Raw genomic sequence first — 57,671 nt, 5'->3', positions numbered from 1 at the left:
CGTGCCGTAGGCACTCGGCCTCTAGGCTTACAGCACCCTCCCTACAGAACTTTTGAGCATTTCCCACCAAGTTGATCAAGACCTCACCGAGTTTCGGCGCGTCAGCCGTATACCACGATTGAATTTGCGGATCAATTTTTAGCGACCAGGTATTTTTCTGAGCCTCGGCCCGATGCAGGTTGGTCTGTTCGATGTTCTGCAAGAGTCGACGCAGGTCGAAAGGCTTAGGGACCAATTGGTATTCCTTGGTCTCCATTCGGGAGAATTCCAGGATTTCATTGATTAAGGCCAGGAGGTTTTCCGCACTCTCCGCTATGGCTTCGGCGTTTCTCCGGCCTTCGTCGTTGATGTGCGGCTGGTCAATGATTACGTCCGTAAGTCCCACAATGGCGTTCATCGGGGTGCGGATCTCATGAGACATCCGGCTCAAAAATTGGCTCTTGGCCAAGACACTGCTTTCCGCTTGATTCAGGGCTTTTTCCAGGGCGATGTTTTGGAGCTCGATCTCGTTTTTCTGAACCTCAATCCGCTCATTGACTTCCTTGAGCTTTTTGTTCTGGCGGTAGAAAATGACGCCAAAGATCACTGTAGCGATCAAAAGGAGACCAAAGGCCAAGGCGATTAATCCGACGAGCTTACTCCGTTGTTGTGCCGCAGTAAGTTCTTGCTGCTGTTCGATTTCCCGAATATCACGCTCCGCTTCTCCGAGCTTCATCAGCAAGTCTTCATCGTAAAGCCGGTCTTCTGAAGCATCCAAGAGCTCGTGATAGTTCAAGGCCGTCTCAAAATTGCCTTCCCCGCGATAGACCTCATATAGATCTTCGTAGACTTTGGGCAGCATATTGAGGTAGCGAATGCGTTCTGCGATCGGTGGGATGGACATGATTGTCTTTTCATACGATTCGCGCTTGCCCATTTTCTTGTAAATCTGCGAGATACTCCACAAAAAGTCGGCTTCGCGCATGGGTACTTCCTCTTGACGGGCGACGTTTAGACCAGCCTCATAGGCCTCTAGTGCCGCCGGAAATTCTCCGAGCCAGGTATGAGCTCGTCCCAGGCGTTCATAGGTATTCATGGTGCCGAAATAGGCCGAAATCGAGGTGTACCCGTTGAGGGCTTTGTTCAGGTAGTAAAGCGCAGAATCCCGCATGCCTTTTCGCGCATAGGCCTGCCCAATATGACTATAACTATGAGCTAGGCCGTCGCGGTTAGACTTTCTGATTCTCCTGATTTTGAGGGCTTCGAAATAGCATTTTAGAGCCTTCTCATAGTTTCCCTTTGCCTCTTCGATCATCCCGAGATTGTTCAAGGCCACCGTGCGAATATGGCCTTGGTCAATAATCGAGTCAATAGCCATACTCTGGCGATATAACTCTTCAGCCGCTCTCCAATTCTCTTGGTCGTAGAAGAGGTTACCCAACTGTATGCGCGCATAGCCTTCCGCAATTTTGTCTTCCAAGACCAAGGACATTTCAATACAGTCTACTTGGTGTTCGATGGCGCGTCCGTACATGCCCAAGTCCCGATACGAACCGGCAATTTGGGAGTGAAGATGCTGCAGGCGCATTGGGTCTTCCGTTTCCGGAAGCAGCCGCAGGACGAGTCGAATATTGTAGTAAGGTCCTTTGGCGTAGTAGTACGTGTGGTTGTTGTAATAAAGAGTGACATCCGAAGAATCAAGCTGTTCTTTGGCGAGAAGATCAACGGGTTCGGCGTGCGGCTGTGCCCCCTTTTGCCGTCCGGATTGGGCATAAGAGAGGATGGTCCAAAGAAGACTCAGGACGAGAACGAGGTGGCGCAGGTTCATGCTCCAATTTAGCAAAAAGACAATAGGAACTAGGCCTTTCTTGTAAAGACAGGACTGAGGTCTGAACTGAGTTCTTCGTTGTAGCTATAACCGTCAAGATTGAAGGCCTTGAGACCTTCCATTGTATCGATGCGTTCGGTCAATAAGTACCGCGTCATCATGCCGCGAGCTTTCTTGGCGAAGAAGCTCAGCATCTTGAACTGTCCATTCTTCCAATCCTTGAACTCGGGGGTAATGACCGTAGCATTCAGGCTCTTTTTATTGGCCCCTTTCCAATACTCCTGGCTCGCCAAATTGACGATGATTTGATCGCCTTGGGCTTCGAGATCCTCTTGAAGCAAACGAGCAATGGATTCACCCCAGAATTCATAGAGGTTGTTGGGGCGCCCCACTTTTAGCTTTGTACCCATTTCCAAACGGTAGGGCATCATATTGTCCAAAGGGCGAAGCACACCGTATAGGCCGCTCAGGATTCTCAAGTGATTTTGTGCGTACTCCAGGTCTTCTTCTTCAAAGTGCTCGTGTACGTCTAGGCCCAAGTACACATCTCCCTTAAAGGCGAAGATGGCTTGACGGGTTTGTTCCGGGTCAAAGGGGTATTGCCAATTACTGTAGCGCTCGGCGTTGAGTACTGACAGGTCTTTTGAAAGGTTCATCAGCTTTCCGAGCTGGCCAGCAGATTTCTTTTTCAATCGACCGGCAAGCTTTTGCGCCGACTCCATCAAACGAGGTTCCGAGTGCTTTTCTGTCCAAACAGGTGTATCGTAATCCAGCGTTTTGGCCGGAGAGATCAAAATCAACATGGGCGTTTTATTATTCGTCCGAAAACTGAACCAGCATCCGTCGATAAGCTGAGAACAACTTAGACTTACTGATAAAGCCAACATAGAGTCCGTTGTTCAATACCGGAAGATTCCAAGCGCCGGTGGACTTGAACTTGTCCATGACCTTCTGCATAGGCTCGTTGTAGTCGATGAAGGCCGGCGCTTGACGCATCAGCTCCCTAACGGTAACGCGGTCGTACATATCGCGATCGAACATGACGTGGCGGATATCGTCGAGTAAGAGTACTCCGAGCAGTTCATCGTCATCGTTCAGGACTGGGAAAATATTCCGCGTACTCTGCGCCACCACCTTGACCAGTTCGCCGAGTGAATAAGTAGGCTTGATCGGCTTGAAGTCTTTCTCGATGACCTTGGACATCTGGAGACGGCTCAAGACCACCTTGTCTTTGTTGTGGGTCAGCAGCTCACCCCGGCGAGCCAATTGCTGGGTGTAAATGGAGTGAGGAGCAAAGGCTTTGGTCAGAGTGAAGCTCAACGTTGCCACAATCATTAGGGGAACAAAGAGCTGATACCCGCCCGTGAGTTCTGCGATCAAGAAGATGGCGGTCAACGGGGCGTGTAAAACTCCGGCCATGAGTCCAGCCATCCCCACCAGGGTGAAATGCACCATGGAAATGTCGGCTCCAAAGCCGCGAGCCACTCGGGCAAAAAGGTATCCCATGGTACTTCCCATAAACAGCGTTGGGGAGAAGATGCCACCTACCCCTCCGGCATTCCAAGTCACGGAGGTCGCCACAATTTTGAGGGCCATGATTAAGAAGAGCATCAGCAAGATGGCGTCGGTCTCTTCGACGAACCAATAAAAGACGCTGTCTTGGAAAAGAACGGCCTCTTCACCAGCCAGTAGGCCGTTGATGACATTAAATCCCTCTCCGTATAAACTGGGGAAGATGAAGACTAGTACACCCAGGATGAATCCGCCGATGGCCAAACGAGTCCAGTCGTTTTTAATGCTGCCGAATCGAGCTTGTGCCGTAAAAAAGACCTTCTCGACATAGATCGAGAAAAGTGCGCTAAAGACGGCTAAAAGCAAGTAGTATGGAATGTGGTTGAATTGAAAGGACTCGGTGACCCGCGTGGGGATGATGAAGTCATCTCCTGTAAACAGGTAACTGGTTAAGACCGCCATGACCGAGGCGATCAGAAGGGGAATGAGAGAGCTGAAGGTCAAGTCCAACATCAGAACCTCAATGGCAAATACAACTGCCGCAATGGGTGCTTTAAAAATCGCGGCCATTGTTCCTGCGGCGGCACAGGCAATCAACAGAATTCGATTCCGGTAATTCAGGTGCATGAGCTGCCCAAAATTGGAACCCAAGGCCGCGCCGGTACTTACAGTAGGCCCCTCCAATCCAACGCTTCCTCCAAAACCTACGGTGATGGAACTGGCGACCAAAGAGGCGAACATGTGGTAGCGCTTCATAATCCCGTTTCGTTTGCTGATCGAATGCAGTACCGTTGGAATTCCGTGACTCACCGGCTGCCGAACAACGTACTTGATGAACAGGAAGGAAAGCAACAAACCAAGGGCGGGGAAGACGAAATAGGCTCCCAGGTAGTAGTCGCGGATGATGCCCTGGGTAATCAATACCTCTATAAAGTGTGCGGAGGTTTTGATCATAACCGCGGCCGTCCCCGAAAGGATACCAACGATCGCACTAGAAATAAGGATGAATTGACGGTGTGGTACGTGACGCACCCGCCAAATCAGGAAACGACCCAATATGCTCGTCTTTCCGGACGGCATATCAGTCGGTCACGACATTCAAGTGCAACTCGCCCAACTGCTCTTCGTTCAAGGTTGCGGGCGCATCAATCATTACGTCACGGCCTGAGTTGTTCTTCGGGAAGGCGATGAAGTCTCGAATGGACTCCGAACCACCGAACAAGGCCACCAGGCGATCGAATCCAAAGGCGATTCCACCGTGAGGCGGTGCACCGTATTCAAAGGCATTCATTAAAAAGCCAAACTGCTTTTGTGCCTCTTCTTCGCTGAATCCTAGTAGGTCAAACATTCGTTTTTGAAGATCGCGATCGTGGATCCGGATACTTCCACCTCCAATCTCGTTTCCATTCAAGGTCAAGTCATAGGCATTGGCCCGAACGGCTCCTGGATCGGTATCGATCAAGGCCAAGTCCTCTGGCTTTGGAGAGGTAAACGGGTGGTGCATGGCGTGGTAACGCTCGGTATCTTCATCCCACTCAAGTAGCGGGAAGTCCGTTACCCAAAGTGGTTGGAAGTGATCGGCCTTGCGCAAACCGAGGCGTTCGGCCATTTCCAATCGCAGTTCGTTTAGTGCTTTACGCGTCTTACCGGCGTCGCCAGCAAGAATCAAGATGAGGTCACCTGCTTCTGCTCCGGTGCGCTCAGCCCACCCGCCAAGGTCTTCAGCTCCGAAGAACTTGTCGACTGAAGACTTGTAGCTTCCGTCCTCATTGCACTTGACGTACACGAGTCCTTTCATGCCAATTTGTGGACGCTTCACCCAGTCGGTGATGGCGTCAATTTCTTTTCTGCTGTAGCTCGCTGCTCCAGGAACGGCAATCCCCACCACCAATTCCTGGCTGTCGAAGACTCCAAAGCCCTTGCCCTGAGCCAAGTCGTTGAGTTCACCGAACTCCATCCCGAAGCGAATATCCGGTTTGTCGGAACCGTAGCGCTTCATGGCCTCATCGTAGGACATGCGGGGAACTTCGTCGATTTCGACGTCCAATACGGCCTTAAAGAGGTGGCGGACCAAACCCTCAAAAGCGCTCAAAATATCTTCTTGCTCCACAAAGGCCATTTCGCAGTCAATCTGCGTAAACTCTGGCTGACGGTCGGCGCGCAAATCCTCGTCGCGGAAGCATTTGACTATTTGGTAGTAGCGATCCATACCCGCCACCATCAAAAGCTGCTTGAAGGTCTGTGGTGACTGAGGGAGGGCATAGAATTGTCCTTCATTCATGCGTGAAGGAACCACAAAGTCACGCGCACCTTCCGGTGTGGATTTAATCAAGTACGGAGTTTCGACCTCCACGAAGTTTTGCTTGTCCAAGTAGTTTCGGGTCTCAATCGCCATGCGGTGACGCAGCATCAAGTTGTCGCGAACTGGGGCGCGACGAATGTCCAAGTAGCGGTACTTCATGCGAAGCTCATCTCCGCCATCGGTTTCGGTTTCGATGGTGAATGGAGGTGTTTGCGCCGCATTCAAGACCTTTAATTCGGTGACTTTGATCTCAATGTCCCCCGTATCCATATTGGCGTTTTTGCTGGCGCGCTCAATGACCTCACCCGTCACCTGAACCACATACTCACGTTGGAGCTTGCGCGCTTCGGCCAATAGACCTGCATCAGTCTCCTCGTTGAAGGCCAACTGCGTGATGCCGTAACGGTCGCGGAGGTCAATAAAGGTCATCCCGCCGAGATCGCGAGACTTCTGTACCCAACCGCTCAAGGTTACCGTTTGTCCAATTTCATCGGCCCGTAGGGCCCCGCAAGTATGCGTTCTGTACATGGTTTCACTACTTTAGAAGCCGCAAAATTACAAAACGACCCAGGGTTTACCCATGCTCAGCGTATTTTCAGACGAACATTTTATGAAGGAGGCGCTCAAGGAGGCGCAAAAGGCCTACGAACGCGATGAAGTGCCTGTGGGCGCGGTGGTTGTGGTGAATCAACGCATCATCGCGCGGGCACACAATTTGACCGAGACGCTGAACGACGTTACGGCGCATGCCGAGATGCAGGCCATCACCAGTGCGGCCGACTATTTGGGTGGAAAATACCTGCAAGACTGCACGCTTTACGTGACCCTGGAACCCTGTGTGATGTGTGCAGGGGCACTCTTCTGGTCTCAGGTCGGCAAAGTGGTCTTTGGGGCCTACGATGAGAAGCGCGGCTACCAAAGTGAAGGCGCTCGGTTGCATCCGAAGACGGAATTGGTCGGCGGAATTCTGGCCGAAGACTGCGGTACCTTGCTCACGGAGTTCTTCCGTTCCAAGCGCATCTAGTCCAGTCCGTTAAAAACATTTTCGGCGTATATTTGTAGACTCATTCCAAACAAGCAAAAAACGAACTCAATATGTATCCAGAAGAACTCATTGCACCGATGCGCCAAGATTTGTCTGGCCACGGATTCGACGAGGTAAAGACCGTTGCTGAAGTAGATGCAGCGATCAAAGCAGAAGGTACCACCATGGTCGTGATCAACTCGGTTTGCGGTTGCGCGGCAGCCAATGCTCGCCCTGCGGCGAAGATGGCGGCTCAGCACAGCAAGCGCCCAGATCGTTTCGTTACCGCATTTGCCGGAAACGACGTCGAGGCCGTGAATCACGCACGCGCCTTGATGGCCCCATATCCACCCAGCTCTCCGAGCATCGCCCTTTTCAAAGACGGGAAGCTCGTGCACATGGTGGAGCGCCACCACATTGAAGGTCGTCCAGCGGAAATGATCGCTGAGAATTTGACCGGTGCTTTCGACGAGCACTGTTGATCCAAACTCATTGAACCTCAAGCCGCTTTCCTCCGGGATCGCGGCTTTTTTCGTTATTTAGCGCCCTATGAAAAGCTTCCTCAAAATTCCCATATTCCTCTTGCTTTGTGCCTACGGCACGATGTCCCACGCCCAAGGTCAGGACGACTCCTTATTCCTGCGTCAAATCTATGACGAAGCCCTTGTCCGCGGTCATGCCTACGAAAACCTCCGCTCCTTGTGCAAGGACGTGGGTGCTCGCTTGACTGGATCAGCCGAAGCCGAAATGGCCATTTACTGGGGTCAGCGACTTTTGGAGTCCTACGACTTTGACAGTGTCTACCTCCAGCCCATTGAGGTACCTCATTGGGAGCGAGGGACAGAAGAGGCCGGTTGGATCGTGGATGCTGCAGGAGATCTGCACCCTCTGCGTTTGACCGCACTTGGAGGTTCCATCAGTACGGAAGGGTTGCTTTCGGGTTCGTTGGTCTACGCCGAGGACATGGAAGCCTTGAAAGCGATGGACCCTGCCGAAGTGGAAGGCAAGGTGGTCTTTGTCAATCAGGGTTTCGACCAAAGCTTGATCAACACCTTTCAAGGATATGGGGGCTGTTGGTCCATGCGAGGATACGGAGCTGTCGAAGCAGCCAAGCTCGGCGCCAAGGCGATTTTGATTCGCAGTTTAGCCAGCCATCAGGATCCCTATCCACACACGGGGTCCATGTATTATGTGGATTCGGTTCCTCGAATTCCCGCCGCCGCCATCTCCACCGAGGATGCTGCCTTCATTCAAAAGCTTATTGAAAGCGAAACACTGGAAGTGCGTTTGGAAATGGACTGCCGTTTTTACGGCACCGTTCCTTCCTTCAACGTGATTGGCGAAATACGCGGGGAGCGCCCAAATGAGATCATCACCTTCGGCGGTCACTTGGATTCTTGGGACATGGGAGAAGGTGCCCATGACGACGGAGCTGGAATTGCGCACTCCATTGAAGCATTACGCATACTCAAAGAATTGGAGTACACGCCTCAACGAACGCTCCGTGTAGTGCTCTTCATGAATGAAGAAAACGGGAACATGGGAGGTAAGACCTATGCCAAGTGGGTATCCCAAGAGCGCGGTGAAGAACATGTGGTTGCTCTAGAATCTGATGCCGGTGCAGGAGTACCTTATGGCTTTGGTATTGTCGGCGACAAGAAGCAAGTCAAGTTCGTTCGTCAATTCAGCGAGCTCTTTTACGATTACGGAATTTATGTCTTGGATCCGGGCTACGGAGGCGTGGACATCGGTCCGCTGCGTGATTACTATCCCGAAATGCTCCAGTTGGGCTTGCGTCCAAATTCACAGGAATACTTCAAGTACCACCACAGTGATAACGACGTTTTTGAGAATGTAGACAAGCGAGAATTAGAACTCGGCTGTGCTGCTTTTTGCAGCATGATCTACTTGGTCGATAAGTATTATTAGAACTTGCCGGAGTTCACCCACTCCTCCCTGGGTTTGATTTTCTCTGCGGCATCCCAATGCTCCACCACGAGTCCATTTTCCACTCGGAATAAATCGGCTTGAGCATAATCCTCGCCTTCCCAAGTAGCTTTGGATAAGGCCGCTACAAAATTCCCAGACCCTACGAGCATGAAGATCTCTTGATACCACAATGGGCGATTCGGGTCTGAGGCCAAGGCCAAGAACGGTGCTCGACCATCGGGCACTTCTTTGTTGTGCTGGATGTAGTTCTCATGAACCAATTCAAGGATGACCCGAGGGTCTCCATCCTTCATCAAGGCTCCTTCCATGAGTCGACGAACCAAGGCCTTGTTTTCCTCTGTTTTTTCGAGGTCCACCACCTCTGTTGGACCGTCCGTAGAGGTATGACCACTTGGTGTGGTCTCGGCAAATTCCGTGAGCACGTCCCAGTGTTCCACCACCTTGTCGTTCTCGTCCGTATCAAAAAAATCCAAGGTGACGTATTGAGCAGCGCCATCATTCAGATTCTGATAAGCGTGGACAAATACGAGGTTTCCATCCGAGAAGCTTCGAACGATTTCAATGTCTCTTTTCGGATTCCGTTCAACAAAGTCCTTGAAGAATTCTTTGAACCCTTCCTTGCCATCCTTGACGTCGGCGTTGTGTTGGGTATATCGATCTCCGGTGAATTCATCCATGGCCCGATCGAAATCACCATCGCGAATTCCGACCAGATAAATTTGTGAGGCGTTGTGGACTTTCGAATTCATTTTAAGCTGCTTGTGGAACGCTGCGCTTTTCCATTTTAATCATGCGGTATCCCACATAGATCAAAATCAGACCGATCAATTCCGTAACGAAGAGTACGTTCACGTATCCGGCACGTGTAAAGGACCCGCCGATTCCAGGTAGAAGGCCTCCGATGGCGATGTATACATTGCCAATAAACCGTACCTCCTTATTCTCCATGCGGTAGTACTTGATGGCGCTGTAAATAGCTCCTCCTACCAAAAAGATAAAGGCGTAGAGGTTGATGAGCGGCGAAAAGTAGCGTACCCATTCCCAGGCAAAGACGCTTCCCGTCAATTTGCCTTCGAAGTTTTCCGGCACGTCGATGGGACTGATGAAAACAAACAAGGATCCCACCAAAATGAGCGTCACAAAGAAGTAACTCGTGGCATTGGCGAAGCGCTTGCGCATGAGTAAGTACACGGATCCTTGAGCCAAGGGGAATCCACCCAAAAGTGCGCCCACCACATACCAAACCCGTGTATTCAAAGCACTCCAGCCAAAGAGGGCATTAATGCTCTCCGTCAAAGTTCCGGCTCCAAAGGTCAAAACGCCAATGGTCCACCACATCAGGTAGGACGTTTTTCTGTATTTATAGTGGGCGTAGATCTCGCGAACGAAGTAAAAGGAAAATAGCGTGGTGAGAATCGGGATGTACTCAATCCATTCATTCATGGGTCTGATCTTATAGCTCTAAAGAGGGAAAACTAACCACGGGCGCGGGAAGTTCGCCGGAGGCACTATTTTCTCTTCAAGACCTTGGGCACTTTGATGTAGTCCGTGTCTTTCTGAGGAGCGTTCTTCAAGGCTTCTTCCTGTGAAATCTCCAATTTGGCATCGTCCGCACGCAGGATATTGGTGTCCTCGTTCATGTACTTCAAAGGCTCAACGCCTTCCACATCCAACTCGTTGAGTTGATCGACAAAGGCTAGAATCTTATCCATGTCCTGCATCATGGCATCAACCGCTTGCTCATCTAAGTCTAAACGGGCCAAGTGAGCTAGGTGAAGAATTTCCTCTTTACTGATACTGTTCTTTTCCTTCGACATGATGTCCTTTCAGAGTTTCGTTGATGATGCGATAAGCTTTCCTGCGCAAAACGTGAACATCGTTCTCGTTCATTTGGGTCGTGATGATGGGCTTGTGGATGATGCAGTGCAATTTACCCGGTCCGCCTCCACTCCAATGTTCTGGAAAGCGCTCTTTGTTGTTTACAAAGGTAATAGGAATGATTGGAACGCCTGTTTCCACGGCGAGTCGAAAGGCGCCCATTTTGAATGGGGCCAAACGCCATTTGGTGTCCGGTATTCCACCTTCAGGGTAGATACACACGCCGTAATCCTGTTCAATCTTTTCCTGTGCCCTGGTGTACACTTCACGACGAGATCGCAAACTGGCGCGGTCCACCAAAATGTTGGTGCGTTTGTAGAAGAACCCGAATACTGGGATTCGAGCCAATTCCGCTTTCCCTATGAACAACCAGTTTCCTTCCGCGAGGGCTAGGGTGGCCATGATGTCAATTTCTGAGGTGTGGTTGGCGATGACAACGAAAGGCTTGTTCCAGTTCACTTCAGCCTTTTGATCCACCTGTAGTCTAAAGCCCATGGCCTTCACGACGGTCTTCCCCCAAAGCCGGGCAAACCAGAAAAAGGTCTTGTGCCATTGGGGCACTAGGGCCGTCACCAAGATGAATGGGAAGAGCAGTACAATAGCCACGGCGATGACCATGTAGTACCAAATTCTCCAAAGGATGCGCAATAGGTTCACCCCGCAAATTTAGTTTACTATTTTTACCTGCCTAAAATCGGAACATGGCGAGAATATTAACAGGAGTTCAAGCGACCGGAATCCCACACTTGGGAAACATTCTCGGAGCAATTGAGCCGGCCGTTGAGTTGTCCAAACAAGACGGGAACGACACCTTTCTTTTCATCGCGAACATGCATTCACTGACCGCCATCAGAGATGCCGCATTGGTTCGCGAAAATACCTACAGCGTAGCTGCGGCGTACCTCGCTTTTGGATACGATACAGACCGCAATACCTTTTACCGTCAAAGCGATGTCCCTGAGGTCACCGAATTGATGTGGTATTTGAACTGCTGGACTCCCTTCCCCATGCTTCAAAACGCTCATTCCTTTAAGGATAAATCGAGCCGTTTGAACGAAGTCAACGCTGGATTATTCACCTACCCAGTACTCATGGCGGCCGACATTCTCTTGTATGACGCCCACTTTGTACCTGTCGGAAAGGATCAGCAACAGCACTTGGAAATGACACGTGATATGGCGGGTTCTTTCAATCATCAGTACGGCGAAATCTTTGTGCTTCCTGAGGCGAAGATTAGTGAAGAAGTAAAGGTGGTTCCTGGAACGGATGGTCAAAAAATGAGCAAGAGTTACAACAACTTCATCAACCTGTTCCAGCCGGACAAAAAGTTGCGTAAACAGGTCATGGGGATTGTAACGGACAGTACTCCACTTGAAGAGCCTAAAGATCCGGATACCTGCAATGTGGTAGCCCTTTATCGACTCGTTGCATCGGCAGAACAAGTAGCCGAAATGGAAGCCAATTATCGTGCTGGAGGTTATGGATACGGACACGCCAAGCAAGCCTTATACGAGGCATTGATAGCACGTTTTGAAGAGCCGAGAAGAATCTACGACGAGCTCATGGCCAACAAACCAGAACTGGACCGTCAGTTGGCTATTGGAGCAGACAAGGCAAGATCAGTAGCTAGCGCTACACTTTCCCGCGTTCGCTCGGCCGTTGGCATGGATTAAAGGCGTACGCCAATTCCCAATCGAATCTGGAGCATTCCCGCAGAAAGGTCGCGAGCCAATTCACTTTGGAAAGTGGTTTGTGGCAGGTCGACGGGGAGTGTAGAGTCATCAATCTCTACCGTGATGGCCTCATCATAGCTCAGGTTGGCAAAGTAGTAACTGGTTTCCGCCCGGACCGTAAGGAACTCCTGAAAAGTAAAGACGATGGCGAGATTACCTCCGTAGGTAAAGGTGGTGATCTGCTTGGGGTCGTTGAAGGTCTCATATGGTACGGTATACGGAAACCCAATCGGGCCAACGTCAACGCTACCAAAGGCAAACCCAGTCCCTGTTAAAGTGGGCTCTGTATAGGAAAGAAGTCCACCTTGTACCCCGAGATGGATATCAAAGGGCTTCAAGGGTAATCGGGCCGTAGGCCCAAGGCTAAAATAAAAGGTCTCGAAACTGGATTCATCCAGGATCAGTGTAATGCCTTCGAGTCCCGGGATGTTTTCGAAGTCCTCGAAGTTTAAGCCACGAAAATTGGTGTCGAATTCGGCACGGAAAAATCCGATACCAAACCGTGCATCAATTCCCCAGTTTTGGTGCGGGTAGTAGCCGTAACTGATTTCACCATTGTACCCTCCTTTGGCTTCGTTCCCTCGGTCGCCCGAGTCGTCGTTACTGGCTAAGTCTCCTTGAGCCCAACCGTAACCGGTCCCTAGAGTGATGTAGTGTTGAGGTTCAAATGCAGATCCACCTTCTTGGGCAAGGGCGCCAAGGGCGATGAAGAGCGTGAGGACAAGGGCTTTTGTTTTCATAGGGCTTAACTTACGATACTTCCAGGTTCCATTTCGTTTTGAGGACTGACGGCCACCAACTGACCCTCAGGATTTTCGGCCATCAAGATCATGCCTTGAGATTCGACTCCGCGTATTTTTCGTGGTGCTAGGTTGAGCACCATCACGACTTGCTTGCCAACAAGGTCTTCGGGAGCAAAGAATTCCGCAATTCCCGACACAACCGTTCTTTTGTCCACTCCGGTATCCACTTGGAGCTTCAGCAACTTATCGGTCTTCGGAACGCGTTCAGCCTCTAGGACTTTGGCTACTCGGAGGTCCAGTTTTGTGAAATCGTCAAAGGTGACATTGTCTTTCTGGGGCATAATATTAGATTTTTCCGCGTCATTGGCGGCTTTAGTCGCCTGCAGCTTCTCTATCTGTGCTTCGATGGCGGAGTCTTCAATTTTCTCGAAGAGCAGTTCCGCTTTTCCAATGGTATGGCCTTGTGGGAGCATGGGCGCCGCTTTCACATCGCCCCATTGTACATCTCCCATGTGAAGCATGTCGCGCAGTTTTGCGGCCGTATGTGGCAAGAAGGGTTCGGCCACGACGGCCAGAGCTGCAGCCACTTGCAGTGCAACGTGCATCACCACTTCCGTCCGTTTCTCGTCCGTCTTGACCAGCTTCCAAGGCTCTTGATCCGCGAGGTATTTGTTTCCGGCACGAGCCAAATTCATCATCTCTTGGAGGGCTTCTCTGAAGCGGTACTTGTCCAAGGAGTTGGCAATCGCTTCTGGCCGGTCCATGAGGTATTTGACCAGCTCGTGATCCTCTTCGCTTAAATCGTCCAGTGAACAGGGCGGCAAGGCACCGTCGTAGTATTTGTTGGTCAAGACCACCACGCGATTGACAAAATTCCCGAAGATGGCCACGAGTTCGCTGTTGTTTCGGGTCTGGAAGTCCTTCCAAGTAAAGTCGTTGTCTTTGGCTTCCGGCGCATTAGCGGTTAGCACGTACCTGAGTACATCTTGCTTACCCGGGAAGTCCTCCAGGTACTCGTGTAGCCAAACAGCCCAGTTTCGAGACGTGGAAATCTTGTTGCCTTCAAGGTTCAAAAACTCATTGGAGGGTACTTGGGTGGGTAGTACATATCCACCATGAGCCTTCAGGATGGCCGGGAAAATGATGCAGTGAAAAACAATGTTGTCTTTCCCGATAAAGTGGACCAACTCGGTCTCTTTGTCTTGCCAATAGGCTTTCCAAGCATCGCTATCACCTTTTTCTTCAAAATACTCCTTCGTGGCAGAAATGTATCCAATGGGAGCGTCGAACCAAACGTAGAGGACTTTCCCTTCTCCACCTTCGGCGGGAACCGGGATGCCCCAGTCGAGGTCTCGGGTAATGGCTCTTGGAGCTAAACCTTGATCGAGCCAACTCTTGCATTGTCCATATACATTCGCTCGCCAGATCCCTTTCTTGGTGCCGATCCAATCGTTGAGGAAGGTCTCTTGGTACTTGTCTAAGGGAAGATACCAGTGCTTGGTCGTCTTCTTAATGGGTGCATTCCCGGAAAGTCGAGACTTTGGGTTTTTCAATTCCTCCGGACTCAAGCTAGTCCCGCAGTTCTCACATTGGTCTCCGTAGGCTTCCTCGAACCCGCAGTTGGGGCATGTCCCCATGATGTATCGATCAGCCAAGAACTGCTGTTCTTGCTCATCGAAATACTGCTCGGATTCTTGAACGACGAACTCGCCAGACTCGTCCATTTCTTTGAAAAAAGACTGTGCGGTTTGGGCGTGGCCCTTAGATGAAGTCCGTGAGTAGTGATCAAAGGCGATCCCGAATTCGGCAAAGGAACTCTTGATCATGTTGTGGTATTGGTCCACAACTTGCTGCGGAGTGACTCCGTCTTTTTTCGCTCGCAAAGTAATGGCGACACCGTGTTCGTCCGACCCGCAGATGTGCAAGACATCGGCTCCCTTCATCCGTAAGTAACGCGTATAGATGTCGGCAGGGACGTAGACGCCAGCCAAGTGGCCTATATGTACTGGGCCGTTGGCGTAAGGCAGGGCAGAGGTAATGGTGTAGCGTTTGCTCATGAAGGGACTTCGTTAAGCGGCAAAAATAGCGTTTTCAGAGCTCTTGAGGACCCCCACGCCAAGCGTCCTGAATGTGCTTGATTCGGTAGTTCTCACTATTCCCAATCACCAAGATGAGATCACACCTTAATTCCGCTTCTAAATTTCGTTTCTCCATCCAAAATTCAGCGGCATCCAAGAGACGGTGGGCTTGGGCGTCTCGGATGTATTCGTCACCATCTACGGGTTCCGCCCTTGTTTTGACCTCTACAACGACCATCTCGTTTTCGTGGCGTGCGAGAATATCGATTTCTCCTTCTGCTCCTCGCCAGTTTCGCTCCAGAATTTCATAGCCTAGACGGGCCAAGAAATTAGTAGCCTTGTCCTCTCCCCAGCGCCCAAACTCTTGTGCATGCGTCATGATTGATACCTGATTTTGGTGTTTTCTGTCTCTACGGACAATTCTATTTCTGCGCCGAATCGGAGCGGACGATTGTCATCCAAATGCCCCGATGGGAAGCCGAATGCAATAGGGTAAGATTGCCCGGCCGTATGTTCTCTAATGATTTCTATGGCCTGTTTTCCGAAGGGAATGGTATTGTCATTCATGTCTTGCATGCCCCCTACAATAAGTCCAGAGATCTGATCCATCCATCCTCCTCGAACGAGATTCATCATCATCCGATCCATGTGATAGAGGTATTCGTCCAAATCTTCGATGAACAGAATTTTACCTCGAACATCCAGATCTGAAGGTGTTCCTCTTTGTGAATAAAGAACGCTCAGATTTCCACCGACCAAAACCCCGGTACTTACGCCTTCTTGATTGAAGGGATGGTGCGGAGCATGAGTTTCTTGGAGATCGCCGGTCAGTATGCTTCGAACATCTTCAAGACATTCTTGACTGTTGATGGAAAACTCCAGGGGCATAGGAGCATGAACCGACTGTATCTGGAGATTGGAGTGGAGGTGATTGTGAATGGCGGTGACATCGGAGTATCCCAAAATCCACTTGGGCCGTTCGATCAAGGGCTCCCAAAGAACATGGTCAATAATGCGCACACTTCCGTACCCTCCTCGAGCACAGTAGATCGCTTTGACGCCAGGATCTTCAATCATCAATTGTAGATCCGCAGCTCGCTCCTGATCGGTCCCGCTGAATTGATGGTAGGATTGATGTAAATGAGGGCCTAATTTGACCTTGAATCCCCAAGCTTCGAATACCGCCACGGCGGGTTCTATTTCAGCAGGGCTTAACTTCCGGGCCGTGGATACAATTCCCACCGTGTCACCGGGATGTAGGTAAGGGGGTCTTCGCCAACTCATAGCTCTAAAGTACATTATTTCGATGGGCGTGACTCGTCCCTTCAAGACGAACTTAGAACTATGCTATCTTTACCCTTCTTGTAAAATTGAAAACATGCGACTGAATCTACTCGCGGCCTTCCTCCTCTGCGCCGCATTTACCACCCTAGCTCAAGAGAAAAGACCGCTTACGGCAGACGATTACGGCATCTGGGAACGCCTAGGAAATCGAGGCCTTAGCGTTGATGGCAGGTGGGCCTATTTTGAGGTCACGACTTCAAAGAGCGATGGTTACCTAGAAGTACACAAGCTCGACGGTACACGAAAATTCAATATTCCCCGTGGTACGGATGGGAATTTAGCCAGGACCGGGAGCTTTTTCGTCTGCGTTATTGAACCAGCCTACGATACTATTCGCCAATTGAAATTAGACGATGTAGACGCAGATGAGCATCCGAAAGACACCTTGGTTATCCTGGATTTGACCACCGGAGAAATGGAGAAAATTGAGCGAGTGCAGAGCTATCAAATGCCGAGTGAAGCATCAAATTTCTTCGTCTACCAGCACCATACGCCGCTGCCCTTGGAACCGGATACCACGGAAGAAGTGGGGGAAAAGCTGGATGAGGATTCAACGGCCGTCGAAAAACCTGAAGATCCCTCAGAACGTCCGGGGTACGAGTTGGTCGTGCGCAGTTTTAACGGTGAAACGGAACATCGGATTTTTCAGACCGCAGACTATGAGCTCGTCGACTTTGGGGCTTATACGTACTTCATGCGGGAAACGGAAGACACCCTTCACGACGATGGATTGTACGTTGTAGAAAACGCTAGTGGATTGGTGACCATGATCGACACCAGCAGTGAGGAAATAGAGAGCTTTGTGCCCGATGCGGAAGGGAAGCGCCTATTGTACTTGGCGACACAGGATTCATCGGAAGCGGATATTCAGTTCTTCTCTGCCTACATGTACGAACCCGGAAAGGAGGCCAAGTTATTGGCGGATACAACAACAAAAGGACTTGCAGATGGCTGGATGCTGAGCACCAGTGGTTCGCCAAAGTGGATGGAGGATGGGCGCTTCCTGTTCTTGGAAGTAGCGCCTAGGCCCAAAATCTATGAAGAAGACAGCACAAAGCTGGACGATGAAAAAGTAAGTGTGGACATCTGGTCGTGGACCGACCCAGATATACAGCCCTACCAAAAGGAGAATGCGGGTCAGGCAAAGAACAAGAGCTATACCGCACGATACAGCTTCCGCGAGAATCGTCTGATCATGATTGAGAATAGGAATATTCCGGATGTCTACATCAACTTGGAGAGCGAGCACGCCATAGCTATGGGAGATGCAGATGACAAGTATCGAGCCATGCGCAGCTACGCGTATCCTTGGTTAACGGATTACTACATGGTTGATTTACGTACGGGAGACCGAATCCTCGCCGCGGAAGCTGTTGGCTTTGGCGCCGATATTAGTGAGGGCGGAAACTACATGGCCTATTATTCACAGCGCGATAGTTCTTGGCATGTTTACGACCGTATTGGCAGCCGGGATTTGATCGTGGACGAAGGGGCCGATGTAGCTTGGTACGATGAAGAGGATGATCATCCGGCATCACCCTATCCCTATGGTACTATGGGTTGGAGTAAAGGGGATAAGCGACTTTATGTCTACGACCGTTATGACATCTGGTCTTTGGATCCCCTCGGAAAAGAAGCCCCTGTTTGCGTGACCAACGGGTTTGGAAGAAAGAACAAGATCACGCTCCGATATGAGACCGATGACCCCGAAGAGATCTTCCGCCCGAAGGGCGATTGGCTGCTCTCCGCCTTCAATGAAGAAACCAAAGAAGACGGTTATTATCTACTGAATAAGCTCGGGGAAGATCCCGCAGAATTGATCATGGGCGCGCAGAGTTTTGGGCGCGTGATGAGTGAAGAAGGAACCGATCGCATCTTAATCGCGAGAGCTACATTCACCGATCCAGTTGATCTGTATTGGACGGAAGGCGGGTTTGATGACCTCGTGCAAATCAGCAACCTCAACCCTCAGCAAGCAGGGATTAAATGGGGTACAGTGGAATTGACATCGTGGCGGTCGAACCACGGAGAAATGCTTCAAGGCCTTATTTACAAGCCTGAAGATTTTGATCCGAATAAGCAGTACCCGATGATTGTATATTTCTACGAGCGATACAGCGATCGCTTGCATTCATACTACACACCGGGCCCGAGTCGGAGCATTGTCAATTTTAGCTATTTGGTGAGCAACGACTATGTAGTTTTTGTTCCGGACATCGTGTACCGCGATGGGTATCCTGGTCCAAGCAGCTACGATTGCATCATTCCCGGAGTTCAGCACATGATTAGTCAAGGATATGTTGATCCTGCTCGAATCGGAGTTCAAGGACAAAGCTGGGGTGGATACCAAACTGCTTACTTGGTGACCCAGACGGATATTTTCGCTTGCGGTTTTGCCGGTGCCCCAGTGAGTAACATGACTTCCGCATACGGTGGAATCAGATGGGGAAGTGGTCTGAGTCGTCAGTTCCAGTACGAACGTTCGCAAAGCCGGTTAGGTGGAACACTTTGGGACTATCCAGAGCGTTACATCGAGAATTCGCCAGTATTCTTTGCGGATCGCGTGAATACTCCGCTTTTGATTATGCACAACGATGAGGACGGAGCAGTGCCCTGGTATCAAGGGATTGAATACTTCATGGCCCTTCGTCGAAACAACAAGCCCGTGTGGATGCTCGTCTACAACGGAGAAGCACACAACCTTAGAGAATGGCACAACCGTATGGATTTGGATCAGCGGATGTATCAGTTCTTTGACCATTATTTAAAGGATGCCGCGGCACCTGTTTGGATGACCGATGGTGTGCCTGCCAAGGTCAAGGGTAAAGAGTATGGCCTAGAGCTTTCTGAATGAACCACCTGATCATATTCATCAAGAATCCGATTCTAGGTCATGTCAAAACGCGATTGGCTCAGAGCATCGGCGAAGAGGAAGCCCTAATTGTTTACGTCAAGCTTCTCAGGCATACCCGAGAGGTGGCGTTGGCGGTGGAGGCCAAACGGCAGCTCTACTACAGCCAGCAAGTGGCCGATCACGACCTTTGGTCTACGGATCACTTTACCAAGAACGTGCAAAAGGGTTCAGACCTCGGCGATCGAATGAACGCGGCCTTCAATCAGTCATTTCAAGAAGGGGCAGAAAAGGTAGTGATCATTGGTTCAGACTGCTATGAAATTGAATCGGGGCATATAGAAGCTGCTTACCGGGCTTTGGACCGAACAGATTATGTGATTGGTCCGGCACATGACGGTGGGTACTATTTGCTGGGCATGAAACGCCCTTCTGATTATCTCTTTCAGGACATTGCCTGGAGCACGGCATCCGTATACAATGATACTCGCAAGGCGGTTTTGACCCGAGGTTTTTCGATTGATTCGCTGGAAACCTTAAGGGACGTGGATCATGCAGAAGACTTGGCCCATTATGAAGATTTGAAGCAACACATGAGATGACCTACGAAGAAAAAGTCAATGAAGCAGTAGCCTTCTTGCAGGGTGCTGGAATGCAGGAAGCACAAGTTGGAATTGTCCTTGGAACAGGGCTCGGGAAACTCGTCGAAGAAATCGACATCGAAGTGGAGATTGCCTACGACGATATTCCTCATTTCCCCATTGCAACAGTTGAATTCCACAGTGGACGATTGATTTATGGCCAGTTGGCTGGGAAACGGGTTCTTGCTATGAGCGGACGTTTTCACTACTACGAAGGCTATACCGCTAAGGATATTACCTTCCCCATCCGCGTACTCAAACTATTGGGGATTGAACAGCTGCTCTTGAGCAATGCGGCAGGCGCCATGAATATGGACTACCGCAAGGGCGATCTGATGCTCATAGAGGACCACATCAATTTGTTGCCGGACAACCCGCTTTTCGGAAAGAACGTGGACGCTTGGGGTGGTCGATTCCCCGACATGAGCGCGCCTTATGATAAGCGCATCAATAAGCTTTTGCATCAAGCCGCGGAGGCCAATGATATCACCCTTCATGAAGGTGTGTATGTGGCCGTCGGTGGGCCCAACTTGGAAACGAGAGCTGAGTACCGATTCTTGAGTCGTATTGGCGCGGACGTTGTAGGAATGAGCACCGTTCCAGAAGTTATTGTCTGCGCGCACATGGGGCTTCCCTGTGCGGCCATTTCGGTGCTGACGGATGAGTGTGATCCGGATAATCTGAAGCCTGTAGATATAGAAGAAATCATCGCTGTAGCCGGCCAGGCTGAGACCAAGTTGATTCGGGTTTTTCTGCATGCCATTGAGCGACTTTAGGCATCAGCAGACCTCGGAATATGTCGGGAATCCTACTTTTTGAATTCCCCCTGTGAACTAGATTTGTTGAAACAATAAACATCATCATGAAAAAATTAGCCCTATTACTCGTCGTGTTCGTTCATCTCGCCGTAGGCGCACAAGTCAATCATGCAGAACTAGACGCCCTATTAATGGAATTTGTCAGCGCGGAAGGAGATGTGAATTATGGGGAACTTCAAAAGAATGGAGGGCAGTTAGAAGCCTATTTAAAAACGCTACAAGCCAACCAGCCTGATGCTTCCTGGGATGCAAATGCTACTAAGGCCTATTGGATGAATGCCTACAACGCCTATACGCTTCAATTGATGATTGAGCATTACCCCTTGAAGAGCATCACCGATTTGGAGAAGCCATGGGACCGCGAGTGGATTCCGGTGGGCGATGAAATGAAGAGCTTGAATTGGATCGAGCACGAAGTACTGCGCAAGGACTTCAGCGACCCTCGAATTCATGTCGGAATCAACTGTGCTTCAAAATCCTGCCCTCGATTGGCCCAAACGGCCTTTAATGCAGAGAATGTAGACGGAATGTTGACCGAGCTGATGACGGAGTTTGTCAACGACGATAGCCGAAATCAAATCACGGAAAAGAAAATCGGCATCAGCTACATCTTCCAATGGTTTGAGGAAGACTTTACCAAAGAAGGCGATATCATTGATTTCCTCAATGGTTACAGCGCGACCAAGATCAGCCCCAAAGCCAAAATCACGTACATTGAGTACGATTGGACTCTAAACGGTTTTTAATGGGCGAACGCCGACTGTATTTTTTTGCCGCCGTATTTATCTTCCTGGGGTGTTCCACAGCTTTAGTGGCCACCCCAGAAGTTTTGGTGAAGGTCTTAATCCCATCGCTCAATTTCCCGGCTGGAACGCTCATCACCTGGGCGGCTATGATTGCATTACCCACGGCCATTTACTTCGCCTTTCCCCAATTTGAATCACCCGAAAGCGGCATGTGGCTCGTGTATAAACGCGTGTTTCAGATCGCTATCTCGCTGGGGATTGTCTGGGGAATCGTGAGCTACGGGTTCTCGGGAAACTGGAACTACTCCTTTAGCAGTGCCGTTCCCGGATGGCGCGGAAGTCCAAGAGCCTCGCTTTGGTTCTGGAATTGGACCAAGATCGTTGGGGCTCTTCCCTTTGTGTTTCTTTTAGTCTTGCTTTTGCACCTTACGGTGCGATGGCTGCTGGATCGTTTCGCTTAACGCAAGAAACGGAAGCCAATATTGAAGGTCTCTCCGGCACCGGCGTTGTTTCCATCCCAGAAATTGGTGTAGCTAAGCTCCAATTCCCACGAAGGGGTAAACTGCCATTTCCCGCCCAATCCACTTTGAATGAAATAGGTTCCGCCAGAGTTCGCCGTTGGCGTATACTGGGTCATTCCGTAGATGGTAAAGTTGTTGTTCGGGAACCAGCTCAAAAAGGCACTCATAGGCAATTGGACCAAGTCCTCACGGTTGTTTCCGAACCGCCACCACGCCTCAATAGAGGTAAAGACCTGCCAGTCTCCACCCCAGATGGTCCGGTCGAAAAAGAGTTGATTCCACCATTGGAATTGCTGGTACTCCAAGAAGGGACCCCCTTCAGCACCGTCCATGTTCTCGGCAGTGGGGATCCAAAAGTGGCTGTAGATTGAAACGCGTTTCCAGTCTTCAATGGGTTGCCATTTTACCGTTGGTCCTACACCACTAACCGCGGTGCGGCTGTTCACCCCGTCGTTACCAAACTTGAGCACATCGAGGGCCGATGAGCTCGGATCGGCGTTCAAGACCGACTTGATGTTCACGTCGAACCCCACGTTCAAACGTCTTGACTCCGATACCCCAAAGACGAAACTGTTGAGGGAAGTATAATAGGTAGAGCGTTGGCTCAGGACCTGATTGTCCCCGTCCGAATTGTAAAAGGAGGTCTGGGTGTACAGATTCTGAAAGAGCTTCACTTCAATCTGTCCTTTCTGTAGGAGTGAAGAAGGCGTATAAGTACGGATATTGGAGCTCTCTTGAGCGTGCGATACGCCGATCACGAGGCAAAAGAGACCGGCCAAGACGTTCTGAATGATATTCTTTTTCATATCACAAAGGAAAATCAATGTGATGAGCTTCATTGTCAGAGCAACGACAAAAGCCTACATTCCAATGCATTTACTTTGAAGGTGTAAATTACAAGACATGGCCCACATCGCCATTATAGGAAATGGAATAAGCGGCATAACCGCCGCCCGACACATTCGAAAGCGAAGCAAAGACCGCATCACGGTCATTTCATCCGAGACGGAGCACTTCTTCTCTCGGACGGCTTTGATGTATGTCTACATGGGCCACATGAAGTACGAAAACATCAAGCCTTACGAAGACCGCTTCTGGGCCAAAAATAACATTGACCTGGTTTTCGGCTACGTCAATAAGATCGATTATTCAGCTCAATCCCTCTCCTTTGATGACGGATCTACTTTGGATTACGATTCCTTAGTATTGGCCGTAGGTTCCAAACCCAACGTATTCGACTGGCCCGGCAAAGACCTCCCTCAAGTACAAGGTCTTTACTCATGGCAGGATTTGGAGTCGATGGAAAAATGGAGCCCTACCACGCGCAGAGCGGTGATTGTCGGCGGGGGACTCATCGGGGTGGAAATGGCGGAGATGTTCCGCACCCGAGGTATTGAAGTGACCTTTTTGGTTCGTGAAGACCGTTTTTGGGGTGGAGTGCTCCCGAGCGAAGAAGGAGAACTCATCACCAACCATATCCGCGAACACCACGTTGACCTTCGACTCAGCACCACCTTAGAAGAAATTCTGGCGGACGACAACGGAAATGTCCGGGCCATTCGCACCAGTACTGGGGAAGAAATTGACTGTGAGTTTGTCGGGTTAACGGTAGGGGTCCGCCCCAATGTAGACTTCTTGAAGGGCGCTGAATTGGAGTTGGGCAGAGGAATCTTGGTGGACGGTTTTTGCCGAACCAATCTCCCGAATGTCTATGCGATTGGCGATTGTGCCGAGCGCCGAAATCCGGTATCGGGCCGTAGGCCCATCGAACAGGTTTGGTACACCGGCAAAATGATGGGGGAGGCGGTCGCCCGCACCCTCACCGGCGATCCCACGGAGTACAAGCCCGGGCATTGGTTCAACTCAGCGAAATTCTTCGACATTGAGTACCAAACCTATGGGTGGGTGCGCAATCAACTCGCTGAGGGCGAATCCGACTTTTATTGGCAGCATCCCGACGGGCGCAAATGCGTCAAAATCGTTTTTGAAACGGACGGGCGCAAGCTTATAGGGATCAATGTATTCGGAATTCGACTGCGCCATACGGTGCTCGATCGCATGCTCGAAGAAGAGCGGACGGTGGACTATTTGCTGGAACACTGGCGTGATGCCCTTTTTGATCCGGAGTTCTACAGAGACCATATTCTCGACATCCTCCACTGCTTTAACGACCAATTCGGCACCTCGATCCGGCCGAAAAAGAAAAATTGGGTCCGAATTTTTAACGCACAACAAACCTGGATGCCCATATGAACGTCTTACAAAAGACAGGCTTAGGTTTTTTCCTGGCCGCGCTGATCTTATTTACTTCTGCTATTACGTGGAGTCAGTATACCCTGACGCCGGAATTGGCGAGCGAAGAGATCAGCGGTGAGATTAAACTAGCGGCATTCGAAGAGGGGGCTACAGAATTATTCGGCACACCATTCTCTAGCAACTTCTCGTTTGTCGCTTCTTTAAAAGACGCCCTCAAGGCCGCCAACGCCTCCATCGAGGGCCGCTACGCTTTCCCCGCCGAAACAGTAGCTCAGCTGCAATCTGGATTGTCCGACCCCGCGCGTTATAACCTCGATGAGGTGCGCAGCGCGTTGGCCTCCACCCTCGGCTCCGATCAAATTCAAACGCTCATCGACAACACCTCTTGGATGGCCTCCAAGGAATATGCTGATGAGATGGCCTTACGGGCCGATGCACAAGCCAAACTCGATGAATTGAATGCCAACGTCGGCAGTCAACTCGGTTTCTCCGACTCGGAAATCAAGAACCTCTCCTTCTCTTTGACCAAAGCGGCCAGCCATGGAGTCCTCGTCGAAAAGACGGGTTGGATGCTTCTGTTCACTTTTGGCCTCGGCATTGTCGGTGCTTTGATGTATTTGTTGCCCCAGTACCGGAACGAACCTCCGGGCATCAAAAACCACCACATCTTTTTCAGTGCGGTCATGACGCGCGGATGGCTCGGAATCATCCTGGGTACGTACTTGATTGCCTTTTATGTATTCCTCTACTGGTTCCCGGAATACCTGACCAATTGGGTGATTCTCGTGGATCCGGTCAGTCGAGCGCTCAGTGGAAATCCGGCCAGCCAGTGGTTCCTCTACGGGTTCATGTATACCGTAGTCATGGGCGTCATGGGCATTCGTATGCTCCTCAAGTACAGGGGTAATCGCTACCAGATCATCAGAACCATCTCCGTGATGTTCTTCCAAACGGCTTTTGCCTTCTTGATCCCCGAAATTCTGGTTCGCTTAAATCAACCCTACTACGATTTTAAGAACATCTGGCCGCTGGACTACGACTTCTTCTTCAATTGGCACCTCAGCTCCCTCATCGATAGTGGAGCCATTGGAATCTTCATGTTGGTTTGGGGCTTGGCACTAATCGTTTTGGGCGTACCCATCATCACCTATTTTTACGGAAAGCGCTGGTACTGCAGCTGGGTCTGCGGTTGTGGAGGACTGGCCGAAACCCTCGGCGATCCTTTCCGCCAATTGAGCGACAAGTCGGTCAAGGCCTGGAAAATCGAGCGCTGGATGATCCACAGCGTACTGGTCTTTGCAGTGTTCATGACCGGACTCACCTTATACACGTATTTCAGCGGAAACTACAGCCCTTTTGGAATTCAAACAGGAGGTGTTCAGAAAACTTACGGATTTCTCATCGGCAGTGCCTTTGCCGGAGTTGTCGGTACGGGCTTTTATCCTTTGATGGGGAATCGTGTTTGGTGTCGATTTGGTTGTCCGCTTGCGGCTTATTTAGGTATTGTCCAACGCTTTAAATCTCGATTCCGCATCACCACCAACGGTGGCCAATGCATCAGTTGCGGGAACTGCTCTACCTATTGCGAAATGGGGATTGACGTGAAATGGTATGCCCAGCGCGGTCAAAACATTGTGCGCTCGAGCTGTGTCGGCTGCGGGGTGTGTTCCGCGGTCTGCCCACGCGGGGTACTGAAATTGGAGAATGCTCCTGAAGCGGGCCGTTTTGACGTGGCCCCAATCACCATCGGAAACAAGAGCATTGAGTTGAATACTGAATTGTTGAAGTGATGAAAGTATTGGCTATTCTTATGGCGCTTCTCTTCTTCCCAGGTGGACCGGAAACCTATGTGAAGAATAAGGGTCCGAACGGCAGCATTGAGTCCGAAGGCTGGGTGTGCAATAAGGCCCTTCGACAGGGTACCTGGGTCTTTCACAATCCAGATGGCACGTTCGAAACCTGCGACTACCGAGACAACAAAAGAAGAGGCTGGTACAAATTTCACCGAGCGGATTCCGCAGTCTTGAAGGTTGGGCCATATTATGCCGATAAGAAACAACGCTATTGGAAAGCCTATTACCCGGACGCTCAAACCCTGCAGTGGGAGGGCACCTACAACGATGACAAACGAACGGATTGGTGGCGGTTCTACTACGAAGATGGAGTGCTGGAGAGCGTTGGGAAGTACAAGAATGACTTTAAGTCGGGCTATTGGGAATTCTTCGATGAGTCCGGGATCAAAACAGAGGTGGGGCATTTCAAAAGAGGAGTGCGCGACGACTGGTGGATGACCTTTTATCCCAACGGAAACCCGGAGAGTTTCGGAGATTACCGGAAAGGGGAAAAAAGCGGATGGTGGATTTACGGATACGATGATAAAACCAAGAAGGAAGAAGGGCGATACGAGAACGGACGTCGTGTAGGCGTCTGGGAACAGTACGATCGATCGGGTGAACCGATTCAAGCGAAGGATTACGGAGAATGAAAAAGAAGATCGTGGTCGTTATACCGGCCTTTAACGAAGAGAATTCCGTCGGGAAGGTGGTTCGCGATATCCCGAAGGATTGTGTGGATGAGGTCATAGTGGTGGACAACAATTCCAGCGATGCTACCGAACAGTCTGCTTTGGCGGAGGGAGCTACCGTGCTCAGCGAACCGAAGCAGGGGTATGGAGCGGCCTGCCTGAAAGGTCTGTCCTATGTGGATACCTTGGATCCACTGCCGGATGTCGTGGTCTTTTTGGATGCCGACTACAGCGACTACCCAGAAGAGCTGCCGAGCTTGGTTCGTCCCATCTTGGAGAATGGAATGGATCTCGTGATCGGTTCGCGAGCCTTGGGAGATCGAGAAAAAGGGAGTATGACCTTCCCTCAAGTATTTGGAAACTGGCTCGCCACCACCTTGCTGCGCTGGTTTTACAAAGTAGAATTTACCGACCTAGGCCCGTTCCGGGCCATTCGATACGATGCTCTCCAGCACATCGGAATGGTCGACACAAACTACGGTTGGACCGTGGAAATGCAGCTCAAAGCAGCAAAGCTTGGCCTGCGTACCACTGAAGTCCCCGTCACATATCGTCAACGTATAGGACAAAGCAAAGTCAGTGGTACCGTCAAGGGCGCAGTGAGTGCTGGATATAAAATCCTCTACACCATCTTTAAATACCTTTGAGGCCCCAGAAATGAAGACGCTTAGCTACCTTATTATAGCCCTGTATACGGGAATGATGACCTTCATCTTCTTCTACGCGCTGGTCCAGCTCAGTCTGGTGATTCACTACGTAAGAGCCAAGCGAAAGGGCTTCGCTTACCCCAAGCCCAAGGACTTTGAAGAGTGGCCTATGGTGACTGTTCAACTGCCCGTTTATAATGAGCGCTACGTGGTTGAACGGCTGATTGAGGCCACTGCGGCCTTGGACTACCCCGTGGACCGGATGGAGATTCAAGTGCTCGATGATAGCACGGATGATACGGTGGAACGGATTGCCGAATCGGTCAATCGACTTCGATCGGAAGGCTACACCATCCACCATGTCCGCCGGCCTCATCGTCAAGGGTATAAAGCTGGGGCATTGGCCTTTGGATTGGAATCTGCCCGTGGGGAGTACGTCGCCATTTTTGACGCGGATTTTGTTCCCAAGCCCGATTTCCTGATGCAGTGTATTCCGCTTTTTGCCGATGATAACATTGGCTTGGTACAATCGCGCTGGGAACACCTCAACGAAAACCACAGTTTGTTGACGCGCATGCAGGCCTTTGGATTGAACGCCCACTTCTCGGTGGAACAAGGAGGGCGGTACGCCGGTGAGCACTTCATCAACTTCAATGGTACAGCAGGTGTATGGCGCCGCTCTTGCATCGATGATGCTGGAGGGTGGGCCAGCGATACCCTAACAGAAGATTTGGATTTGAGCTACCGGGCTCAGCTGCGTGGATGGAAGTTCCATTTCATCGAAGAACTGGGATCTCCGGCCGAGTTGCCCGCTTCGATGAACGCACTCAAGACGCAGCAGTTCCGATGGACCAAAGGAGCCGCGGAATGCGCGCGTAAAAACTTGGGCAAGGTCTTACGTGCACCCATTGGATGGAGCACCAAGATCCACGCGACCTTTCACTTGATGAACAGCTTTCTCTTTTTGTGCATTCTCTTTACGGCCATTTTAAGCGTGCCTATGCTGTTCATCAAGGACAGCTTCCCGGAGTTTCGAAACATCTTCTATTTCGGCTCCTTCTTTGTCATTAGCCTGCTGATCTTGACGGTGTTCTACTGGGTGAGTTATGTACATCGCGAGACTCGACCTCGCCTGCACGTCTTCCTCATTAAATTCCCCATGTTCTTATCCGTTTCGATGGGGATGAGTCTACATAATGCCGTAGCGGTGCTCGAGGGCTTGATCGGCAGAAAAACACCTTTTGTTCGGACCCCGAAATTCAATGTAGAAGAAGGGAGTACAGGGTGGCGAAGTAACGTCTACTTGAAGTCCGCTTTGAACATAGTGACACTCGTCGAAGGGCTATTGGCGGCCTATTTCATTGGCGCCTTGTATGTGGCCTATGAATTGGGCGATTTCGGCTTGGTGCCCTATCACTTAATGTTAGCCTTCGGATTCGGTACGGTGTATGTCCTCAGCGTGCTTCACTCGATCCGAGGATCTTGGTCGAAGTAGGTTTTCGACTCACCTCCCAAATTAAAAAAGCGATCACCACGCCGTACTCGACCAAGACCAAAACGAGGTCTTCGGTGTAGGCGGTTGTTCTATAGGTCGCGTAGCTCAAATACACCATGGCTGCCCAAAGGATGGGATAGCGAAAGCGGGACAGTGGAACAAAGGCCAGGGAGATGCTGATGTACCAAGGGTGAACGGTGGTGGCGAGGAGAAGAAAGATGGTGTGTGCGCCCATCCAGGCTGTGGGGAGCTCGTGCTCTCGGGTGCCGTATCGGCCCGTGAGGGCCCAAATCATCAAAATCAAAAAAGTCAGCAGCGAAAGACTCGGGCCGATGAGGTCAATGCGGTTGTATCCGTTCATCCAAATGGCCACTTCACGGGCGAGGTAGTAGAGGCTGGCATTGAATTCAAAGTTTCGGAAGTAGAGGTCAAGACTGTCCGAGAAGTTCAGAATCAGTTCCATATTGACGAATGGGGCGAAGAGGATACCCACGACTACGGCTACGATGGCGTAGTAGGTGCCCGCAATGCGCCATCCGGCGAAGCGAAGAAGGAAAGGCAAAAAGATAAGGGGGACCAGTTTGGTTGAGATGGCTAGTCCGAAGATGATGGCGGAACTGAGCCAACGCCTTTTGAGGATGTGGTAGTACGCGTTGAGAACGAGTCCCATCATGAGGCCTTCGTAGTGCAGGTTTCCCGTGAATTCCATTACGGTCATGGGGCAGAGCAGATAGACGTAGGCGATGTCTTCCGGACGTCGGAAATAGCGGAGAATGCGGCGGAGGGAATACAGGGCCAGGAGATCGCCGAGCAAAAGAATGACCCTAAGGGTCACGACGGCGGCGAGGTCGTTCTGGGGAAACAACAAGCCCGCCAAGCCGAAGGTCAATTGTGCAATGGGCGGGTACACCGAAAAGTATTCGGGTGAGTTGAGATTCTGGAATAGTTCGGTGGAAATTCCGTCCGGTAAGACTTCTTGGGCGAGGATTTCAGAGGGCAGATAAGCAAAGGGGTTAATGCCCTCAACCCAGAGTCTCCCGTCCCACAAGAAGCGGAAGTAATCATCGGAGAGTTCTGGCAACGCGCCCATCCAAATCAAGCGATAGGCGAAAAAAGCCACCAACAGGGCCGTGGAATTTCGAAATTGAGAGGCAGTAAGCACCGCATAGGCCCCAAAGAGACCCGCGACAATGGAGATGAGCTGAGGAAAGTTGCTCCGCTCGGTGTGGTAGGCCAGGGCAAAGTAGCCGACGGCTGAGGCGACCAGCAACGCGTACCAAGCGGTTCTGCCCCAGTGAATGTTCAAGGTTTGTAGACTTTTTTGCCCTTGGTGAGCCAAACGCCCCAGACGCGGTCATAGGCATGGACCTTGCTGGTCGGATCTCCCTCTGGGTCGACCACTTCCAGTTCTTCATTGGACCATTCGAAAATACCTCCATACAGGTTGCGGACGTTGGTATATCCTGCTTCCTGAAGCTGTTCGGTCACCCGCTCGCTTCGATAGCCTACACTGCAGTAGACGACAATGGCAGAATCTTTCGGAATATCGGCAACCCGTTCAAGATCAAAATCGTCATAACCCACCCATCGTGCCTCGTCCAAATGACTGACCTCGAATTCTCCGCGCTCACGCGCATCCAGTAAGAGCACATTCTGAGCGGTGGTGTCCAGTTCTTTCACTGAGACCTCTGGTACATCGCGGGTCAGCAATCCATTGAGCATGGTTTCGTAGGTGCCCGACGATACTTTAGGTCGATCTTGACCGTGGCTGCAGGCGTAACCTAGCAGCAATCCTAAAAAGATGACATAGCGCTTCATCCTTCCAAATATAATGAATTGCACCCGCGTGATTCAGGTCACTTTAACGACTCCTACACGCGCGTACCTTTGCAATTCATTAAATTCGAATGATGTTTTTATTCAATAGAAAACGCAAACGCATGATCGCAGATAAAATCAACGACCCCAACGCCACCATCGTCGACGTACGCACGGTAGGCGAATTTGAAAGCGGCCACCTCAATGGCTCCATCAATATCCCCTTGGACGAAGTCGAGGCCCGAATCGAGGAGCTTCGCGCCATGTCTCGCCCACTCATCTTGTGTTGCCGTTCAGGTGCCCGTAGTGGAAATGCTACCGCCTACCTTTCGGCTCAAGGCTTTGAAGATGTACATAACGGTGGAGGATGGACCGATGTCCGCTTGCACAAAATCGACTAACCATGAAGAATCTCTTGTTGGGCGCTTTGGCCCTGATCAGTTTTAGTGCCTGCGGCACGATGCCCACTGAAGACACTGCAACAGAAGAGGTAGTGGAGCAGGCCTCCGGAACAGCTGAAGACGTAAACGTTGAACGCTTTGCCGAGCTCGTTGCTTCTGGTGAAGGTATTGTTCTGGACGTGCGCACTCCGGAGGAGTACAACGCTGGCCACCTAGAGGGCTCGGTACACCACAACATCTACGATGCCGATTTCGCCGATCAGCTGGCCAAGCTAGATCCCGAAACCCCGGTATACGTCTACTGTAAAGCTGGCGGACGAAGTGCAAAAGCCATGAGCATGATGCACGAAATGGGCTTCTCCGAAGTCTATAATTTGGCCGGTGGGTACGACGCTTGGAGTCGCTCGGGCCAACCCGTAGTCGAGTAAATCACTCGCGCTCTTTCAGGGCGCGCATCGCATAGCCCTCGGCCTTGAGCCAACTCAAGGTCGCGGGTAATGCTTCTTGCAGTCTGGGCCAAGCTTTCACGGAGTCGTGAAAGACAATGATGCTGCCCGGCCGCACATACTGCTGAACTCTTCTCAAGCAGTCCTCACCACTCAATTTAACATCGTAGTCTTTCGACAAAACATCCCACATGATGATGTCGAAATGCCGATCAACGGCCTTGGATTGGGCTGGAGTCATTCGGCCATAAGGAGGACGAAACAAGCGACCCCCAGTCACAACAGCTCCGCGCTGAACTTCCCTTAAATAATCTTGGGTACTCGTCTTCCAACCATTGGTATGGTCATGGGTGTGATGGCCAATGGTGTGCCCTTCCAATCGGATTCTGCGCATCAGCTCTGGATGTCCTAAAGCGTTGCCGCCTAAGCAAAAGAAGGTTGCCTTTGCCCCGTGGTGCTCGAGCTCATCCAGCACAAAATCGGTGACATCGGGTATGGGGCCGTCGTCAAAAGTGAGGTATACCTCTTTCGCCTCTGTTTCAACCCGCCATTGAGCAGCGGGCATCAGACGCTTCAGTGTTTGGACCACAAAGGGGTTCACGTGGCTTACTGGATTCCGTAGAGGCTGAGCGCCTGAGTCAACTTTGTGTTGAGCTCATCAGATACATCCTGATCCGCGTAACGTCGTGCCAATTGAACGACCTGCTGCAAGAACTGAGAATCGCGCTGAATCTCCGTAGCGACCAATTCCTGCTTGGTCCTCGGGAATTGAGCGTAATACTCCAACTCCTCGATAATAATATCTCCGTAGGTGGTCAGAATTTCCGTTCCCTTGTCTTTCGCCCCCGCCAAGAAGTACTCCTCGGCCATAGGCAAGTTAAAGTAGTTGTACGGCACCACCTCGTTTGGCATTTGCTCCATGGCCTTGTCCAAGACGGCAATAGCCGAATCATTCTTGCCTTCCTGATTCAATTTATTCGCCAATCGAGCGAAGTTGTTCCGGAAGTTCAAGGTCATACGGCGGTTGGTCTCATCCATGTAGACGCCTGGGTCATTCATGTTCCCCCACTGGAACTTGTTCATGACCACATCGTACATCACATCGGAGTTTACTCCTCCAATTTGCCCGGTGCGATCGCGCTCCTGGCGAATCGGAACCAAGTGATAGGCCATACCGCTCAACTCAAAGTAGTCGGTCAAATACATGAAGTCGCGAGGACGGTTTCCTACCGTGATGGCGAAGTAAATCGGACGCTGCCAATCATTGGTCGCCAATAGATCCAAGATCATCACATCTCGACGCAGCAAGCTGTTGCGCTGACCAAAGTCAATATCGATGTAGTCGACCATTTGATCTGCGCGTTCCGCTTCGACAATTCCGTTGGCCAAGGCGTTTTCCTTCTGCACCGGTACGCGAATCTTGCGCGTTGGGAAGAAATCAAACTGTTGACGACCACTGCTCACCTTCGTCTGTGGATCATCGCTCGCAATCCAGCGAATGAAGTCATCCACAGTCCAGCGGTTGGTCACACCTTTGTCTACGTAGTACACAATCTCTCGACGATTGGCTACGTACTTGTCCCGTGTCATACTGAAGGGAACTGCATCACTATCGTAGGCAGCGCGCTTCATCTGATCGATGTACCAATCGGTGTTCAACAGGCTCAAGTTGACAATACGGACATCTGTTCTGTAGCCCTCGACTTCTTGCACATACCAAAGAGGGAAGGTGTCGTTGTCCCCATTGGTAAACAGGATGGCGTTCGGAGCACAGCTGTCCAGATAGTTCATGCGCCATCTGTCTTGAGCGGTATACACGTCCGGATCTATCGTGATCATCCCAGTTTTCTTTGGCCATGATTCCTGGAACAGCCAAAAGGCAAACTCCCGTCACGGCGATAGCCGCCACCTTGCCCGGTGCTTTCTTGCGCAGCTGGTCAAAGATGGCCATGACGCCCAATCCAATCCAGATGGCAAAGGCATAGAAACTACCCACATAGGCGTAGTCCCGTTCTCGCGGTTGATAGGCGTACTGGTTCACATAGACCACAATCGCCAATCCCGTAAGTCCAAAGAGCAGGGTGACAATCCACGCATCTTGCTTGTTCTTGTTCCAGTGCCAAATCAATCCGACCAATCCCAATAGGAAAGGCAGCATGAAGTACACATTCCGGCCTTTGCTGCCGGTCTGCTTAAGCGGCAAATTCGTTTGAGGTCCTAGGCGTGGTTCGTCAATGAACTTAATACCAGAGATCCACTGCCCTTCGGTTATACCGCCTCGTCCCTGTTCATCGTTCTGTCGACCACTGAAGTTCCACATGAAGTATCGGAAATACATGTAGTTGACTTGATAGCGGAAGAAGAAGCGCAGGTTGGCTCCAAAAGAAGGCTTTTCGCTGTCTGGAGTTGTTACTCCTCCCCATTCCTTATAAGTGGTGGCGTGATTCGGGTCATTTCGATCCCACATCCGCGGGAAAATACTCATGAAGTCCGAGTCGTAGTTTGGAATGGCATTCTTCATGTCATTCACTACCACGTATTCCCCTTTCTCCTCATCCTTTTCGTAGATGGGCGTTCCGTCTTTAAAAGGCGTGCGTCGGTCCAATGGAGAGTTGTAGTACCATCCATAGGCAATCGGCCAATCCCCGTACTGCTGACGGTTCAGATAGGCCAGAAGGCTCGGAGCATCTTCCGGGTTGTTCTCGTCAATAGGTGTGTTTGCATTGGAGCGAATCACCAGGCTGAAAAAGGTTGAGTAACCGATCAACAGGTAAACGAAACTCAAAACCGCCATATGCCCTAGGTCCCAGCCGCGCTTTTTGGTGTATCGCAAGCCGAAAACAATGGCTCCAATAATGATGACAAAGGCCAGAATAGTCCCGGAGTAGAAAGGAAGCCCCATGCCGTTGACAAAGGTGATTTCCATCCAAGAACTGAAGTTCAATACAACCGGGAAGACCACTTTAAAGATGACGCCTAGAATCAGCAACATAACCACGTTTGCGATCACAAACCCGCGGGGCGTTACCGTGTACTTTTTGAAGTAGTAGACCATGCCCACGGCAGGGAAGGCCAACAATGCCAACATGTGAACACCAACGGCCATTCCAATCATTAAGGAGATCAAAATGATCCATCGATTCGCGTGTGGATTGCCGTAGTCGCGGTCCCACTTAAAGATCATCCAAACAATGATCGCGGTAAAGAAGCTACTCATCGCATATACCTCACCTTCGACGGCGCTGAACCAAAAAGAATCACTGAAGGTGTAGGCCAAGGCCCCAACGGCACCAGCACCGATGATAGCATACATGCCTCCTTCTCCCATATCCTCTTCGCTGCGCTCGGCAATGCGACGACCAAAGGCTGTGATGGTCCAGAATAAGAATAGGATGGTAAAGGCTGACGACAAGGCCGACATCGCATTGATCATCAAGGCTACCTGAGTCACGTCGCCAAAGCTGAAGAGCGCAAAGAAGGCTCCCAGGATTTGGAACATCGGCGCACCGGGAGGGTGCCCTACCTGTAGCTTAAATGCGGTTGAAATGTACTCCCCACAGTCCCAAAAACTGGTTGTGGGTTCAATCGTAGAGAGGTATGTCACGGCCGCGATCGCGAAGACCACCCAGCCGGAAACATTGTTGATGAAATCGTAGCGTTTGCCCATCTTAAATAGCTTATCGGTGGCGAATTTAACCAATATTTGAACAGCACTTGGGGTACAGCCGTTAAGGTTTTCCCAAAAGCTAAAGCAAGAGATCTGGGCCTACGGCCCGATGTCCACCTCCACAGCCCCTCAAATTTTGTTTTGGAGGATGAAAAATTGCTTTATCTTTGCAGCCCTTATAGGATGATTGCCCGATCGTCTAATGGCAGGACAGCGGTTTTTGGTACCGTCAGTCTAGGTTCGAGTCCTAGTCGGGCAACAAGAAAAAAGGAAGGAACAGCCCTCGCATTTGCGGGGGCTTTTCTATTTAGGCTGGGTCTGATCGTGCTTGCTCGGTCCCCATACGCTTGAGCAAAATTCTTAAGTCGGACGGAACACACCATTAAAAACCAGTACAGGGCAACATGCTAAGGGCCAGAATCTGCCCGTTTGAAGGTGACTTCAGCTAAGGTGACTTGTCCTTTTATTGTTTGTTGCCGGGATTGAAAAGTCAATGCTAGCTTGTTGGAAACCTCGGGTTTCATTGATTAAAGCTAATAGGCACCCTCTTTAGGAGGTTTTGAATATCCAACGGGACGATCTGGCTCAACCACACCTACTTTTTCTGCATAGGCCTCGTATTTCTTGATCATCCTTTTTAGTTTTTCAGGTTCTTTCTCGGAAAGATCAATTTGTTCGGAAAGGTCGCTCTGCAAATTGTGTAAGGTCCATTCCCCAGTTCCGTATGGCGTGGGCAACATGTTTATTTTCCACATGCCAGATCTAAAGGTTCGCATTCCGTAAAGCTCGAATCCCATTTGGCGCTCCGTACCGGCCTCAGAATTCCCGGTCAAAACAGGGAGTAATGATTGTCCTAAGTTGCTCATGCCATCGTCTGGTTCAACATCTTCTATAGATTCGGCGCCAACCAAATCAAGTAATGTGGGCATAATATCGGTGACATACGCGAAGCTTGAGATTCTTTGTGGCTTCAATCGGGTCTCGGCAGGTAGCTTGATGACCAACGGTACCCGCATTCCACCTTCTGTAGGATATCCTTTGGTATGTCGAAATGGCGTGTTGCATGACCAAGCCCAACCCGGACCGATGTCCGGATAGGAATTTGGCAGCCCTTTGTTTGGCAAGGAATTATCAAAAGATGCCAAATGCTCTTCAATTTCTCTACCTAAACTTGCGTAATCATTTATTGTGGTTTTGCTTGCTCCGTTGTCCGACATGAAAATGACTATGGAATTATCGTATGCCTCTATTGATTTTAAATATTCCAATAATCGTCCTATGCTCATATCCATGTAGTCAATCATCGCTGCATATACCTCCATGTCTCTTGCTCGAGAAGCCTTTTGCTCATCACTGAGCTCGTTCCAAGGGCTAATCCAATCGGGAAATTCGTAAGCAACTTGGTCGCCATGGATTATTCCGAGATCCTTCATCTGACTCAGCCGATTCTCGGCATGAACCGACCACCCCGAGTCATATTTCCCTCTATACTTTTCGATATAAGCTTTAGGTGCGTGTAGCGGATTGTGTGGGGCAGTGTATGCTACGTATGCAAAAAATGGTCTGTCTTTCTGAATATCTTCGTCTATAAATGAAATAATGCTATCTGTGTAGGACTCCGTTGAATAGAAATCCATCGGTAGTTCTTCAATGATCTTCCCATTGTGTGTATACAGACTGGACTTCCCGGGTATGAGTGGTTTGTTGTCGCTCCAATGACTTGCTCCTCCTGCGAGCATAGAAAAGGTGCGGTCAAATCCTCGGTTAAACGGAAGCATTGAGGTCTGCTTGGCTCCCAAATGCCATTTACCTACCATGTATGTGCGGTATCCGTTTTCTTTGAGGGCTTCGGGCAGTGTCTTCAAATCTTGACGCAAAAAACCTTCATAACCGGGTTGACCGATTTGATTTTCGGTAATGAGCTCACTCATCGTACCCATCCCGGCTAAATGATTGTCTTTCCCTGTGAGCAATGCTGCACGCGTAGGAGCACAATTCGGCGTAACATGAAAATCGGTTAGCTGCATGCCGGCACTAGCCAGGCGATCAATATTAGGGGTGGAGATTTCCCCACCGTAACATGAAAAGTCAGAAAACCCTGCATCATCAGCGACAATCAGGATGATGTTCGGCGGCTTACTTGTTGTTTTATGCGCCGTAGGGTTTTGGGGTGAACAGCCAGCAAGTACAGTCCATGATAGGATGGTAAGCAAGGAAAATGGCGACGAGAAAGACTCTTTAGAACAATATATCATATACGCACCGGTAATTATAAGATGACCTTATTTACGGTTTTCATGATTCTTTCGAAGGTCGACTCATCTGATAGATCCTTGATAGCAAAATGAAAAGAAACAACTGCAAAGTGCATTTCTGTGCGGAGTTCATTAAGCTGTGCACCTAACTTTTCACCTTCTTCAAGAGTGGTGTTTTGATCTTTAACCAGATTGTTTTCGAGAGCGTTTAAAGATGCATAGGTGTCTCCGAGCTCATTGAATTTTAGTTGAATCTGTTCAAGGGCCTGAAGTGCCGAGTTTCGCTTCTCATCATCACTAATCTCTGAATCTATTTTCTGCTTAATCTTTGAGAAAGCATCCTTCTCTTTTTTCTTATTCTCTTTTTCAAGACGTTTTTCTGTCTTTTCACTCGAGTATTCAATGATATTGGACCATTCTTCAGGTGTAATCTTGGCTACGACCATTACTCGTTGTTCCAAAATGTCTTTTTGAAAAGCCACACGCTCTTCTTTTAATGATTGCAAAAAAGTGTCGAAATCCGCTTTCGTACTCGAATACGAGGCATTCAAATCGTGATACTCCCTCAATGTCTTCTCGCGGTTTTTATTAAAGACCTTTATGGTTTTGACCGTTATGTCGAGGTCAGACAAGATTTCTTTCTTGCGATCTTTTTCAATGACATATTCCTTTACTCCTTTTTCCAGTTTCTCTACTAGAAAATACTCTTGTGATCCTCCAAAAAACAAAATGGAAAACAGAGTTAACAATCCTACAATCATGTTTAATCGTGATATAATGTTCTTATAAACAGCCTACTCGGGAAGATATGGGTCTAATGCTCCCGGCCGAATTACAGGCTCCTCTTCTAAAGATTTAAGATGGTCAGTCAAGGCTTGTCCAGCTGGCCAGCGCATCCATGTCGTTTCGATCCACTTTGGGTCCAAGGGATTCTCCTCTTTAGGATCGGTATATAAATCGTAAAACAAGGGAACACTGTACGATCTCGTTGCATTTCCCCAAGCTTTGTCAATTTCTTTTGTCATCAGTTTGAAGTTTCGCCATTTTACTCCAAAAATCTCATTACCCACGTATATGATAACACTCTCACGATTTGACGAATCTTGTCGCCCATATAGAAAGTCGAGTTGGTCTACTCCGTCAATTATTCGGTCATCGGGAATCTTTCCCCCTACAATTCTTGCAAGGGTTGGAAATAAATCCATTTCGTGGACAATCTCGTTGGTAACCGTTCCACCGGGGATTTTATTGGGCCATCTCATAATACATGGGACTCGCAATGAGCCTTCAAACCCGGTAAAGTAGGAGCCTCTCCACGGGCCACTAAACCCATGGTAGGGTGTTTGTGGATCAGGCCCATTATCAGAGGTGAATATGAGAATAGTATTCTCGTTGAGCCCTTGTTCGTCAAGTGCTTCAATTATTCGGCCGACGTAATCATCCATTTGAACCAGAACATCAGCAAAGTCTCCATTACCTGTTTTGCCCTTGTATTGCGGATGAGGCGTGGTTGGCATATGGGTTTGTGTATAGGGAATGAAAAGAAAGAAAGGACCTGTGTTTTTAGCTTGTCGCTTGATAAAATCAACTGATCTGGACGTTATTTCCTCGTCGATTATAGCCCGTTGACTTAAATTATAAATCGTCAATTCTTTTGGCTGCTCGCCTTTGACAGATTCCATAATGTAGGTGCTTTGAGCAAATGGGTGAGCACTTGGTTTGTATCGGGTGTCATCAGGCCAAAAGGCCTCGTCTGAAGAATTTGGAATCCCATACCATTCATCAAAACCCTGATCCGTGGGGAACCGGCCCTCCGTTTGACCTAAATGCCATTTGCCGAACATCGCGGTTGAATACCCTACGTCGGAGAACATTTCAGCAAGAGTATATTCCCATTGTGTTAGTCCGTAGACAGGTGAATCAATCGGAATACTGGCATTACCCGTTCGTACCGCATACCTTCCGGTTAAAGTAGCCGCCCTACTTGGAGTGCATTGCGCCTCTACATTGAAATTCAAAAAACGCATACCCTCCGAGGCAAGCTGATCAATATTAGGGGTTGGAGCACCGCGCAGTTCACCGCCTCCATAACACCCGAGCTCTCCCCATCCCAAGTTGTCCATCATGATCAAAACCACATTTGGCTTTTGCTGGCCTTTAGTGTTGAGGGCAAGGAGCAAGAAAACAGGAACCAGCGAAAGGACTATTCTTTTCATGATCATTATTTTACACGGTAATCCCGTCCATAGTTGTAAAAGGTCTCTGCACCAATTTCAATGACATACATGTTTCCTTCGGGGGGAATATACCCGTGTTTCACGCTATATTCTTCCCAGTGCTCCGCCATCTCTTTAACCTTATCTGGATACTCTTCGGAAAGATCCGTTTTTTCGGTCGGGTCTTCCTCGAGGTTGATTAGCACCCATTTACCTCCATTCTTAAAAGCCTTGCCTTGCATCAATTTCCAATCTCCCTGAATAACTGTCTTGTACCCGCTAATCTCAAAACACAATGGCTCAATCTCTGTATCCCTAACGTGATCCTCTTCACCTTCAAGAAGGGGCTTGGCTGAACGACCAAATAATGGATTCATTGGATTTCCTCGATAAGTTTCAGGACGTTTGGCATCGGCAAGCTCTAGAACTGTCGGATAAATGTCAGCAGCATGAACCGTTATATCTTTTACACCATTCGCCTCAATTCCAACGCCTGAAATGATCAAAGGTGTCCGAATGCCGCCTTCCCCGGTAGTGGTTTTGTAGTAGCTAAATGGAGTAGCGGTTACCTCAGCCCAAGCGCCGCCAAGCGATATAAAAGAGTTATCTCTTCCCATGTTTTCTAAACTATTATCAAACCCTTGTTTATTGAACTCGTCAACACTGCCCAAGTAATAAAACTCTGGATCATATGGATTTGGGCCGTTGTCCGACATAACAATAAACACCGTGTTTTCAAGCCTTTTCTCTGCTTCTAAAGTTTCAACCAACCGGCCAATCTGGTCATCTACACAAGCGATCATTGCCGCGTAAACTTCCATTCTTCTTGCCTGAATAACTTTTTCATCTGCCGTTAAAGAGTCCCATTGAGTGAAATTACCCGTACCCGGATTGTACGGAACGGATTCATCAACTAAACCCATATTTTTCATCCGCTCAAGTCGCGCTCTACGTATGGCATCAAAACCTTCGTCGTAGGCGCCTTTGTATTTGTCAATATATTCATCGGTGACATGTAGCGGGTCATGAGGAGCCGTATAAGCTAAGTACCCGAAGATTGGTTTTTCCTCATCTGATTCTTTGATGTATTGAATCATGTAGTCCGTGTAGTCTTTAGTCGTGTAGAAATTCTCCGACAACTCCTCAATTCGCCGGTTGTCTTCCACATAAAAAGTGACTGGAACGTCAATCGGCCCTGTAGCGAAACCGTCTTGAAAATGACCCGCACTTCCGGCCATTTGCGCAAAGCTTCTTTCAAATCCTCTTCCATTTGGATATTGAGTCGAATCCAAACAACCCAAATGCCACTTACCACTCATGTACGTTTGATAGCCATTATCACGCAGCACTTCGGGAAGGGTGACCACTTTTTCATTTAAGTATCCTTCATATCCGGGTTGCATGTATTGATTCTGAGTATGCATAGGTGGCATAGCTCCTAAGCCATTCTGATGGTTATCAACGCCAGACAAAATTGAAGCACGCGTGGGCGCACACATGGGCTGCGTGTAGAAGCGAGTGAATTGAACCCCGTTACTTGCCAGCTGATCTATATTTGGAGTACTGATCTCTCCACCATAGCTACTGAAATCAGAAAATCCGGCGTCGTCCACAACAATCAAAAGAATGTTCGGCCTCAACTCATTGGGTTCTTCGTTGTTCGATTGGCATGCCGAGAAACCAATCGAGATGATTAGAGCTGAAAGCATATAAAAACAAGCCCTAAACAGATTCCCTTTTACCCAATTACAGCAGGCGTAAAGACCTTTGTTCAAAATCATTTCAATCCTTTTCAAGACATCGCATCTTTTAAATCCAATGTTGAGGTTTCGAAAATATCTTCTACCGAAATTTTGCGCTTCGCTAGTCCTTGGTCATAGACAAACCTGAAAGCCGCTTCATACGCCTTCCGGCTTCTATCCATGCCATAGGCATAAAAGTTTGGTCCTAGTTCATTGAGTGTATTATCAAATTCTTGTCCGTACCAAGGCAGGGAATCATAAGCCCAACCTAAGAGCTGCATGTGTTTCAGATCCATGGCCTTTGCTTTGCAGTACGCCTCGAAAATGGCTTTTGGCATCCATGGATTGGCCTCGATGGTACTTCTCTTCATGGCAACGGTATGCATAATTGGATAGATGCCTGTCTTGGTGAAATACCCCATTTCCTCCGTTCTGAAGTCTGTGAATAACCGTCGGACATTTGGGTTGCGTTCCTGAAAACACTTCGGTTCAGCCGGATGAAAAATTGCATCGACTTGGCCTGAAAGAAGCAATGAAGACTCGTCTTCTCCATCTGGGGCAAACTCCATTTCAATATTTTCAGGAATGATTTTTTCGTATTTCGAAACACCACTGGTAAGGTTCGCGGCTGAATCCTTTTTTGTCGAAATCCAATCTATTTCTTCAGGCATCACGCCATACTCAGAAGCTAGCCAACCTCGAATATGGGTTAACCCAGAACTGGAGTATCCAACGGTAGCTACTTTCTTTCCACGTAAGTCTTCAGGTCGCTTGATCGGACCATCGGTTCGAACCCAAACGCTGCGGTGCCGGAACATACGAAGAACGGGTAATGGCAATAGTTTGTAGTCCTGAAAATCATCATTCGCATAGGCCAGCAAGTATGGTATAAGCCCCAGCTCGGTGACATCGCGTTCTTGGGAACCAAAGAATGCGTGATTGTTTAAGGCCCCAATACCTGACACTTGATAATTAAAGGAACACCCTTCAATCTTCACCTTACCTTCGACTAATGGTTTCACCCGACTATAATCGTACCCTGCCAACAGTAGCGGCTCACCTTCACCTATGGGGCCCGTTTCATATTTTATGGTTGCATCACTCTTTTCACTGGACGGAATAACGGCGTTTGAAGTTTTGCTTTCTGGATCAACTCCTCGCGCGCATGCTGAAGGCACGGCTGCCGCAGCAATCCCAGCCAAACCAGCTGTTTTAATAAAGTTTCTTCTTGATGCCATATCTCGTTTTTGGGGTTCTGTCTACATAAAAAAAGGCCTGCTAAGAGCAGGCCTTTAAAATCCTAGTCATCGTACCAGAGCGTCTCTGTATTCTCCCACTCGTTGAGATAGTTGATGAACTCTCTTGGATCAAACGGCAAGTCTTTTGGGTCAACCCGCGGTTCAGACGCAGCTTTAACGTTTTCCGAAGGGTTCTCTAAGCCTTTGAAAGGAAAGTCACGAGTCAACTCGTTATCCGGATACTTTAACTTCCACAATTCATGGCGAATCTTCATTTCCATAAACATCCCTTTGGTTGTAAAGCCAGGAAGCATTTTTCCACTTACCTCGCGCGGGTCGTTATATAGATCATAAAATGCGGCTCCACTTAGTCCAGGAAGTTCGCCAACCCAATGCCTTTTGTACCGCCCTTTAACACTAGCAGCCAAAATATTTCCAGTGTAAATGAAATTGTAGTCACGTCTGCCAAACCCGTCGCCATTTAGAAGAAGAGCGGTTTGATCTAACCCGTCAATAATTCTATCCGTTGGAATATTCTCTGTTGCTCCGGCTAAATTCGCAAACGTGGTGAAGAGGTCCGTGATATGAATCATGTCCCCCACAATTTGACCTCCATCGATAACACCTTTCCAACTTGCAATGGCAGGGACACGCACGGCTCCTTCAGTAAAATCTCCTTTTCCTCCTCGGTAAATGTGCTCAATAAATCCTGGAGGACCATTGTGGGTCATTGGACCGTTATCGGCCATGAGGATAACCAAAGTATTTTCGGCTAGACCAAGTCGCTCTAATTCATCCATGATTTGTCCGACATAACCATCAACCTTTACATATCCTTCTTGGACGGCTACTCCAGCAACAGTATTATTCGGAGTTCCTGGCTGATTCCCCAAGAATGACTGCATCATCGGCCAGTAGGCGATATAGAAGGGCTTCTTTTCGTCTTTGTTTTTGGCCATAAAGGCTTTCGCTCTCTTCACACACTCATCATCGATTTTGTAGTAATCATCATCGCTTGAAGTGTCTCCCCACTCTTTGGGTTTTTCACCCTTCTTACCTTCTAGAGCCCAAACAAAACCATCCGGAATCCAGTCATTATCCAATGCATATTTATCCTCTGGATACATATTTGGATACATGCTACCAGGATAAAGCGCGGCTTGTTGTCCTCTAGGTACGTACAAACTTGGGACCTGATTGTACGGAGTCCATAAGGCTTCATCAAATCCCTGGTTGTTGCAGTAACTTGATTCTACATCTCCTAAATGCCATTTGCCGTAAAATGCTGTCGCGTACCCCGCTTCAGAAAGCACTTCTGCCATAGTTACTTCATCTGCACCAATGCCGCCATATTCGTATGGAAAGGCTACGTTATACATTCCGCTACGCACTGCATAACGTCCGGTCATGGCCGCCGCTCTACTCGGTGTACAGGAAGGTTCGGTCATCATTCGAGTAAAAAGAATTCCATCTTCCGCAACCTGGTTCATTACAGGGGTTTCAAACCCTCTGTTTTTTTGCAGCGCCGGAATACCAATCTCTCCAACAGGCATATCGTCCCACATTATGTGCACGATGTTGGGCGGAGTGCCAAATTTCTTTTCGAGCTTTTCGAGTTTATCTTTCAGCTCCTGATCTTGTTCGGCCCATTTTTCACCATGTTTGGCTTCGAGTATGTAATACTCAGCATCATGAATGATTTCATTCTGGGCAAACGAAACGGTAGAAATGCCTATAAACAATGTCAGGGCATATAATGTGTACTTAACTCGCATGTCTTGTTTGTTATTTGTGAAATCAGATTCACAATTTTAGTTAGTTTATTTGTTTGAGGATATCAAAAATCCGCAAGAGTATGTTCGTCTCGACCAAATTTAATGATCTCGATTTGCTTCGTGAAAACGTGGTGGATTGGAATTTGGACTTTTTACCCTTGGGCGCAGGGAAGTTTGAGTTTTCGATTACACAAGGGTTTTTGGAGACGATAATGATTGGTCAAGGAAATTTTTACGGCAAACTCGAGCAACAGGGATTAACACCGGAGGGATTCAGAACCTTTGTTATTCCAGCTTTTGACAATGTGCACTATACATGGAGGAACAAGCCATTACACGGTCGGTCGTTGTCGCTTTTTCCAACCAATGGAGAGCTGTTCAGCATCTCAGACAGTAGTTTTAATGTGTATACACTTTCATTCCGGCAAGACGTTTTTCAGCGGATTTTAGCAACAAAAAAGAATACACGCTTAGAACAAGCAGTAGCGGGAGAGAATGTTTGGGATTTGGATGTGCGAACAACAGATTATTTGAGATCATTGTCGAAGTATTTCCTTGAAGCATTGGCTTCTAATCATAATGTAGCTCAAAACTCCGAACAAATTCTTCACGCTATTTTTAATGCTATTGCTCATCAAGAAGGTAGAGGAGATCAAAACGAAAAAGGTCTATTGATAATCGAAGAAGCTACCCAATGGCTCAAATTGCATTCGGCTCGAGATTTTCGAATGCACGATTTGCACAAGTCAATAGGGTTGGGCGAACGAACACTTCAAAATTTATTTAAAGAAACCTATGGTCTAACCCCCAAGCAATACGTAACTAACTTCCGTATTCGGCGCGTTCATGAATTACTTAAACAAGCCCATCATTCACAAACCATTGCCGATATCTCTGCCAAACAAGGTTTTTGGCATATGGGGCAATTCGCTAAGGATTATAAACAGCTTATCGGCGAGTTGCCGTCAGAAACCCTGAAAAGGAAGAGAAATTTCAGTCGTTGACACATTGAATATGAGCGTTAAGGCCGGTGATGATTTACGGTCTCCCTGGAAAGGTTATCGAGGTTGCGACCGTACCTTCTCAGGTCAGTCTCGAAACGGCAAGGAAATCCAACAGTCAATCTTAAAAAGTTTCCTTTTACTCAACGTCTCAGTGCCTCTATCAATCGCTGTAATTGGAAAAACCACAATGGCGGAAACTAAGAACGGCCCTCGTAATCTTGAGGACTCATCTATTAATTAGGCTGTGTTTGATCGTGCTCACAAAGTCCTAGCCTTCCAACTCTTCCACAACCTCCTTCTTATACGTCCTCCCAATCGGCAGCTCAATATCTCCGACCTGAATTTCGGTTCGGGAAAAGCTACTGACCTTGTGTTTGTTGACCACAAAGGATCGATGAATGCGCAAGAAGTCATCGGACAATCGATCGTGCAGGTGGGTGATCTTCTCTCGAGTGGTCCAGTCACCATCTACAGACACCACCCGGACTTGCTCATTCAGGCTTTCCAAGTAGAGCAGATCGGAAAAGGCGATCTGAACGTTCTTTCGGTCCGATTTGAACTGTAGGGTCCCCACGGCTTTTTTCTCCGCTTCTTCTTTCAGCTCCTCGATTAAAGCCGAGTGCTGACGAAATTGAATGCCCATGCGAATAAAGCTGGTCCCGAAAACGATGGCGTAGAGGGTCAAGCCTAGATTGAATATCGAAAGACTGCCTAAGTTCATCACATCCGCTTGGTAATTGGCCAGGATAACGAAGGAAAGCAAGGCCACCATCATCTCGGCATACAGGGAAATGACGAGTAGATAAAAGAAGTAGAGTCCAAAATGACTAAACCTGCCGGTCAAGAAATATTTGGGAACCAGACGGAGGTTGAAATAATAGGTGGTGCCAACGACGATCGGGAGCAACATGCTCGAGAAATAAAAGGCCAGGATGCGACTCTTCCACTGCGCTCCAAAATAAATGGTCAAGAAGGCCAGAATGACGAGCCAAAAGAGAATATGTACGAGCGTTCGCTTTTTCATGAGATTCGGCGCTAAAATCGAAATTCATCTCGACAATCCCAGTATTTATCGGTAAACTGCAGGTTTAGCACCGGATACGACCTTGCGGGAAAACACCTCCTGGAGCACATTTACACCATCAATGTTTCACCACTAAAATAGAACAGAACATGTTGGAATTATTTTATCAAGGAGGAGCTCTTTTTATGGGCTTGTTAACCCTCATTTTCATCGCCATGATCAGCGTCACGGTTGTCCAAGTCTTGCGCATCACACGAGGTCAAGTAAGCGGACTCGAAAACATTAGTCGTCAGTTGACTTATACCCGATCCATTGGACTTTTCGCCTTCATTGTTGGACTCTTGGGACAACTCATTGGACTATTCTCGGCCTTCAAAGCCATTGAGCTAAAACTCGTGGACGTGTCACCCGCGCTACTTGCCGGTGGATTCAAAGTGAGCATGATCCCGACCATGTACGGCCTGATCATCTACGTCATAGCACTAGCACTTTGGCTGGGCTTGAGTGCGTGGCTTCAAAAGGACTAAGTGCGCCGCTCGTAGAACCGGTGCATCTCCACCACATGGGGAAAACTCACCACGGAGAGGGCGACAAAAAGCCAACTCCATTGAGCCGTGAGTAAGGAGGCATCCATCCACCAGACCATCGCAAAGAACAGAACAGCTCCCAAGGTGTAGGGAAGTCCACGCAGGTACATGCCTGTGTGACTCCAGCCTTGGGAGCGTTGTAGGTGCTTCCAGCCATTGAGGCTGTGTTGACCTACAAAGTAAAGTCCAAAGGCGACCAAGAGCGGAAGCTGCGTCCCCAAGGCGAGGGTGGCCAAGCTGGCCAGCCAGGCTTCTTTTCGATGATAGAGGGCCAGGGCTGTACTGCCTGCGAAGAGGAATAGGAGCGTGGGCGTTTCCCATCGTGCCGTGGAGGCACTTAAATAAATCCCCCATTCACTCAGGATTTCGGCTGTTTCGGACCAATGGCTGATTAAGAGAATGGAGAGAAGGCCGAGGCCCCATGGGAAGGCGAGACCGGCATTTTTGAGTCCCCATTCTTCGGTGTCGGTTTGTCCGAAATGAAGGGCACTGTAGGCGACAAAGAGGATGAGGGCCAGGAGTGGGGCCAACCACCACATGAAGAGCATGGCGGCCATCAGGGCCAGGTAGCGTCCGATGAACGTGGGAAGAGATCGTTTCCCCCGTTCCAAATACGCGTCGAGGGCTCCATGCGGTAAGCCGACCAACAAGAATCCAAAGACCAATAGCGGGATGCCAATTTGAAGCGCCAGGGCCGAATTCCACTGGGCCAGCGCTACCAAAAGCGCAGCCAAAACTGGGGTGAAAAAGACTTCCCACCGATCGCGCATCCACTGACCGATGTACACCATGGCCGAATGAATGAACGGTCTCAAGGGCAGGCGCAAGAACATCGGAATCTCTTGATAGAGTTTACTTTGCTCATCGAGGAAGCGCAGAACAAAAACCGCGGATTGCGTCTTGAAGAGCGTTTTAAAGATCGATCGACCCCACTGCGGCTGATACACAAGGATCCAGAGCAGAAGGTGATCATACCAAGCGAATCGCTCCGCGGATTTAGACTGGGTAGCACCGGAGATCAGCTCTTCCGCGTGATCGTACATGCGCTTAAAAGCATAGCCCGTACTTGGCTTAACCTTCCCGGCCCGCGTCCCAATCGATTGCACGCGAGGTAGGTCTTCCACCTTGGCAGAACCCGTCGCCATCGGAATGGCCCCGACTTCCTCTCTCACAATTTCGTACGCGCCAAAGCGGTTTTGAATGTATTGGTCGAGGCCCTCACGGGCCGATGCATGATCAACGCGGTCCACTCCAAACCTCGTCCACTCTACCAAAGCCTCCGTTTCGCTGAAGGGTAGGACATAAACGAATTGAGTGGCCCCATCCTGAGGGATTTGAAAATCCATCTTGTGGTAGACCTCGGCGTCGAAAACTGGATCGTTCACCCGAACGCGGTATCCTAAAAAACTTTGCCAGACAAAGGGTTTGCGATCGCTCCGTTCAAAGCCGGCAGGTCTACTATCGAAAATCTTTTTCGCTTTCACCTCAATGGTGCCGGCTTGAATCCGGACCCCTCTTTTCAGGGGTTGAAGATCATCCACAGACGCCTCGAACCAATCCACGGCGTACCGTTCCAGCATGGCCCGTGTGGTGTCGTAGAGGCGCTTACTTTCGATGTGATGATAGGAGAGGGGGGAGAGGGCTTCTTCCTCCCATTCATCGACCCGAATTTTACTCCAACTCTTGTCGATGAGGTCACGATTGTGATCGAGAATGGGGTCGTGTTCTTCAGACCAAAAGCAAAACGTTTTGTCGTTCCCTCGCTGGTAATCCGGATCAATAATGGCCACAGATTTCCCGGTCAGCATTCCGTTGCGGAGGAGTGCGCGAAGCATCAGGCAAGTGCTGGCTCCGTATCCGATAAAGAGGTAATCGTACAAATGCTTTTAGTTTCAGTACTTTCAATTAAGAGTGAATTTAATAAAATGTTCGCAGGCCTGCATATCGTGACTATGCTTTGGCTTGATTACCTTTGAACCATGCGAAAAATCATTCTCTCCTTTAGTTTCATCCTGGCCCTCTGTGCCATATTCTGCTCCTCCGTGCACGCCCAAATCACCATAGAAGGCAACTTCAATGATTGGGATGGCTTACAGATCGTCAATGATCCCGCCGGCGATCACACGTATTTTGATTTACTGCAGACCCGTGTCTACAGCGACTCTTCCTTTGTGAGTTTTCAAATTCACGGAGCTCAGGATTGGCAATTGAACTCGGAATACGGACTTACCCTCTATCTGGATTTGGATGCCAATGCCCAAACCGGTCAGGCCTACGAAGGAATGGGAGCTGATCTCGTGTGGCGTTTCTACGATCGCGAAGGAACGTGGAACGGACAAACCGTACAGCACCATCAAGTGGGCATGTTCAGCGCCCCAACGGTGACTTCGGACCGATTTGAGGTATCCTTTGATCGCAACGGACCATTGCAATTTGGCGACAGCATTCGCTTTGCATGGGTATCGATGAATGGAGCAGACGATAAACTTCCGGACAGCGGCCATATTGATCATGTCCTCGGTGGCTTGCAGTTTCCCTACACACCCATCGGTCTTCAAAAAGATCCGACGCATCTGCGCGTGATGACCTACAACGTGGAACACGACGGATTGGTGGATCCCTTCTTGGGCCCAAAGATTGCCCAGGTGATTAATCAAGTAGCTCCGGACATCATCACCTTTAATGAACTGTGGGATACTCCGGCCGCTCAGGTCAAACAGATTCTTGACACATTAATGCCCCTTCCGGTGGGTTGGTACACAGCCAAGTTGTTTGACGGAAATGTCACGGCCAGCCAGTTCCCCATTACCCAGTCTTATCAGCACGATCCCGAAGATCGCATTCTCGTAAGTACCATCGACCTACCTTCTTCGTTCGCTACGGATTTGGTCGTTGCCAATCTTCATCTCAAGTGCTGCAACGCCGATGATCGACGCCAAGAACAAGTGGACGGCTTGGTAAACTTCTATCGCGACCTTCAAACTTCGGGAGGCCAAATTGATGTTCCTTTTGGAACGGCTTTCGTGGTGATGGGCGATATGAACCTCGTGGGCGATAAGCAGCAATTGGAGACCATCCTCACCGGTGACATTCAGGATGAAGCCACCTTTGGAACGGACTTCTTACCCGATTGGGACGGTTCGCCGATCGCGGATCCCATTCCTCTTCAGAACACGCAGCGCCAGAGCTATACCTGGCCCGGTCAGACCTCGAGCTACTATCCGGGTCGCCTGGATTATGTGTTTTACAGTGATTATGCCCTACGGGCCGAAAAGTCCTTCGTCGTTTCCACTCAGCTGGCCTATGACGCCTCTGACCATTTACCCGTAGTCGTAGATTTTGCTTGGAATCAAATCAGCGGTCAAGGCGAGTTCCGTAAACCCGAGGTGGAGATTCTTCCGAACCCCGCTTCGACCAATGTTACGGTCCGATGGCCCGCTAAGAGCGTCCAGCATTTGGAATTGATCGATGGGCAAGGTCGTTTGATTCGCGAATTCCCTATTTCCAAGCGTCAAAGTGAATTGACAATTGAGTTATCGAACCTTGCATCCGGCACCTATTATATTAAGGTGAACAGACAGTACGGATATCGGCTTATTCATCAATAACTCAACCCTGAACGCATCCTCTGCGTATATTTAGGAACATGAAACGAATTCTGCTCTTCTTCTTTGTCCTTTGCGGAATGGCCAGTTCGGCTACGCACATCATTGGAGGAGAAATTCGCTACACCTATCTAGGCGGTGGACAGTACGATATTGAAATGCTGATTTACCGCGATCCCAACGGTGGGCCAGCCTTCGACAACCCGGCTATCTTTGGTGTGGTCGACGAGTTTGGAGCCGAGGTACTGACCTTGAACTTCATGTTGGACAGCATCAACTTTGTCCCACTGGCCGATGATACGTGCTACGCCAGCGGCACGGGAGATGACGTGGTCGTCGAACGAGGATACTACAGAGAAATCATCACCCTGCCGGACAGCACTCGGGGTTATACCCTCATTTACCAGCGTTGTTGCCGAAACGCAACCATTCTGAATATTCCAACGCCATTGAATTATGGCGCCACCTACGCTACTGGGATTCCGGCGCGTGATAGTATTGTCAACAATTCCAATCCTCATTTTCCGCTACCTCCACCGATCGTGGTCTGTGCGAACACTCCTTTCTTTTATGACCACAGCGGAATAGATGCGGACGGAGATTCCATTAGTTACGCCTTTGGAACCCCTTTCACCGGAGGATCGCAAACCAATCCGCAACCCATCCCATCACCACCGCCCTTTTTTCCCATCCCGTGGGCGCCCGGATACAGCACCAACGATTGGATCGACGCCAACCCTGCCTTTGCCATAGATCCGGTGACCGGGATCATCACGGGAACCCCAACAACCATTGGTCAGTACGTGACTCAAATTAGGGCCATTGAATGGCGCAATGGTGAGCAGATCAATGTGACTTGGCGAGATTTTCAGGTCAACGTGGTCCAGTGCTTGCCAGAACCACAACCTGTCATTGTGGAGCAAAATGACTCGTGCAGTGGAACCAGTGGAACCTATATTGCAGCGGGACAGTATTTCGATGACTACAATTGGGTCCTTACGCTGCCCGATGGAACACAAGAGGCTTTAGGCTCGGATTCTATCCTGAACCTTTCTCGTCCAGATACTGGTGCTTTTGTCCTTTCCCTGATTGCTTCGAACGGCATCTGCTCCGACACGGCTTCATCCGATCTGTGGCTGTACAATTCGGATATTGGACTGGAGATTATCGGTCCAGATTCTGCATGCTTTCCACAGGACGAGCCGTTTTGGTCCCTTTCTCCAAGTCTTCCTGCCGAAGGAATAGGGACATGGTTTGTCAATGAGGTGGAGCAGACCGGAATTCAACCTGATCCCAATGCCTTTCAGGTAGGACTGAACCAGTTGGCCTACCGCAAGAACTATCGCGGTTGTTCCTGGTCCGATACCACGGATGTATGGTGGGCCATTTGCGTGGATATTGAAACTCCTAATGTCTTCACGCCGAACGGCGATGGTGAAAATGAGAATTGGTATCCCTTTTGGGAGTTCGCTCCGGAACGTATCGAGATCTTAATTTTCGATCGCTGGGGCGTCATCGTTTTTGAAGGTGGTTCCGACAATCCAGACTTGTGGGAGGGGTGGAATGGCGTCAATTACTCCTCCAAGCAGGACTGTCCGGAGGGCACGTATTATTTTGTCGTTCGAGGCTTCGCCTTTGGAGAAGTCTTTTCCGAAAAGTCCGGATTCCTCACCCTGTTGAGGTAAAGCGTCGAACTACTTTACCAACCGATAAGCCCTGTACAAGAATGCTGAAGATGACCACTACATAGGTCATGGTCAGGAATAGGTCTCGTTCCATTTGAGCCGTCAAGCTGAGCGCGAGTGCAATGGATATTCCACCTCGAAGGCCGCCCCAGGTCATCATGATGTCGGTACCGCGCATGAGATCGAGTCTCTTTCTGAAGATTCTTATCGGCCCGTAGAGGGCCAAATAACGGGCAAAAAGGGTTACAGGAATCACCAGAATTCCCAGCCACAAGCTGCGTCCGTCGATTTCGATAATCAGAAGTTCCAAGCCGATCAATACAAAGAGGATGGCGTTGAGGAAGACATCCAGTAGCTCCCAGAATTTATCGAGGTAGAGCTCCGTTTCGTCGGACCAAGCGCCATCGCGGGCCTTGTTTCCGATGAAAAGCCCGGCGACCACCATAGCCAGTGGACCGCTGAAGTGAAGGGAGCTCGCCAGGAGGTAACCGCCCATGACCAGGGCGAGGGAGAGCATGACTTCCGTTTCATAATGGTCCACCGAATGCATGAGTCGATAGCCGAAGTATCCCAGCAGTAGTCCGAGCGCAATTCCCCCGCCTACTTCTTCCAAAAAGAGCAGGCCAATTTCGCCAGCGCTGACATGACCGCTTCCGGCGGCAATACCGAAAATGGAAAGGAAGACCACCACGCCAATTCCATCGTTAAACAAGGACTCGCCGACAATCATGGCTTCTAGTTTTTTGGGCGCACCGACCTGTCGGAGGATTCCGAGAACGGCAATGGGATCGGTTGGGGATATCAAGGCCCCAAAAAGGAGACAGTATATAAAAGCCACGTCCAGTCCGAAGAGTTGGAGCAGTCCGTAGACCAGTCCTCCGACGATAGCTGTGGAAATTAGAACGCCCAGGGTCGCGAAGGCAATGATGGGTCCGCGCAGTTTTTCGAGCTGATCGAGCTTGGTGTGTAAGGCACCTGCGAACAGCAAGAAGCTCAACATCACATCGAGCAATAGGTGCTGAAAGTCAATGGCCGAAACGGCGGCCTCTGCACGCGCGAGTATACCGGGTTGAAATTGGCCAATAATGAGGATGCCAACGGTGCTGACAAGTGCCATCGCCAGGAGGCCAATGGTGCTGGGTAGTTTTAAAAACCGAACATTCACATACCCGAATAGAGCGGCGATGACGGTGAGTTCAGTTAAAATCTCAAAAAGCTCCATATCGACTTCTTTATTCCAATTTCATATCGCCCTTCCTCTTCCCTAATCGGATAAATGGGAACTGAAGGACAGGTTTGACTCTTTTCTTTCCCATCATTCAAGTTGAACCGGTATTTGTGAATGGGGCATTCGATTTCTCCGGCTGGTGTAATTCGCCCTCCCACAAAGGAAAAGCCTTGATGCGGACAGCGATTTTTCATGGCGTGCCAACGATCATTATGGTACGTCAGCACTATGTCTCCGACTCTTTTTTGCTGAACGATGATCATGAAGCCTTCTTCCGAATGACGAGCCAATTCGGCCTGGGTTTCCGGTGAGAATGCAATCCAATCCAAATCTTCGTGCTTCATCGATCGGAAATTAAGAAATTAGGGTCGATGTCTGATCGTGAACATATCGTTGTGCTTTCCGGTGCGGGAATGAGTGCGGAAAGTGGCTTGAAGACTTTTCGGGATTCTGGTGGATTATGGGAAGAGTACAACGTATATGAGGTCGCCACCCCGGAGGCATGGGCGGCGGACCCTCACAAAGTGCTGCACTTCTACAATCTTCGACGTCGCCAATTGCTCGGTGTTTCCCCAAATCCAGCACACCGCGCCCTAGCCGAGTTGGAGACCGTGGCCGACGTGAGTATCGTCACTCAGAATATTGACGACTTACACGAACGGGCAGGTAGTTCTCAAGTGCTCCATTTGCACGGCGAATTGCGGAAGGCGCGAAGTACCGGTGACGAAGCTTTGATCTTGGATATAGAAGGTGGTGATCTGAATTGGGGAGAACTTGGGCCTGACGGAGCTCAACTTAGACCGCATGTGGTCTGGTTTGGAGAAATGGTGCCTATGATGGACCCGGCCGCCGAAATCGTTCGACGCGCAGATCGTTTATTGGTCATTGGAACCAGCCTAAATGTGTATCCAGCTGCCGGTTTGGTTCATGCGGCTCCGCCGGGGATTCCGGTGCACGTTTTTGATCCCGGCACGATGGATCACGCGCCCATAGATGGAGCAGAGCATATTCAAAAACCCGCGGGTGAAGCACTGCCCATCTGGGTTAAGGAATTTATAGCAAAGCGTTAGCTCTTTGCTTGAAAAACAGATTTGTTGTATCTTTGCGACAGCTTAAGGGACGGATTGACGAGGGGACCACAAAGTCCCCTCTTTTTGTACCGCAAATGATCGACATCGAAAAAGTTAAGGGTTGGGCTGAGGAACGTTGTTCCGAGCAGGATTTATTCCTGGTCGATTTGACCATTACCTCTTCGAACCAGATCAAGGTATTGGTTGATTCGATGGGTCCTGTAGCCATTGAGAAATGTGTATCCGTTTCTCGCGCTATCGAGAGTCAATTGGATCGTGATGCTGAGGACTTTGAGCTTACCGTTTCCAGCGCTGGAGTTGGGAACCCTTTGAAAGTGTGGCCGCAGTTTGTCAAGAATGTGGGCCGTGAGGTAAAAGTCCGTTTGCAGGACGGAACCGAAGTAAAAGGAATTCTCGAAAAAGCGGAAAATGAGACCTTGTTTTTACGATGGTCCAAAAGAGAAAAGGTAGAAGGGAAAAAGAAAAAACAGACCGTGGAGTACACGGGAGAATACAAATTGGATGAAGTGGCGGAGACTAAAGTTGTGCTCCCCTTTTAATTAGACGGACAATGGAAAATTTGGCGCTGATTGAATCATTTACTGAGTTTAAAGACGACAAGAACATCGATCGGGTGACCTTGATGAGCATCTTGGAAGAAGTCTTTAGAGCGACATTGACCAAGCAGTTTGGATCAGATGAGAACTTTGACATCATCGTGAATCCCGATAAAGGTGACTTGGAAATTTGGCGAAACCGCGAGGTTGTTCCCGACGGAGAAGTTGAGGATGACAATGCGCAAATCTCACTTTCAGATGCACAAAAGATTGAGGAGGACTTTGAAGTAGGTGAAGAGGTGTCCGAGGAAGTGAAGCTCTTCCACTTTGGACGTCGAGCTATTCTCGCCTTGCGCCAGAACTTAATTGCTCGTATACACGAGCACGATAATGGCAATCTCTTCAAGCGCTATGAGGATATGATCGGTGAGATCATCAGCGGTGAAGTTCACCACATTCGTCATCGTGAAATCATTGTTTACGATGATGAGCAGAACGAATTGATCCTTTCGAAAGACCAGCAAATCCCAAGTGATTTCTGGAGGAAAGGAGATACCGTACGTGCGGTAGTCCACGATGTGGAACTACGTGGTACGAAGCCTATCATCAAATTGAGCCGTACCTCACCAAAATTCCTGGAGAAATTATTTGAGCAGGAAATCCCCGAAGTGTTTGATGGTTTGATCACCGTGAAGCGCTGCGTTCGTGTTCCGGGTGAGAAAGCCAAAGTAGCGGTAGAGTCTTACGACGATCGTATTGATCCGGTAGGAGCATGTGTGGGTATGAAAGGTTCTCGTATTCACGGTATCGTCCGTGAGCTCGGAAACGAGAATATTGATGTCATCAACTTCACCAACAATACCCAGTTGTTTATTACACGTGCTTTGAGCCCAGCAAAAATCACGAGTATCTCTATCGATGAGGACAACAGCCGCGCTGAAGTGTTCCTCAAGCCAGACCAAGTTTCTTTGGCGATTGGTAAAGGAGGATTCAATATTCGTCTCGCCGGTCAATTGACGGGGTACGAAATTGACGTATACCGCGATATTGATGAGGAGGAGGATGTGGAATTGATGGAATTCCGCGACGAAATCGATGAGTGGGTACTCAGCGAATTGAAGAATATTGGTTGCGACACTGCTCGCAGCGTATTGGAGTTAACCGTTGACGAAATTGTCAAGAGAACGGAACTTGAAGAAGAAACCGCAAGAGATGTACAGCGCATCCTTCGCGAAGAATTTGAATAAGAGAAACTGTAAGCAAGCTATATGGCTGAAGTGAAGAGTGTCCGATTGAATAAAGTGATCAAGGAGTTGAATATCTCCCTTGATCGTGCGGTCACGTTTTTGGCAGAACAGGGTATCGAGATCGATGCCCGGCCGAATACGAAGATCGAAGGCGACATCTATGAGATGCTCGTCGATGAATTTGATCAGGACAAGAGTAAGAAACTAAAGGCTGAAGCGATTTCGATTCAGAAGCAGAAGGAGAAAGAAGCCCTTCGTGCTGAACAAGAGAAAGAGGAAGAGGAAGCGCAGCCGGCTCAAGAAGAGGTTATTCGTGCCAAGGCAGATATGTCCGGTCCTAAGACCGTAGGCAAGATTGACCTCGATGGCGGTAAAGCCAAAGAAGAGGAAGAAGAGGTTGTGGAAGAGCAGCCCGTGGATGAGGAAGTCGCAGAAGAGCCTGTTGAAGAAGCTCCTGCAGCAGAGGTCGTCGAAGAGACGGCTGAAGTCGAGGAACCTGCAGCCGAAGAAGTTGCTGAAGTGGAAGAAGCTCCGGCAGCGGAGACTGAAGAGACTCCAGCAGAGCAGACGGAACCAGCTAAAGCTGAGACTGAGGCTGAGGCTGCACCCGAGGCCCCAGCCGCAGAAAAGGTCGAAGAGCCTGCGAAAGAGTCAGAAAAGACTGAAGAATCTGCTACTGATTCAGGTTCTATTAAGACTCAGTATAAAAAATTAGATGGGCCAAAGTTCGTTGGAAAAACCATCGACCTAGACCAATTCAAGCCTAAGAAGAAGAAGGTAGCAAGTTCGAGTGGGCCCAAGGATGACGACAGCAAAAAGCGTCGTCGTAAACGCATCAGTAGCGATACCGGACCTGCCAAGGGCCGCGGCGCTCAACGCCGAGGAGGTAAGAACATTCAAAAGGAGGAGCCTACTGAGGAGGAAATCCAAAAGCAAATCAAAGAGACCCTTGATAAGCTAACGAATCGAGGGAAATCCAAGTCTTCCAAAAATCGCCGCGACAAGCGAGAAGAGCGTCGTGAGCGCGAGCAAATGGAAGAAATGAAGCGCGCTGAAGAAGGTGCTAAGCTCAAGGTTACTGAGTTTGTAACCGTCGCTGAGTTGGCCACCATGATGAGCGTACCTACAACTAGGGTTATTGCTTCATGTATGGAGCTGGGAATCATGGTAACCATGAACCAGCGTCTGGATGCAGAAACTTTGAGTATCGTTGCTGAAGAATTTGGCTATGAAGTA

The 57,671-nt window shown here is 49.4% G+C and carries 52 protein-coding genes and 1 tRNA gene (2 of these 53 cut by a window edge); 25 read left to right on the top strand and 28 right to left on the bottom strand.

What is annotated here, in order from left to right:
• The 4 genes in view from HZ996_01730 to aspS are tightly spaced (at most 29 nt apart) and all read right to left on the bottom strand, a layout consistent with a single transcriptional unit that may run on beyond the window.
• Positions 1–1,807 carry the 5' portion of a tetratricopeptide repeat protein gene (locus tag HZ996_01730; protein QTN37908.1) on the bottom strand. 677 nt of this gene lie to the left of the window's left edge, so the window shows 1,807 of its 2,484 coding nt (coding positions 1–1,807); it begins with the start codon at positions 1,805–1,807; its stop codon lies beyond the left edge, outside the window.
• A gap of 29 nt (positions 1,808–1,836) precedes the next feature.
• Positions 1,837–2,610: a peroxide stress protein YaaA gene (gene yaaA / locus HZ996_01725; protein ID QTN37907.1), complete on the bottom strand. Its 774-nt coding sequence runs from the start codon at positions 2,608–2,610 to the stop codon at positions 1,837–1,839.
• 10 nt (positions 2,611–2,620) lie between these two features.
• Positions 2,621–4,399 carry a chloride channel protein gene (locus HZ996_01720; protein QTN37906.1) on the bottom strand — a complete coding sequence of 593 codons (1,779 nt, stop codon included), beginning with the start codon at positions 4,397–4,399 and terminating at the stop codon, positions 2,621–2,623.
• 1 nt (position 4,400) lies between these two features.
• A complete protein-coding gene (gene aspS, locus HZ996_01715) occupies positions 4,401–6,149 on the bottom strand; it encodes an aspartate--tRNA ligase (protein ID QTN37905.1) in 1,749 nt (582 codons plus the stop codon).
• A gap of 52 nt (positions 6,150–6,201) precedes the next feature.
• On the opposite strand from aspS, the gene HZ996_01710 reads away from it, so the two are divergent.
• The 3 genes from HZ996_01710 to HZ996_01700 all read left to right on the top strand — a co-directional run bounded on the left by HZ996_01710 (position 6,202) and on the right by HZ996_01700 (position 8,574).
• Positions 6,202–6,645 (top strand): nucleoside deaminase, encoded by a 444-nt coding sequence (locus tag HZ996_01710; GenBank protein ID QTN37904.1) that lies wholly within the window; start codon positions 6,202–6,204, stop codon positions 6,643–6,645.
• 71 nt (positions 6,646–6,716) lie between these two features.
• Positions 6,717–7,127, top strand: coding sequence for a BrxA/BrxB family bacilliredoxin (locus HZ996_01705; protein ID QTN37903.1), 411 nt, complete (start codon positions 6,717–6,719; stop codon positions 7,125–7,127).
• Positions 7,128–7,194: 67 nt separating this feature from the next.
• Positions 7,195–8,574 carry a M20/M25/M40 family metallo-hydrolase gene (locus HZ996_01700; GenBank protein ID QTN37902.1) on the top strand — a complete coding sequence of 460 codons (1,380 nt, stop codon included), beginning with the start codon at positions 7,195–7,197 and terminating at the stop codon, positions 8,572–8,574.
• Here HZ996_01700 and HZ996_01695 read toward each other — a convergent pair.
• The 4 genes from HZ996_01695 to HZ996_01680 form a co-directional block, all read right to left on the bottom strand.
• Positions 8,571–9,308 carry a nuclear transport factor 2 family protein gene (locus HZ996_01695; GenBank protein QTN39984.1) on the bottom strand — a complete coding sequence of 246 codons (738 nt, stop codon included), beginning with the start codon at positions 9,306–9,308 and terminating at the stop codon, positions 8,571–8,573. The two genes, HZ996_01700 and HZ996_01695, sit on opposite strands and share 4 nt — an antisense overlap.
• A 37-nt stretch (positions 9,309–9,345) precedes the next feature.
• Complete coding sequence (locus tag HZ996_01690) at positions 9,346–10,038, bottom strand: hypothetical protein (protein ID QTN37901.1); 693 nt, start codon at positions 10,036–10,038, stop codon at positions 9,346–9,348.
• A 65-nt stretch (positions 10,039–10,103) separates the two neighbouring features.
• Positions 10,104–10,412, bottom strand: a complete 309-nt coding sequence (gene gatC / locus HZ996_01685) for an Asp-tRNA(Asn)/Glu-tRNA(Gln) amidotransferase subunit GatC (GenBank protein QTN37900.1) — start codon at positions 10,410–10,412, stop codon at positions 10,104–10,106.
• The gene (locus tag HZ996_01680; GenBank protein ID QTN37899.1) at positions 10,384–11,130 is read right to left on the bottom strand and encodes a 1-acyl-sn-glycerol-3-phosphate acyltransferase; all 747 of its coding nucleotides are present in this window, start codon (positions 11,128–11,130) and stop codon (positions 10,384–10,386) included. The genes gatC and HZ996_01680 overlap by 29 nt, the downstream gene beginning before the upstream one ends.
• A gap of 44 nt (positions 11,131–11,174) precedes the next feature.
• On the opposite strand from HZ996_01680, the gene trpS reads away from it, so the two are divergent.
• Complete coding sequence (gene trpS, locus HZ996_01675; GenBank protein QTN37898.1) at positions 11,175–12,146, top strand: tryptophan--tRNA ligase; 972 nt, start codon at positions 11,175–11,177, stop codon at positions 12,144–12,146.
• Here the strand turns inward: trpS and HZ996_01670 are convergent.
• The 4 genes from HZ996_01670 to HZ996_01655 are packed head-to-tail and all read right to left on the bottom strand — an operon-like array spanning position 12,143 to position 16,311.
• Positions 12,143–12,946, bottom strand: a complete 804-nt coding sequence (locus tag HZ996_01670; protein QTN37897.1) for a hypothetical protein — start codon at positions 12,944–12,946, stop codon at positions 12,143–12,145. The two genes, trpS and HZ996_01670, sit on opposite strands and share 4 nt — an antisense overlap.
• Before the next feature lie 5 nt (positions 12,947–12,951).
• Positions 12,952–15,006 carry a methionine--tRNA ligase gene (gene metG, locus HZ996_01665; GenBank protein ID QTN37896.1) on the bottom strand — a complete coding sequence of 685 codons (2,055 nt, stop codon included), beginning with the start codon at positions 15,004–15,006 and terminating at the stop codon, positions 12,952–12,954.
• Between the two features lie 34 nt (positions 15,007–15,040).
• Positions 15,041–15,406 carry a YraN family protein gene (locus tag HZ996_01660; GenBank protein ID QTN37895.1) on the bottom strand — a complete coding sequence of 122 codons (366 nt, stop codon included), beginning with the start codon at positions 15,404–15,406 and terminating at the stop codon, positions 15,041–15,043.
• Positions 15,403–16,311, bottom strand: a complete 909-nt coding sequence (locus HZ996_01655) for an LD-carboxypeptidase (protein ID QTN37894.1) — start codon at positions 16,309–16,311, stop codon at positions 15,403–15,405. Before HZ996_01655 ends, HZ996_01660 begins: the two co-directional genes overlap by 4 nt.
• Before the next feature lie 94 nt (positions 16,312–16,405).
• Between HZ996_01655 and HZ996_01650 the strand changes: the two genes are divergently transcribed.
• The 5 genes from HZ996_01650 (at position 16,406) to HZ996_01630 (ending at position 21,888) form a co-directional block, all read left to right on the top strand.
• Positions 16,406–19,225: a S9 family peptidase gene (locus HZ996_01650; protein ID QTN37893.1), complete on the top strand. Its 2,820-nt coding sequence runs from the start codon at positions 16,406–16,408 to the stop codon at positions 19,223–19,225.
• Positions 19,222–19,824: a TIGR04282 family arsenosugar biosynthesis glycosyltransferase gene (locus HZ996_01645; GenBank protein ID QTN37892.1), complete on the top strand. Its 603-nt coding sequence runs from the start codon at positions 19,222–19,224 to the stop codon at positions 19,822–19,824. Before HZ996_01650 ends, HZ996_01645 begins: the two co-directional genes overlap by 4 nt.
• A complete protein-coding gene (locus HZ996_01640) occupies positions 19,821–20,639 on the top strand; it encodes a purine-nucleoside phosphorylase (GenBank protein QTN37891.1) in 819 nt (272 codons plus the stop codon). The genes HZ996_01645 and HZ996_01640 overlap by 4 nt, the downstream gene beginning before the upstream one ends.
• Positions 20,640–20,725: 86 nt before the next feature.
• Entirely contained in the window at positions 20,726–21,427 is a 702-nt protein-coding gene (locus HZ996_01635) for a DUF547 domain-containing protein (protein QTN37890.1), read from the top strand.
• Positions 21,427–21,888 (top strand): hypothetical protein, encoded by a 462-nt coding sequence (locus HZ996_01630; GenBank protein QTN37889.1) that lies wholly within the window; start codon positions 21,427–21,429, stop codon positions 21,886–21,888. Before HZ996_01635 ends, HZ996_01630 begins: the two co-directional genes overlap by 1 nt.
• Here the strand turns inward: HZ996_01630 and HZ996_01625 are convergent.
• Positions 21,885–22,754 carry a hypothetical protein gene (locus tag HZ996_01625; protein ID QTN37888.1) on the bottom strand — a complete coding sequence of 290 codons (870 nt, stop codon included), beginning with the start codon at positions 22,752–22,754 and terminating at the stop codon, positions 21,885–21,887. The two genes, HZ996_01630 and HZ996_01625, sit on opposite strands and share 4 nt — an antisense overlap.
• 97 nt (positions 22,755–22,851) lie before the next feature.
• On the opposite strand from HZ996_01625, the gene HZ996_01620 reads away from it, so the two are divergent.
• Genes HZ996_01620 through HZ996_01600 form a run of 5 tightly spaced genes read left to right on the top strand, consistent with a single transcriptional unit; the run spans position 22,852 to position 28,870 of the window.
• A complete protein-coding gene (locus tag HZ996_01620; GenBank protein ID QTN37887.1) occupies positions 22,852–24,201 on the top strand; it encodes an NAD(P)/FAD-dependent oxidoreductase in 1,350 nt (449 codons plus the stop codon).
• Entirely contained in the window at positions 24,198–25,994 is a 1,797-nt protein-coding gene (locus tag HZ996_01615) for a 4Fe-4S binding protein (protein ID QTN37886.1), read from the top strand. The genes HZ996_01620 and HZ996_01615 overlap by 4 nt, the downstream gene beginning before the upstream one ends.
• Positions 25,994–26,689, top strand: a complete 696-nt coding sequence (locus HZ996_01610) for a hypothetical protein (GenBank protein ID QTN37885.1) — start codon at positions 25,994–25,996, stop codon at positions 26,687–26,689. Before HZ996_01615 ends, HZ996_01610 begins: the two co-directional genes overlap by 1 nt.
• Entirely contained in the window at positions 26,686–27,375 is a 690-nt protein-coding gene (locus tag HZ996_01605; GenBank protein QTN37884.1) for a glycosyltransferase family 2 protein, read from the top strand. The genes HZ996_01610 and HZ996_01605 overlap by 4 nt, the downstream gene beginning before the upstream one ends.
• A gap of 10 nt (positions 27,376–27,385) precedes the next feature.
• Positions 27,386–28,870, top strand: coding sequence for a glycosyltransferase (locus HZ996_01600; protein QTN37883.1), 1,485 nt, complete (start codon positions 27,386–27,388; stop codon positions 28,868–28,870).
• Here the strand turns inward: HZ996_01600 and HZ996_01595 are convergent.
• Positions 28,830–30,176, bottom strand: coding sequence for a DUF2029 domain-containing protein (locus HZ996_01595; protein ID QTN37882.1), 1,347 nt, complete (start codon positions 30,174–30,176; stop codon positions 28,830–28,832). The genes HZ996_01600 and HZ996_01595 overlap by 41 nt on opposite strands.
• Positions 30,173–30,688, bottom strand: a complete 516-nt coding sequence (locus HZ996_01590) for a rhodanese-like domain-containing protein (protein ID QTN37881.1) — start codon at positions 30,686–30,688, stop codon at positions 30,173–30,175. The genes HZ996_01595 and HZ996_01590 overlap by 4 nt, the downstream gene beginning before the upstream one ends.
• A gap of 122 nt (positions 30,689–30,810) precedes the next feature.
• Between HZ996_01590 and HZ996_01585 the strand changes: the two genes are divergently transcribed.
• Together HZ996_01585 and HZ996_01580 are read left to right on the top strand one after the other, a co-directional pair.
• Positions 30,811–31,089 carry a rhodanese-like domain-containing protein gene (locus HZ996_01585; GenBank protein QTN37880.1) on the top strand — a complete coding sequence of 93 codons (279 nt, stop codon included), beginning with the start codon at positions 30,811–30,813 and terminating at the stop codon, positions 31,087–31,089.
• A 2-nt stretch (positions 31,090–31,091) separates the two neighbouring features.
• On the top strand, positions 31,092–31,517 hold the full coding sequence (locus tag HZ996_01580; GenBank protein QTN37879.1) for a rhodanese-like domain-containing protein: 426 nt from the start codon (positions 31,092–31,094) through the stop codon (positions 31,515–31,517).
• A gap of 1 nt (position 31,518) precedes the next feature.
• Here HZ996_01580 and HZ996_01575 read toward each other — a convergent pair whose 3' ends face one another.
• From HZ996_01575 to HZ996_01565, 3 genes are read right to left on the bottom strand one after another with little or no spacing between them, the layout of a single operon-like run.
• Entirely contained in the window at positions 31,519–32,100 is a 582-nt protein-coding gene (locus HZ996_01575; protein ID QTN39983.1) for a polysaccharide deacetylase family protein, read from the bottom strand.
• Positions 32,101–32,141: 41 nt separating this feature from the next.
• Entirely contained in the window at positions 32,142–33,194 is a 1,053-nt protein-coding gene (locus HZ996_01570; GenBank protein QTN37878.1) for a hypothetical protein, read from the bottom strand.
• Entirely contained in the window at positions 33,145–35,202 is a 2,058-nt protein-coding gene (locus HZ996_01565) for a DUF2723 domain-containing protein (protein ID QTN37877.1), read from the bottom strand. The genes HZ996_01570 and HZ996_01565 overlap by 50 nt, the downstream gene beginning before the upstream one ends.
• 188 nt (positions 35,203–35,390) lie before the next feature.
• Between HZ996_01565 and HZ996_01560 the strand changes: the two genes are divergently transcribed.
• A tRNA-Gln gene (locus HZ996_01560) sits at positions 35,391–35,461 on the top strand.
• 274 nt (positions 35,462–35,735) lie between these two features.
• Here HZ996_01560 and HZ996_01555 read toward each other — a convergent pair.
• From HZ996_01555 to HZ996_01530, 6 genes are all read right to left on the bottom strand, one after another.
• Positions 35,736–37,415, bottom strand: a complete 1,680-nt coding sequence (locus HZ996_01555; protein ID QTN37876.1) for an arylsulfatase — start codon at positions 37,413–37,415, stop codon at positions 35,736–35,738.
• A 56-nt stretch (positions 37,416–37,471) separates the two neighbouring features.
• Positions 37,472–38,218, bottom strand: coding sequence for a hypothetical protein (locus HZ996_01550; protein QTN37875.1), 747 nt, complete (start codon positions 38,216–38,218; stop codon positions 37,472–37,474).
• A gap of 33 nt (positions 38,219–38,251) precedes the next feature.
• The gene (locus HZ996_01545) at positions 38,252–39,679 is read right to left on the bottom strand and encodes an arylsulfatase (GenBank protein QTN37874.1); all 1,428 of its coding nucleotides are present in this window, start codon (positions 39,677–39,679) and stop codon (positions 38,252–38,254) included.
• Entirely contained in the window at positions 39,679–41,469 is a 1,791-nt protein-coding gene (locus HZ996_01540; GenBank protein ID QTN37873.1) for an arylsulfatase, read from the bottom strand. The genes HZ996_01545 and HZ996_01540 overlap by 1 nt, the downstream gene beginning before the upstream one ends.
• Positions 41,466–42,653: an ABC transporter substrate-binding protein gene (locus HZ996_01535; GenBank protein ID QTN37872.1), complete on the bottom strand. Its 1,188-nt coding sequence runs from the start codon at positions 42,651–42,653 to the stop codon at positions 41,466–41,468. The genes HZ996_01540 and HZ996_01535 overlap by 4 nt, the downstream gene beginning before the upstream one ends.
• A 62-nt stretch (positions 42,654–42,715) precedes the next feature.
• Positions 42,716–44,428, bottom strand: coding sequence for a sulfatase-like hydrolase/transferase (locus HZ996_01530; protein ID QTN37871.1), 1,713 nt, complete (start codon positions 44,426–44,428; stop codon positions 42,716–42,718).
• An 80-nt stretch (positions 44,429–44,508) separates the two neighbouring features.
• Here HZ996_01530 and HZ996_01525 point away from each other — a divergent pair, with 80 nt between their 5' ends.
• The gene (locus HZ996_01525; GenBank protein QTN37870.1) at positions 44,509–45,432 is read left to right on the top strand and encodes an AraC family transcriptional regulator; all 924 of its coding nucleotides are present in this window, start codon (positions 44,509–44,511) and stop codon (positions 45,430–45,432) included.
• Between the two features lie 268 nt (positions 45,433–45,700).
• Here the strand turns inward: HZ996_01525 and HZ996_01520 are convergent, their stop codons facing one another.
• On the bottom strand, positions 45,701–46,456 hold the full coding sequence (locus HZ996_01520; protein ID QTN37869.1) for a LytTR family transcriptional regulator: 756 nt from the start codon (positions 46,454–46,456) through the stop codon (positions 45,701–45,703).
• Positions 46,457–46,605: 149 nt separating this feature from the next.
• Here HZ996_01520 and HZ996_01515 point away from each other — a divergent pair, with 149 nt between their 5' ends.
• A complete protein-coding gene (locus HZ996_01515; GenBank protein QTN37868.1) occupies positions 46,606–46,983 on the top strand; it encodes a MotA/TolQ/ExbB proton channel family protein in 378 nt (125 codons plus the stop codon).
• Here HZ996_01515 and HZ996_01510 read toward each other — a convergent pair.
• On the bottom strand, positions 46,980–48,923 hold the full coding sequence (locus HZ996_01510) for a beta-carotene 15,15'-dioxygenase, Brp/Blh family (protein QTN37867.1): 1,944 nt from the start codon (positions 48,921–48,923) through the stop codon (positions 46,980–46,982). The two genes, HZ996_01515 and HZ996_01510, sit on opposite strands and share 4 nt — an antisense overlap.
• A 99-nt stretch (positions 48,924–49,022) precedes the next feature.
• Between HZ996_01510 and HZ996_01505 the strand changes: the two genes are divergently transcribed.
• Together HZ996_01505 and HZ996_01500 are read left to right on the top strand one after the other, a co-directional pair.
• Positions 49,023–50,651 carry an endonuclease/exonuclease/phosphatase family protein gene (locus HZ996_01505; GenBank protein ID QTN37866.1) on the top strand — a complete coding sequence of 543 codons (1,629 nt, stop codon included), beginning with the start codon at positions 49,023–49,025 and terminating at the stop codon, positions 50,649–50,651.
• Between the two features lie 38 nt (positions 50,652–50,689).
• Positions 50,690–52,333 carry a gliding motility-associated C-terminal domain-containing protein gene (locus HZ996_01500; GenBank protein ID QTN37865.1) on the top strand — a complete coding sequence of 548 codons (1,644 nt, stop codon included), beginning with the start codon at positions 50,690–50,692 and terminating at the stop codon, positions 52,331–52,333.
• On the opposite strand, the gene HZ996_01495 is transcribed toward HZ996_01500, so the two are convergent.
• Both HZ996_01495 and HZ996_01490 read right to left on the bottom strand, forming a co-directional pair.
• Positions 52,317–53,555 carry a sodium:proton antiporter gene (locus tag HZ996_01495; protein ID QTN37864.1) on the bottom strand — a complete coding sequence of 413 codons (1,239 nt, stop codon included), beginning with the start codon at positions 53,553–53,555 and terminating at the stop codon, positions 52,317–52,319. The genes HZ996_01500 and HZ996_01495 overlap by 17 nt on opposite strands.
• Positions 53,534–53,905 carry a Rieske 2Fe-2S domain-containing protein gene (locus HZ996_01490; GenBank protein QTN37863.1) on the bottom strand — a complete coding sequence of 124 codons (372 nt, stop codon included), beginning with the start codon at positions 53,903–53,905 and terminating at the stop codon, positions 53,534–53,536. The genes HZ996_01495 and HZ996_01490 overlap by 22 nt, the downstream gene beginning before the upstream one ends.
• 27 nt (positions 53,906–53,932) lie before the next feature.
• Here HZ996_01490 and HZ996_01485 point away from each other — a divergent pair, with 27 nt between their 5' ends.
• The 4 genes in view from HZ996_01485 to infB are tightly spaced (at most 32 nt apart) and all read left to right on the top strand, a layout consistent with a single transcriptional unit that may run on beyond the window.
• On the top strand, positions 53,933–54,631 hold the full coding sequence (locus HZ996_01485; GenBank protein ID QTN37862.1) for an NAD-dependent deacylase: 699 nt from the start codon (positions 53,933–53,935) through the stop codon (positions 54,629–54,631).
• A gap of 32 nt (positions 54,632–54,663) precedes the next feature.
• Positions 54,664–55,191 (top strand): ribosome assembly cofactor RimP, encoded by a 528-nt coding sequence (gene rimP, locus HZ996_01480; GenBank protein ID QTN37861.1) that lies wholly within the window; start codon positions 54,664–54,666, stop codon positions 55,189–55,191.
• Between the two features lie 11 nt (positions 55,192–55,202).
• Positions 55,203–56,435, top strand: a complete 1,233-nt coding sequence (gene nusA / locus HZ996_01475; protein QTN37860.1) for a transcription termination/antitermination protein NusA — start codon at positions 55,203–55,205, stop codon at positions 56,433–56,435.
• A gap of 21 nt (positions 56,436–56,456) precedes the next feature.
• A protein-coding gene (gene infB, locus HZ996_01470; protein QTN37859.1) for a translation initiation factor IF-2 crosses the window boundary here: on the top strand, positions 56,457–57,671 show its 5' portion. 1,578 nt of this gene lie beyond the right edge of the window; the window shows 1,215 of its 2,793 coding nt (coding positions 1–1,215); its start codon is at positions 56,457–56,459; the stop codon falls past the right edge of the window.

This window comes from Cryomorphaceae bacterium (genome assembly GCA_017798125.1).
GTDB lineage: Bacteria > Bacteroidota > Bacteroidia > Flavobacteriales > ECT2AJA-044 > ECT2AJA-044.
Note: the sequence above shows the minus strand (reverse complement) of the source record. Positions and strands in the feature narration are given on the sequence as shown.

Bases quoted from the DNA above. Each gene is read 5' to 3' on its own strand.
- yaaA (QTN37907.1), bottom strand. From the start codon at position 2,610: ATGTTGATTTTGATCTCTCCGGCCAAAACGCTGGATTACGATACACCT.
- HZ996_01720 (QTN37906.1), bottom strand. From the start codon at position 4,399: ATGCCGTCCGGAAAGACGAGCATATTGGGTCGTTTCCTGATTTGGCGG.
- aspS (QTN37905.1), bottom strand. From the start codon at position 6,149: ATGTACAGAACGCATACTTGCGGGGCCCTACGGGCCGATGAAATTGGA.
- HZ996_01710 (QTN37904.1), top strand. From the start codon at position 6,202: ATGCTCAGCGTATTTTCAGACGAACATTTTATGAAGGAGGCGCTCAAG.
- HZ996_01705 (QTN37903.1), top strand. From the start codon at position 6,717: ATGTATCCAGAAGAACTCATTGCACCGATGCGCCAAGATTTGTCTGGC.
- HZ996_01700 (QTN37902.1), top strand. From the start codon at position 7,195: ATGAAAAGCTTCCTCAAAATTCCCATATTCCTCTTGCTTTGTGCCTAC.
- HZ996_01690 (QTN37901.1), bottom strand. From the start codon at position 10,038: ATGAATGAATGGATTGAGTACATCCCGATTCTCACCACGCTATTTTCC.
- gatC (QTN37900.1), bottom strand. From the start codon at position 10,412: ATGTCGAAGGAAAAGAACAGTATCAGTAAAGAGGAAATTCTTCACCTA.
- trpS (QTN37898.1), top strand. From the start codon at position 11,175: ATGGCGAGAATATTAACAGGAGTTCAAGCGACCGGAATCCCACACTTG.
- HZ996_01670 (QTN37897.1), bottom strand. From the start codon at position 12,946: ATGAAAACAAAAGCCCTTGTCCTCACGCTCTTCATCGCCCTTGGCGCC.
- metG (QTN37896.1), bottom strand. From the start codon at position 15,006: ATGAGCAAACGCTACACCATTACCTCTGCCCTGCCTTACGCCAACGGC.
- HZ996_01660 (QTN37895.1), bottom strand. From the start codon at position 15,406: ATGACGCATGCACAAGAGTTTGGGCGCTGGGGAGAGGACAAGGCTACT.
- HZ996_01655 (QTN37894.1), bottom strand. From the start codon at position 16,311: ATGAGTTGGCGAAGACCCCCTTACCTACATCCCGGTGACACGGTGGGA.
- HZ996_01650 (QTN37893.1), top strand. From the start codon at position 16,406: ATGCGACTGAATCTACTCGCGGCCTTCCTCCTCTGCGCCGCATTTACC.
- HZ996_01645 (QTN37892.1), top strand. From the start codon at position 19,222: ATGAACCACCTGATCATATTCATCAAGAATCCGATTCTAGGTCATGTC.
- HZ996_01640 (QTN37891.1), top strand. From the start codon at position 19,821: ATGACCTACGAAGAAAAAGTCAATGAAGCAGTAGCCTTCTTGCAGGGT.
- HZ996_01635 (QTN37890.1), top strand. From the start codon at position 20,726: ATGAAAAAATTAGCCCTATTACTCGTCGTGTTCGTTCATCTCGCCGTA.
- HZ996_01630 (QTN37889.1), top strand. From the start codon at position 21,427: ATGGGCGAACGCCGACTGTATTTTTTTGCCGCCGTATTTATCTTCCTG.
- HZ996_01625 (QTN37888.1), bottom strand. From the start codon at position 22,754: ATGAAAAAGAATATCATTCAGAACGTCTTGGCCGGTCTCTTTTGCCTC.
- HZ996_01620 (QTN37887.1), top strand. From the start codon at position 22,852: ATGGCCCACATCGCCATTATAGGAAATGGAATAAGCGGCATAACCGCC.
- HZ996_01615 (QTN37886.1), top strand. From the start codon at position 24,198: ATGAACGTCTTACAAAAGACAGGCTTAGGTTTTTTCCTGGCCGCGCTG.
- HZ996_01610 (QTN37885.1), top strand. From the start codon at position 25,994: ATGAAAGTATTGGCTATTCTTATGGCGCTTCTCTTCTTCCCAGGTGGA.
- HZ996_01605 (QTN37884.1), top strand. From the start codon at position 26,686: ATGAAAAAGAAGATCGTGGTCGTTATACCGGCCTTTAACGAAGAGAAT.
- HZ996_01600 (QTN37883.1), top strand. From the start codon at position 27,386: ATGAAGACGCTTAGCTACCTTATTATAGCCCTGTATACGGGAATGATG.
- HZ996_01590 (QTN37881.1), bottom strand. From the start codon at position 30,688: ATGAAGCGCTATGTCATCTTTTTAGGATTGCTGCTAGGTTACGCCTGC.
- HZ996_01585 (QTN37880.1), top strand. From the start codon at position 30,811: ATGATCGCAGATAAAATCAACGACCCCAACGCCACCATCGTCGACGTA.
- HZ996_01580 (QTN37879.1), top strand. From the start codon at position 31,092: ATGAAGAATCTCTTGTTGGGCGCTTTGGCCCTGATCAGTTTTAGTGCC.
- HZ996_01575 (QTN39983.1), bottom strand. From the start codon at position 32,100: ATGCCCGCTGCTCAATGGCGGGTTGAAACAGAGGCGAAAGAGGTATAC.
- HZ996_01565 (QTN37877.1), bottom strand. From the start codon at position 35,202: ATGGGCAAACGCTACGATTTCATCAACAATGTTTCCGGCTGGGTGGTC.
- HZ996_01550 (QTN37875.1), bottom strand. From the start codon at position 38,218: ATGATTGTAGGATTGTTAACTCTGTTTTCCATTTTGTTTTTTGGAGGA.
- HZ996_01545 (QTN37874.1), bottom strand. From the start codon at position 39,679: ATGATCATGAAAAGAATAGTCCTTTCGCTGGTTCCTGTTTTCTTGCTC.
- HZ996_01535 (QTN37872.1), bottom strand. From the start codon at position 42,653: ATGGCATCAAGAAGAAACTTTATTAAAACAGCTGGTTTGGCTGGGATT.
- HZ996_01530 (QTN37871.1), bottom strand. From the start codon at position 44,428: ATGCGAGTTAAGTACACATTATATGCCCTGACATTGTTTATAGGCATT.
- HZ996_01525 (QTN37870.1), top strand. From the start codon at position 44,509: ATGTTCGTCTCGACCAAATTTAATGATCTCGATTTGCTTCGTGAAAAC.
- HZ996_01520 (QTN37869.1), bottom strand. From the start codon at position 46,456: ATGAAAAAGCGAACGCTCGTACATATTCTCTTTTGGCTCGTCATTCTG.
- HZ996_01515 (QTN37868.1), top strand. From the start codon at position 46,606: ATGTTGGAATTATTTTATCAAGGAGGAGCTCTTTTTATGGGCTTGTTA.
- HZ996_01505 (QTN37866.1), top strand. From the start codon at position 49,023: ATGCGAAAAATCATTCTCTCCTTTAGTTTCATCCTGGCCCTCTGTGCC.
- HZ996_01500 (QTN37865.1), top strand. From the start codon at position 50,690: ATGAAACGAATTCTGCTCTTCTTCTTTGTCCTTTGCGGAATGGCCAGT.
- HZ996_01495 (QTN37864.1), bottom strand. From the start codon at position 53,555: ATGGAGCTTTTTGAGATTTTAACTGAACTCACCGTCATCGCCGCTCTA.
- HZ996_01490 (QTN37863.1), bottom strand. From the start codon at position 53,905: ATGAAGCACGAAGATTTGGATTGGATTGCATTCTCACCGGAAACCCAG.
- HZ996_01485 (QTN37862.1), top strand. From the start codon at position 53,933: ATGTCTGATCGTGAACATATCGTTGTGCTTTCCGGTGCGGGAATGAGT.
- nusA (QTN37860.1), top strand. From the start codon at position 55,203: ATGGAAAATTTGGCGCTGATTGAATCATTTACTGAGTTTAAAGACGAC.